This window comes from Moellerella wisconsensis, from assembly GCF_022592395.1.
In the GTDB taxonomy this organism is placed as follows: domain Bacteria; phylum Pseudomonadota; class Gammaproteobacteria; order Enterobacterales; family Enterobacteriaceae; genus Moellerella; species Moellerella wisconsensis.
In genome coordinates, this window is record NZ_CP093242.1 from 576,717 (window position 1) to 634,387 (window position 57,671).

Annotated in this window: 41 protein-coding genes, 4 tRNA genes and 1 riboswitch (1 of these 46 only partly in view); of the genes, 25 read left to right on the forward strand and 20 right to left on the reverse strand. The window is 41.1% G+C overall.

The window, feature by feature from the left end; translation table 11 throughout:
• Positions 1-58 precede the first annotated feature (58 nt).
• Positions 59-1,456 (reverse strand): outer membrane channel protein TolC, encoded by a 1,398-nt coding sequence (gene tolC / locus MNY66_RS02445; RefSeq protein ID WP_241501355.1) that lies wholly within the window; start codon positions 1,454-1,456, stop codon positions 59-61.
• A 495-nt stretch (positions 1,457-1,951) separates the two neighbouring features.
• Between tolC and nudF the strand changes: the two genes are divergently transcribed.
• The 8 genes from nudF (at position 1,952) to folA (ending at position 12,484) form a co-directional block, all read left to right on the forward strand.
• Positions 1,952-2,584 (forward strand): ADP-ribose diphosphatase, encoded by a 633-nt coding sequence (nudF, locus tag MNY66_RS02450; RefSeq protein WP_047255168.1) that lies wholly within the window; start codon positions 1,952-1,954, stop codon positions 2,582-2,584.
• 102 nt (positions 2,585-2,686) lie between these two features.
• Complete coding sequence (gene cpdA, locus MNY66_RS02455) at positions 2,687-3,526, forward strand: 3',5'-cyclic-AMP phosphodiesterase (RefSeq protein ID WP_241501356.1); 840 nt, start codon at positions 2,687-2,689, stop codon at positions 3,524-3,526.
• Positions 3,526-4,110: an esterase YqiA gene (gene yqiA / locus MNY66_RS02460; protein WP_053906933.1), complete on the forward strand. Its 585-nt coding sequence runs from the start codon at positions 3,526-3,528 to the stop codon at positions 4,108-4,110. Before cpdA ends, yqiA begins: the two co-directional genes overlap by 1 nt.
• A gap of 92 nt (positions 4,111-4,202) precedes the next feature.
• The gene (parE, locus tag MNY66_RS02465; RefSeq protein ID WP_241501357.1) at positions 4,203-6,098 is read left to right on the forward strand and encodes a DNA topoisomerase IV subunit B; all 1,896 of its coding nucleotides are present in this window, start codon (positions 4,203-4,205) and stop codon (positions 6,096-6,098) included.
• 42 nt (positions 6,099-6,140) lie between these two features.
• Entirely contained in the window at positions 6,141-8,402 is a 2,262-nt protein-coding gene (gene parC / locus MNY66_RS02470) for a DNA topoisomerase IV subunit A (RefSeq protein WP_047255164.1), read from the forward strand.
• A gap of 82 nt (positions 8,403-8,484) precedes the next feature.
• Positions 8,485-9,216, forward strand: a complete 732-nt coding sequence (locus tag MNY66_RS02475; protein ID WP_047255261.1) for a 1-acylglycerol-3-phosphate O-acyltransferase — start codon at positions 8,485-8,487, stop codon at positions 9,214-9,216.
• A gap of 497 nt (positions 9,217-9,713) precedes the next feature.
• The gene (gene ftsP / locus MNY66_RS02480; protein WP_241501358.1) at positions 9,714-11,135 is read left to right on the forward strand and encodes a cell division protein FtsP; all 1,422 of its coding nucleotides are present in this window, start codon (positions 9,714-9,716) and stop codon (positions 11,133-11,135) included.
• An 863-nt stretch (positions 11,136-11,998) separates the two neighbouring features.
• Positions 11,999-12,484: a type 3 dihydrofolate reductase gene (gene folA / locus MNY66_RS02485; protein ID WP_047255162.1), complete on the forward strand. Its 486-nt coding sequence runs from the start codon at positions 11,999-12,001 to the stop codon at positions 12,482-12,484.
• 287 nt (positions 12,485-12,771) lie between these two features.
• On the opposite strand, the gene apaH is transcribed toward folA, so the two are convergent.
• The 6 genes from apaH to lptD form a co-directional block, all read right to left on the reverse strand.
• Positions 12,772-13,599, reverse strand: a complete 828-nt coding sequence (apaH, locus tag MNY66_RS02490; RefSeq protein ID WP_241501359.1) for a bis(5'-nucleosyl)-tetraphosphatase (symmetrical) ApaH — start codon at positions 13,597-13,599, stop codon at positions 12,772-12,774.
• Between the two features lie 2 nt (positions 13,600-13,601).
• Entirely contained in the window at positions 13,602-13,979 is a 378-nt protein-coding gene (apaG, locus tag MNY66_RS02495) for a Co2+/Mg2+ efflux protein ApaG (RefSeq protein ID WP_047255160.1), read from the reverse strand.
• An 18-nt stretch (positions 13,980-13,997) separates the two neighbouring features.
• Positions 13,998-14,810: a 16S rRNA (adenine(1518)-N(6)/adenine(1519)-N(6))-dimethyltransferase RsmA gene (gene rsmA / locus MNY66_RS02500; RefSeq protein WP_047255159.1), complete on the reverse strand. Its 813-nt coding sequence runs from the start codon at positions 14,808-14,810 to the stop codon at positions 13,998-14,000.
• The gene (gene pdxA, locus MNY66_RS02505) at positions 14,803-15,801 is read right to left on the reverse strand and encodes a 4-hydroxythreonine-4-phosphate dehydrogenase PdxA (RefSeq protein WP_241501360.1); all 999 of its coding nucleotides are present in this window, start codon (positions 15,799-15,801) and stop codon (positions 14,803-14,805) included. Before pdxA ends, rsmA begins: the two co-directional genes overlap by 8 nt.
• Positions 15,782-17,101, reverse strand: coding sequence for a peptidylprolyl isomerase SurA (gene surA, locus MNY66_RS02510; protein ID WP_047255158.1), 1,320 nt, complete (start codon positions 17,099-17,101; stop codon positions 15,782-15,784). The genes pdxA and surA overlap by 20 nt, the downstream gene beginning before the upstream one ends.
• Positions 17,102-17,166: 65 nt before the next feature.
• On the reverse strand, positions 17,167-19,530 hold the full coding sequence (gene lptD / locus MNY66_RS02515; RefSeq protein WP_241501361.1) for an LPS assembly protein LptD: 2,364 nt from the start codon (positions 19,528-19,530) through the stop codon (positions 17,167-17,169).
• Between the two features lie 183 nt (positions 19,531-19,713).
• On the opposite strand from lptD, the gene djlA reads away from it, so the two are divergent.
• The gene (gene djlA, locus MNY66_RS02520) at positions 19,714-20,526 is read left to right on the forward strand and encodes a co-chaperone DjlA (protein ID WP_047255156.1); all 813 of its coding nucleotides are present in this window, start codon (positions 19,714-19,716) and stop codon (positions 20,524-20,526) included.
• A 533-nt stretch (positions 20,527-21,059) separates the two neighbouring features.
• On the opposite strand, the gene rluA is transcribed toward djlA, so the two are convergent.
• From rluA to thiB, 6 genes are all read right to left on the reverse strand, one after another.
• The gene (gene rluA, locus MNY66_RS02525) at positions 21,060-21,713 is read right to left on the reverse strand and encodes a bifunctional tRNA pseudouridine(32) synthase/23S rRNA pseudouridine(746) synthase RluA (protein WP_241501363.1); all 654 of its coding nucleotides are present in this window, start codon (positions 21,711-21,713) and stop codon (positions 21,060-21,062) included.
• Positions 21,714-21,904: 191 nt separating this feature from the next.
• On the reverse strand, positions 21,905-24,811 hold the full coding sequence (gene rapA, locus MNY66_RS02530) for an RNA polymerase-associated protein RapA (RefSeq protein WP_047255154.1): 2,907 nt from the start codon (positions 24,809-24,811) through the stop codon (positions 21,905-21,907).
• 587 nt (positions 24,812-25,398) lie between these two features.
• Positions 25,399-27,750 (reverse strand): DNA polymerase II, encoded by a 2,352-nt coding sequence (locus tag MNY66_RS02535; RefSeq protein ID WP_047255153.1) that lies wholly within the window; start codon positions 27,748-27,750, stop codon positions 25,399-25,401.
• A gap of 107 nt (positions 27,751-27,857) precedes the next feature.
• Positions 27,858-28,565 carry a thiamine ABC transporter ATP-binding protein ThiQ gene (gene thiQ, locus MNY66_RS02540; protein ID WP_241501364.1) on the reverse strand — a complete coding sequence of 236 codons (708 nt, stop codon included), beginning with the start codon at positions 28,563-28,565 and terminating at the stop codon, positions 27,858-27,860.
• Complete coding sequence (gene thiP, locus MNY66_RS02545) at positions 28,558-30,162, reverse strand: thiamine/thiamine pyrophosphate ABC transporter permease ThiP (protein ID WP_241501365.1); 1,605 nt, start codon at positions 30,160-30,162, stop codon at positions 28,558-28,560. Before thiP ends, thiQ begins: the two co-directional genes overlap by 8 nt.
• Complete coding sequence (thiB, locus tag MNY66_RS02550) at positions 30,138-31,106, reverse strand: thiamine ABC transporter substrate binding subunit (protein WP_053906991.1); 969 nt, start codon at positions 31,104-31,106, stop codon at positions 30,138-30,140. The genes thiP and thiB overlap by 25 nt, the downstream gene beginning before the upstream one ends.
• A gap of 106 nt (positions 31,107-31,212) precedes the next feature.
• Positions 31,213-31,315, reverse strand: a riboswitch (TPP riboswitch).
• Positions 31,316-31,428: 113 nt separating this feature from the next.
• Between thiB and rppH the strand changes: the two genes are divergently transcribed.
• The 13 genes from rppH (at position 31,429) to MNY66_RS02615 (ending at position 51,082) form a co-directional block, all read left to right on the forward strand.
• Complete coding sequence (gene rppH / locus MNY66_RS02555) at positions 31,429-31,959, forward strand: RNA pyrophosphohydrolase (RefSeq protein WP_047255150.1); 531 nt, start codon at positions 31,429-31,431, stop codon at positions 31,957-31,959.
• A gap of 8 nt (positions 31,960-31,967) precedes the next feature.
• A complete protein-coding gene (gene ptsP, locus MNY66_RS02560) occupies positions 31,968-34,214 on the forward strand; it encodes a phosphoenolpyruvate--protein phosphotransferase (RefSeq protein WP_047255149.1) in 2,247 nt (748 codons plus the stop codon).
• A gap of 248 nt (positions 34,215-34,462) precedes the next feature.
• Positions 34,463-35,356: a prolipoprotein diacylglyceryl transferase gene (gene lgt, locus MNY66_RS02565; protein ID WP_241501366.1), complete on the forward strand. Its 894-nt coding sequence runs from the start codon at positions 34,463-34,465 to the stop codon at positions 35,354-35,356.
• A gap of 81 nt (positions 35,357-35,437) precedes the next feature.
• A complete protein-coding gene (locus MNY66_RS02570) occupies positions 35,438-36,289 on the forward strand; it encodes a thymidylate synthase (protein ID WP_241501367.1) in 852 nt (283 codons plus the stop codon).
• Positions 36,290-36,590: 301 nt separating this feature from the next.
• Entirely contained in the window at positions 36,591-37,070 is a 480-nt protein-coding gene (locus tag MNY66_RS02575) for a prepilin-type N-terminal cleavage/methylation domain-containing protein (protein ID WP_241501369.1), read from the forward strand.
• Positions 37,064-37,663 carry a prepilin peptidase-dependent protein gene (locus MNY66_RS02580; protein ID WP_047255145.1) on the forward strand — a complete coding sequence of 200 codons (600 nt, stop codon included), beginning with the start codon at positions 37,064-37,066 and terminating at the stop codon, positions 37,661-37,663. Before MNY66_RS02575 ends, MNY66_RS02580 begins: the two co-directional genes overlap by 7 nt.
• Positions 37,660-38,115: a YgdB family protein gene (locus MNY66_RS02585; protein ID WP_241501370.1), complete on the forward strand. Its 456-nt coding sequence runs from the start codon at positions 37,660-37,662 to the stop codon at positions 38,113-38,115. The genes MNY66_RS02580 and MNY66_RS02585 overlap by 4 nt, the downstream gene beginning before the upstream one ends.
• Positions 38,112-38,489, forward strand: a complete 378-nt coding sequence (locus MNY66_RS02590) for a prepilin-type N-terminal cleavage/methylation domain-containing protein (RefSeq protein WP_047255143.1) — start codon at positions 38,112-38,114, stop codon at positions 38,487-38,489. The genes MNY66_RS02585 and MNY66_RS02590 overlap by 4 nt, the downstream gene beginning before the upstream one ends.
• Positions 38,467-41,856, forward strand: a complete 3,390-nt coding sequence (gene recC / locus MNY66_RS02595) for an exodeoxyribonuclease V subunit gamma (protein ID WP_241501371.1) — start codon at positions 38,467-38,469, stop codon at positions 41,854-41,856. The genes MNY66_RS02590 and recC overlap by 23 nt, the downstream gene beginning before the upstream one ends.
• A 27-nt stretch (positions 41,857-41,883) precedes the next feature.
• Positions 41,884-44,772, forward strand: coding sequence for a pitrilysin (gene ptrA, locus MNY66_RS02600; RefSeq protein ID WP_420915519.1), 2,889 nt, complete (start codon positions 41,884-41,886; stop codon positions 44,770-44,772).
• Complete coding sequence (recB, locus tag MNY66_RS02605) at positions 44,769-48,392, forward strand: exodeoxyribonuclease V subunit beta (RefSeq protein ID WP_241501374.1); 3,624 nt, start codon at positions 44,769-44,771, stop codon at positions 48,390-48,392. Before ptrA ends, recB begins: the two co-directional genes overlap by 4 nt.
• The gene (recD, locus tag MNY66_RS02610) at positions 48,386-50,296 is read left to right on the forward strand and encodes an exodeoxyribonuclease V subunit alpha (RefSeq protein ID WP_047255139.1); all 1,911 of its coding nucleotides are present in this window, start codon (positions 48,386-48,388) and stop codon (positions 50,294-50,296) included. The genes recB and recD overlap by 7 nt, the downstream gene beginning before the upstream one ends.
• 216 nt (positions 50,297-50,512) lie before the next feature.
• Positions 50,513-51,082 (forward strand): hypothetical protein, encoded by a 570-nt coding sequence (locus tag MNY66_RS02615; RefSeq protein WP_047255138.1) that lies wholly within the window; start codon positions 50,513-50,515, stop codon positions 51,080-51,082.
• A 92-nt stretch (positions 51,083-51,174) separates the two neighbouring features.
• Here the strand turns inward: MNY66_RS02615 and argA are convergent, their stop codons facing one another.
• Positions 51,175-52,512, reverse strand: a complete 1,338-nt coding sequence (gene argA / locus MNY66_RS02620) for an amino-acid N-acetyltransferase (RefSeq protein WP_047255137.1) — start codon at positions 52,510-52,512, stop codon at positions 51,175-51,177.
• A gap of 253 nt (positions 52,513-52,765) precedes the next feature.
• On the opposite strand from argA, the gene amiC reads away from it, so the two are divergent.
• Entirely contained in the window at positions 52,766-54,016 is a 1,251-nt protein-coding gene (amiC, locus tag MNY66_RS02625; protein ID WP_047255136.1) for an N-acetylmuramoyl-L-alanine amidase AmiC, read from the forward strand.
• A 295-nt stretch (positions 54,017-54,311) separates the two neighbouring features.
• Here the strand turns inward: amiC and MNY66_RS02630 are convergent.
• From MNY66_RS02630 to MNY66_RS02645, 4 genes are all read right to left on the reverse strand, one after another.
• Positions 54,312-54,388, reverse strand: a tRNA-Met gene (locus MNY66_RS02630).
• 35 nt (positions 54,389-54,423) lie between these two features.
• Positions 54,424-54,500, reverse strand: a tRNA-Met gene (locus tag MNY66_RS02635).
• An 81-nt stretch (positions 54,501-54,581) separates the two neighbouring features.
• Positions 54,582-54,658 (reverse strand) — tRNA-Met (locus MNY66_RS02640).
• 106 nt (positions 54,659-54,764) lie between these two features.
• A tRNA-Met gene (locus MNY66_RS02645) sits at positions 54,765-54,841 on the reverse strand.
• A 223-nt stretch (positions 54,842-55,064) separates the two neighbouring features.
• Between MNY66_RS02645 and mltA the strand changes: the two genes are divergently transcribed.
• Both mltA and tcdA read left to right on the forward strand, forming a co-directional pair.
• A complete protein-coding gene (gene mltA, locus MNY66_RS02650; RefSeq protein WP_241501375.1) occupies positions 55,065-56,150 on the forward strand; it encodes a murein transglycosylase A in 1,086 nt (361 codons plus the stop codon).
• A 30-nt stretch (positions 56,151-56,180) separates the two neighbouring features.
• Positions 56,181-56,996, forward strand: coding sequence for a tRNA cyclic N6-threonylcarbamoyladenosine(37) synthase TcdA (gene tcdA, locus MNY66_RS02655; RefSeq protein WP_241501377.1), 816 nt, complete (start codon positions 56,181-56,183; stop codon positions 56,994-56,996).
• An 89-nt stretch (positions 56,997-57,085) separates the two neighbouring features.
• Here tcdA and csdE read toward each other — a convergent pair whose 3' ends face one another.
• On the reverse strand, positions 57,086-57,529 hold the full coding sequence (csdE, locus tag MNY66_RS02660) for a cysteine desulfurase sulfur acceptor subunit CsdE (protein WP_047255133.1): 444 nt from the start codon (positions 57,527-57,529) through the stop codon (positions 57,086-57,088).
• A 33-nt stretch (positions 57,530-57,562) separates the two neighbouring features.
• Positions 57,563-57,671: the end of a cysteine desulfurase CsdA gene (csdA, locus tag MNY66_RS02665; protein WP_241501379.1), read on the reverse strand. Its footprint extends 1,097 nt past the window's final position; the window shows 109 of its 1,206 coding nt (coding positions 1,098-1,206); its start codon lies off the right edge, out of view — the gene reads right to left on this strand; it ends in the stop codon at positions 57,563-57,565.

Here is a 57,671-nt window from a genome sequence, read left to right on the forward strand (position 1 = left end):
CACTGTTTCGGATTTTAGAGTGTTTTTTAATTAAACGCTATTATATCAGATAATTAGGTTATTTGATGACCGGCGTTTTAGTTTGGCTAATGATACTGCTCGCTGAGGTAGAAAGTTCTTTACCTAAAGTCGCATTCAACTTAGCAATATCGTCTTCATTCAAAGTACCACGAGCGAATTCAATATTTAATTGGTTAATTAAATAATCATAACGCGCATTAGATAAACTTTGTTTGGCCTGATACAACGAGGTCGTAGCGTTTAATACGTCAACGATAGTACGTGTTCCCACTTGATAACCGGCTTCCATCGCATCTAAAGAGCTTTGCATTGAGACTACAACTTGTTGATAAGCCTGAATACTACTGATTGAAGATGCAATATTATTGTAAGATGAACGTACTAATTGGGTTACGCTACGATAAATACTTTCTAATTGCTCGCTGGCGCTTAAGAAGCCAAATTGTGCTTGTTCAACTTTCGAGCTTACACCACCACCACTATATAATGGCAAGCTGAGGGTTAAGCCGACACTATTTTGTCCAGCATAGCTATTACCCGGCTGGTTCGATTGACTTAATGCATTAGTGCCATAACCGCTACCGTGGTATTGGGTGTTGCTCACACCTGTCGATGCATTTAAATCAACGGTTGGCATATGTCCCGTTTCCGCTAAACGAATATTCTCGCGGGAAACATCTTGTGCCAGTCGAGCACTTAACAGACTTAAGTTACGTTCCTCGGCTTCTTTTAATATCGCATCAACATTTTCAGGGGCTGTTGTTTTAAAGCGTTCGATATTTAATGTGGCCAATTGTGCATAATAAATTCCACTGACCTGACGCAGTTTCTCTAACGAGTTTTCAAGCTCATTACGGCCAGCAACTTCTTGTGCTAGCACGCTATCATAATTAGCACGGGCGTTCTGTACGTCAGTAATAGCGACTAAACCAACGTTAAAACGCTGGGTCGTTTGGTCTAACTGGCGGTAGACAGCTTCTTTTTGTGCTTCGATATAAGAGAGTGCATCAATAGCACGTAGTACATTAAAGTACGCGGTCGCGGTATCTAAAATCAGTTGTTGTTGGCTAGTTTGATAAGCCACATCAGTGATCCCGGCGCTTTTTTCTTGCAGCGTAAGCTGACGCCATTTAGACATATCAAAAATAGTCTGAGTCAGCTTTAATGAAGCGCTGAGCTGATTATTCTCAGTATTATTGGTATCACGATAACCACTATTATAAGTATAACCCGCTCCCAAACCTAATTGTGGTAACAGCGGGCTGCGGGCTTCATTAATCTTTTCAAAAGCTTGATTACGTTCAGCCTGTGATTTTCTTAGTTCAGGGTTACTTTCCTTCGCTTTTTGATAGACCTGTAACAGATCCTCTGCATAGCCAGTAGTACTGAGCCCTGCAAAGCTCATTGCGATAAAAAGAGGGAGCAGTTTCTTCATTTTGATTCCTTGATTAAGCCGCAATTTATATCGAGCCTGTGCTGCAAAACCATTAATCTACTCGGTGGATATTGGATTTAGAGTAAATATGGCAAATGCCGATAAATAAGCTGACATTATAGCGCATCAGTCAATGTTATCAGCCGCTCCGGACACAGTTATAAAAACAGACTCTATTGTTGCCTGCGATTTTGAGCCAATATTTGGCCATTGTAGCAGAATATCCCTATAAATTACGGTGGCCTTTTGTGCCATATTGTCTCAAATTAATTAAACATTACATCATTAATGGGCTGAATTATTTAAAAACTGTGTTGTTTACTTATTTTTTCCTTAATATAGTAATCAATCTATAAATTGTACGCCCAGGGGTAAATCGTATTTGCGATAAATCTCCGATAAGCGGGTTAGCCTTATGCCATGCTCGTTCGATATCGCATCCTTGAAATATTTGGGCTATTTTTGCCATGCTATTAACGCGTGTAGGAGAATGATATGACGAAAAAGACATCTTCACCGTTTAAATATAGTAACAATGATGTTGAAATTATATCGATACGTAAATTATTTAAAGGCTTTTTTGCCTTAATGGAGTATCGATTCCGCCATCGCTTATTTGCCGGAGGCTGGAGTGAGGAAATAACGCGCGAAGTTTTTGAACGTGGCAATGCTGCCGTCGTGTTGCCTTACGATCCTATTCGTGATCAAGTGGTGTTGATTGAACAAATCCGAATACCGGCGATAGAAACGAGCGAAACGCCATGGTTATTGGAAGCGGTCGCAGGCATGATAGAGCCGGGAGAGGAAATTGAGCATGTGGTGCGCCGAGAAGCGGAAGAAGAAGCTGGCTTAACCATAAAGCGTTGTGAGAAAATGCTCAGTTATCTTTCTAGCCCGGGCGGAACAACAGAACGAATGTACGTGTATGCCGGTGAAGTAGACAGTTCCACCGCCAACGGGATCCATGGGTTAGCCAGTGAAAATGAAGATATTCGGGTTCATGTGGTAACGCGTGAGCAGGCATATAGTTGGGTTGAACAAGGATTAATTGATAACGCAGCAACTGTTATCGCGTTGCAATGGTTAGAGATAAATCAGCAAAAACTCAGAAAAAAATGGCTGGAATAGCTATATAAGATCCTTATTCTAAGGAATTGTGTGCCATTTAGCAGATATCGTCTGACAGTTAACGATAGAATAGCGTGAAATTTTTAAGGGAAAGGGATACTTTTGGACAGCCTGCTTAGATTGACTGCAAAAAATGAGAAGGCAGTCAGGATATTACAAATAACTGATACACATTTATTTGCTGATACTGAAAATACATTGTTGGGCGTTAATACTCATGATAGTTACCATGCGGTGCTTGATGCAATTCAAGCGCAAGGACTTGAGATTGATCTTATTGTCGCTACCGGCGATCTAGTTCAAGATCAATCTATCGGCGCGTATCACCGTTTTGCCGCAGGTATTGCACGTATTCCCGCACCTTGTGTGTGGTTACCGGGCAATCATGATTATCAACCTGCAATGTTTGACTCATTGAAAGCCGCCGGTATTTCATCAGCAAAACAAATTGTTATTGGTAATGAATGGCAAGTCTTGATGTTGGATAGCCAGATTCAAGATGTCCCTCATGGCGAGCTGTCAGACTATCAATTGGAGTGGATGAAAGCGTGCTTAGATAATAATTCTGAGCGCAGTACTATTATCATGCTGCACCATCATCCCTTGCCTTCAGGCTGTACTTGGCTAGACCAACACAGTTTACGCAATTCCCATATTCTTGCAGATTATCTTAAAGGCTATCATCAAGTTAAAGCCATGCTTTGCGGCCATATTCATCAAGAAATGGACGAAGATTGGCACGGTATTCGTTTATTAGCGACGCCCTCGACCAGTGTACAATTTAAGCCGCATTGTACTAATTTTATGTTAGATACCGCTGCACCAGGCTGGCGTTATTTAGAATTATTAATTGATGAGCAGGGGCGAAAACAGGTCAAAACTGAGGTTTATCGGCTTTCATCCAGAGATTTTTGCCCGAATTTGGATTCGGACGGCTACTAATGGCAACATTGATTTACATCCACGGTTTTAATAGTTCATCAAAGTCAGCGAAGGCTAATTTGCTGAAAACTTGGGTTAATGAACATTATCCACAGATTAATTTGTTAATCCCTCAATTACCAAATTACCCTACGCCTGCGGCTGAATTGCTTGAGGATTTAGTGGCTGAGCATGCGGGAGAGCCGCTTGGTCTGGTTGGTTCTTCGCTAGGCGGCTATTTTGCTCTCTGGTTGTCCCAACGTTTTTCGCTGCCTGCTGTGGTGGTGAATCCCGCGGTTCGCCCTTTTGATTTGCTGCAAAATTATTTAGGCGAAAATACCAATCCTTATACCAACGAACACTATATACTTGAACCAAATCATATAGATGATTTGAAAGCATTGCATATAGAAACGTTAACATCGCCTGATCTTATCTGGCTTTTACAGCAGACGGGAGATGAAGTACTGGATTATCGACAAGCAGTGACCTATCTTATGAAAAGCAAACAGACGATAGAATCTGGCGGCAATCATGCTTTTGTCGGCTTTGAATATTACTTCCCTCAAATTATTCACTTTTTAGGTTTGGCTGAGTTCGAGTAAATTAATGCCAAAACCTATTAACACTGTTATTATCAACAGTAATTCACTGATTGACCAGTTCAATCGATCACTCATTACCGCAGAATGACAACATGACTCAATCTAGTTATAACGCAGAGGCCATCGAAGTCCTTAGTGGTCTCGAGCCGGTTCGCCGCCGTCCTGGTATGTATACAGATACCAGCCGTCCGAATCACCTTGCACAAGAAGTAATTGATAACAGTGTAGATGAAGCTTTGGCGGGGCACGCCAAACATATTCAAGTCATCTTATACGCTGATCAATCACTTGAAGTGATTGATGACGGTCGTGGTATGCCCGTAGATATTCACCCTGAAATGAAAGTTACAGCGGTGGAGCTTATTATGTGCCAATTGCATGCCGGCGGAAAATTCTCTAATAAAAATTACCAATTTTCAGGCGGCCTGCACGGTGTCGGTATCTCGGTCGTCAATGCGTTATCTAAACGTACTGAAGTCACCGTGCGCCGCGATAGTCAGGTGTACCAAATTGCCTTTGAAAATGGTGATAAAGTCGAAGATTTACATGTCATCGGCAGTTGTGGAAAACGTAACACAGGCACCAGCGTGCATTTTTGGCCTGATGAAAGCTATTTTGATAGCCCGCGTTTTTCTGTTTCTCGCTTGACGCATAATTTAAAAGCTAAAGCTGTGTTGTGCCCCGGCGTTAAAATCACGTTTAAAGACCAAATTAATAATACTGAGCAAACGTGGTGTTATAGCGATGGGTTAACTGATTATTTAATGGAATCAGTTGATGGATTTATAACGCTGCCAGAACAAGCATTTACTGGAAACTTTCAGGCAGAAACTGAAGCCGTTGAATGGGCCCTGTTGTGGTTACCTGAAGGCGGAGACTTATTGACTGAAAGCTACGTTAACTTAATTCCGACACCGCAGGGTGGAACGCATGTCAATGGACTGCGTCAGGGATTATTGGATGCGATGCGTGAATTCTGTGAATTCCGTAATATCTTACCGCGCGGTGTGAAATTATCAGCCGAAGATATTTGGGATCGCTGTGCGTATGTTTTATCGGTCAAAATGCAGGATCCTCAATTTGCCGGTCAAACCAAAGAACGTTTATCTTCACGTCAATGCGCTTCATTGGTATCTGGAGTGGTCAAAGATGCCTTTAGCTTATGGCTCAACCAGAATGTACAAGCGGCTGAACAATTAGCCGAATTAGCCATTTCTAGTGCTCAGCGCCGTATGCGTGCAGCAAAAAAAGTGGTTAGAAAAAAATTAACTAGTGGCCCAGCGCTACCGGGAAAATTAGCCGATTGTTCTTCTCAAGATCTCAGCATGACCGAATTATTTTTGGTTGAAGGTGACTCCGCAGGGGGATCAGCCAAGCAAGCGCGTGATCGAGAATATCAAGCTATCATGCCGCTGCGCGGTAAGATATTGAATACTTGGGAAGTATCTTCAGATGAAGTATTAGCTTCTCAAGAGGTTCATGATATTTCTGTAGCTATTGGGATGGATCCTGACAGTGAAGATTTGAGCCAATTACGTTACGGTAAAATTTGTATTCTCGCCGATGCGGATTCCGATGGCTTACATATCGCCACATTATTATGCGCGTTGTTTGTGCGTCACTTTGCTTCTTTAGTCAAAGCTGGACATGTTTATATGGCGATGCCACCTCTTTATCGTATTGATTTAGGTAAAGAAACTCACTATGCCTTAGACGAAAGTGAAAAGAATGCCATTCTTGATCGTCTACAGCGTAAAAAAGGCAAACCGAACGTTCAACGTTTTAAAGGGTTAGGGGAAATGAATCCTCTGCAATTGCGTGAAACCACACTCGATCCGAATACTCGTCGATTGGTACAATTGACCATAAACGATGATAATTATAAAGACACCATGGCGATGATGGATATGCTATTGGCGAAAAAACGTTCTGAAGATCGTCGTAATTGGTTGCAGGAAAAAGGCGATAAGGCCGAAATCGAACTATAATTCACCGGAAAAAGCCCAAAGAATGAGTAAGGAAAGTATTCAATGAGTGAAGTAACTCATGATGGTGTAGAGCGTCTACCCCTCTATACCTTTACCGAAAGCGCCTATTTGAACTATTCGATGTATGTCATCATGGATAGGGCGCTACCTTTTATCGGGGATGGTTTAAAACCCGTTCAACGACGCATTGTATATGCGATGTCTGAACTCGGATTAAGCAATTCAGCAAAATATAAAAAATCTGCCCGTACAGTAGGTGATGTGCTGGGTAAATATCATCCGCACGGCGATAGCGCATGTTATGAAGCTATGGTGTTGATGGCACAGCCTTTTTCCTATCGTTATCCATTAGTTGATGGTCAAGGAAACTGGGGGGCACCGGATGATCCAAAATCATTTGCGGCGATGCGTTATACCGAATCACGTTTATCGCGCTACTCAGAAACCTTATTAAGTGAACTGGGCAACGGGACTGTAGATTGGGTTCCAAATTTTGATGGAACCTTAAAAGAGCCGAAAATGCTGCCGGCTCGTTTACCGAATATTTTACTTAACGGCACAACAGGTATTGCCGTCGGGATGGCGACAGATATTCCTCCGCATAATGCCCGTGAAGTGGCGAATGCAGTGATTGCGTTAATTGATCATCCTGAGCTGACTCTGGATGAGGTGATGGAGTATATCCCTGGACCTGATTTTCCGACAGAAGCCGAGATTATCTCTGCCAGCCATGATATTCGTAAAATCTATCAAACCGGTCGCGGTTCCGTGCGTATGCGCGCGATTTGGGAAAAAGAAGATGGAAATGCAGTGATTACTGCGTTACCTCATCAAGTTTCTGGCGCTAAAGTATTAGAACAAATCGCCAGCCAAATGCGTAATAAAAAATTGCCCATGGTTGAAGATTTACGCGATGAATCTAACCATGAAAATCCAACTCGCTTAGTGATTGTTCCACGCAGTAATCGCGTGGATTTAGAACAGGTAATGACCCATCTGTTCGCCACGACCGATTTAGAAAGAAGCTATCGGGTTAATTTAAATATGATTGGCCTAGATAATCGCCCAGCGGTTAAAGGCTTGGTTGAAATTTTATCTGAATGGTTAGTTTATCGTCGTAAAACAGTACGTAATCGACTGAATCATCGTTTAGAAAAAGTACTAAAACGCTTACATATTCTGGAAGGATTGTTAATTGCTTACCTCAATATTGATGAGGTTATTGATATTATTCGTACAGAAGATGAACCTAAAGCTATTTTAATGTCTCGTTTCGGGATTTCTGAAATGCAGGCTGAATCTATTCTGGAGCTAAAATTACGCCATTTAGCTAAACTAGAAGAGATGAAAATTCGTGGTGAGCAGGATGAATTAGCTAAAGAGCGCGATAAACTGCAAGCTATTCTGGGCTCAGAACGTCGTTTAAACAGTTTACTGAAAAAAGAAATTCAGGCCGATGCAGAAAGTTATGGTGATAATCGTCGTTCACCGCTGAATGAACGCAGTGAAGCGAAAGCCATGAGTGAGCACGATATTTTACCCTCTGAGCCTATCACTGTGGTGTTATCTGAGATGGGATGGGTACGTAGCGCCAAAGGGCATGATATTGACCCGACCAATCTTAATTATAAATCGGGAGATAGCTTCCGAAGTGCGGCGCGTGGTAAAACTAATCAGGCGGTGGTTTTTTTAGATACCACTGGACGCAGCTATTCTTTAGATCCTTTGGAGTTGCCTTCTGCGCGTAGTCAGGGAGAGCCTCTCACCGGTAAACTAACCTTACCGCCAGGCGCTTCAATTGAACAGGTATTAATGGCGCCAGAGCAGCAAAAATACTTATTAGCCTCTGATGCCGGTTATGGTTTTATTTGTACGTTTAATGATTTAGTCACCAAAAATAAAACCGGTAAAGCGTTAATTAATTTGCCTGAGAATGCAAAAATTATTTCTCCAATAGAAATTGAAAATGAACAACAGCAATTGTTATTAGCCATAACTAAAGCTGGGCGGATGCTGGTATTCCCAGTTTCTGATTTACCTCAATTATCGAAAGGTAAAGGTAATAAAATTATCAATATCCCGGGCGCACAAGCTGCCGCCGGGGAAGATCTGTTGGTGTGGTTATTATTGCTATCACCAGAGTCATCAATTACGTTATTCTTTGGAAAACGTAAATTGAAACTTAAACCAGAAGATTTGCAGAAATATCGTGCCGAGCGTGGACGTAAAGGAACCTCTTTACCGCGAGGGCTGCATAGTATTGAACGTATTGAAGTGGAATCAGCAGATAGTAGCGCCGAGTAAATTTTATTTATTCGCTATTATTTAAGTTGTCGTACGGTTAAGAATAATGGGGCAGGCTGCCCCACTATATTTAGAGGTTATTATGTTAGCTATTATTCGTGCCATTATTGTCATTATATATACAATATTGGTGTGTGTTCTTGGGGGGATATATTGCTTATTTAGCCCGCGTAACCCTAAACATGTGATGACCTTTGGCCATTTATTTGGTCGATTATCCGGGGTGTTTGGTATTAAGCTAATTAAGCGGATCCCACAGCAAGCCAAAAATTATCCTCCGAGTATTTATCTTGGTAATCACCAAAATAATTATGATATGGTCACTATCTCTAATGGGGTTCAGCCGCGTACAGTAACTGTCGGCAAAAAAAGTTTAATTTTCGTGCCTTTCTTTGGTTTCTTATATTGGATAACCGGTAACATATTGATTGATCGCGGTAATCGTTCTAAAGCCCACAATACGATTTCTCAGGTTGCTGAACAAATAAAGCAGCGAAAAATTTCTGTTTGGATGTTCCCAGAGGGCACGCGTAGTCGTGGCCGAGGATTATTACCGTTTAAAACAGGAGCCTTCCATGCGGCTATCTCTGCTGGTGTACCTATTGTTCCGGTCTGTGCTTCTAGTACCGAAGGGCGAGTAAAATTAAATCGCTGGAATAACGGCACGGTTATTATTGAAATGCTTGACCCGATTGATACCAGCAAATATACCCGTGATCAGGTTCGTGAATTAGCTCAGCATTGCCATGATTTAATGGATGCTAAAATTAAACAATTAAATAAAGAAGTCGAATTGTTAGATAGTAAAAAGTAAGGCAGTAAAAACAGCTATCTTATTTTTATTTCTTATTTTGATTATCATTTCTCTTTTCTTATTATGAAGTAAGGTAATCTACTTAATGAGGGGAAAGAGAAATGACGTTAGCTCAATGTAATAATTTAATTATTGTTTTGTAGATCCCTGCTTGTATGTTTTTGCATTCCTATATTAATTTTATTCAGATATTTTTAGATGTTAGACTATTTTCGCGCTAATATGGCGCATTATGTAAACTAGCATTAATGTCGTTAGATATAATGGCTGTTATTTAGCTAATAAAAACTGTTTACCCGTTATATCCACCATAGTTCCAGTTACAGAAGTGTTTACTATAACAATTTGGGCATATTCAACAGTCAGCTTACTTAGTAATTAAAAAATCTAAAGCGGAGTTAGTTGAAATGACGTTGTTTACTGTTTTTCTGTCGCTCGACTTATTAAAGATATATATATTATAAAAGCGTTGGGATTATTATTTCTGCGGAGAAAATATGTCATTTAGTATGCGCCCATTTCCATTCCTTAAAATTTCAGGTTTGGCTTTATGTCTTGCTTCGATAGCATTTAGCGCGAGTGCAGATACAAACGGTACTAATTTACTGCCCGTCCCGCCATTACTCGAGTCTCGTAGTGGCCAGCCGTTATTCTTAACTTTACAGAAGATCCATTGGTCTTTTGATGGTAAATCACGCGCCAATATTTGGGGCGTAAATGGCTCATATCCTGGGCCAACGGTTAGAGTCAAAAATGGCGATGATATTAAATTAATTTACAGTAATCGTTTACCAGAAGCAGTCTCTATGACGGTTAGTGGATTACAAGTTCCCGGCACTCAGATTGGTGGTGCTGCACGTTTGATTTCCCCTGGAGCAGATTGGTCCCCTGTGATCCCTATTCGTCAGCCTGCGGCTACACTTTGGTACCATGCGAATACCGAAGGTAAAATGGGGTCTCAGGTTTATAATGGCTTAGTGGGAATGTGGATTATTGACGATGATTCAACTAAAAATTTAAGGTTGCCAAAGCATTATGGTGTCGATGATTTTCCTGTAATTATTCAAGATAAACGACTCGATAATTTTGGAACGCCTGAATATCAATCCTCTGAAAATGGTTTTGTTGGCGATACTTTATTAGTTAATGGCGTACAAGACCCTTATATTGAAGTATCGCGAGGCTGGATCCGCTTACGATTATTAAATGCATCGAATTCACGTCGTTATATCATGAATATTAGCGATGGCCGACCGTTTTATCTTATCGCCTCAGATCAAGGATTATTGACAGCACCAGTACAGGTACAATCTTTGCCGCTTGCCCCTGGAGAGCGTAAAGAGATCCTCATTGATATGGCGAAAACAGAAGAAGTCTCGATTACCGCAGGTGAACCTGCGGGGTTTATGGAGAGAATGAAAGGGCTGTTTGAACCTTCATCATTACTGGTTTCAACCAATATATTGACCATCCGCGCAACTGGATTAATGTCTTTGGTGACCGATGATGTACCAGCTCGATTAGTTGATGATAATACTCAAATCACCACTTCTATTCGTAACCGAGAAATTCGTTTAGATGATCCAGCAGGAATCAATGGTGCTACCAGAGATGTGAAGCGTATAGATTTAACCACAGAGCAGGGTAGCTGGGAGCGCTGGGCAGTTAATAGTGAAGTAGCTCAGCCATTCCATATTGAAGGTGCCCGATTTAAAGTGATTAATCATAATGGGCAACCGGTATCTGCCGATGATTTTGGATGGAAAGACACCGTTTGGGTAGAAGGGCGTACTGAGTTATTGGTCGAAATGCTGCAGCCATCGTTTAATCATTTTCCTTTCTTATTCTATAGTCAAAATTTGGAAAAAGCCGATCTTGGTAGTGTTGGGCAAATGGTTATTAATCCCCAAAATCCATAATTAGATGTTATTCAGCCATCAATAGAGGCTTGGTGGCTGAATAATTAATTAGAATAATTTATGTTTTGTTGATCGCTAGTAACTTGATTAGCTTAAGCTAAAAGAGTCGATTCAGCAGTAAATTATGGATAAATCCAGTCTAACTGCCAAGTTTACACCTATTTTCTCTTCTCATTAATCTAAATATAATCAGTAGAAAACATTAAATTAGTAATAATTTACATTCAAATAATAAAGCCATCGGTAACTTTTTGCTATCATCGTGATAAATTTTTATTTTTGTATATAAAATTATAAAAAATAATCTATGTTTAAATTAATAAAAATTATTAATAATATTTTTATCTCAGTGCTAATGGATTAATTTTTATCTATTATGTGTTATTAAGAATCTAACAGACTGATTTTAATTAGATAATGTCGATGCGAATAGTCTTTAATCAGGATAAATGTTATCAGAGTTGCTATCAGGAATAAAAATTAAGAGAAAAATAGTCATCTGGGAAATTAGCTAAAAAATAGATTACGTTGTATAAGTGTTTACCCGTACATTATTTGTCATCTTTTTTGGTTATAACAGATTAAATAGATTTTTCATGATAAGAAAAAAGTATATTTAAGTTCAGTATTTATGGAATGAAAAATAAGCCATCAAAAAAATAGATCAGATAAACATGATTCTATCTACTTATTTAAATAGAGTGACTATTGCTTTAAAGAATAATCAAGGTGACAGTATAACCATAAACTAGTTATTTGTATTTATGGAAGCATAAATTTAGTCGACGCAGGTTTTTGCTTTACGTATAGTAGCGTGAAAATTTTATATTATTAGCCTTCTTATTTAGCTTTAAGGTGTCCCAATGAATATTAGCCTAATTGCAGCAATGGCGATAGATCAGGTTATAGGTATGGAAAAAGTCATGCCATGGAATCTACCCGGCGATTTAGCTTGGTTTAAAAAGAATACGTTGAATAAACCAGTGATTATGGGGCGCGTGACTTATGAGTCAATAGGGCGTCCATTACCTCAACGTGTCAATATTGTATTGAGTAGTCAGCCCGGAACGGATGATCAGGTTATATGGGTTAAATCCGTTGAAGAGGCATTAGCCGCGGCTGGTGAGGTTGATGAGGTGATGGTGATTGGTGGTGGTAAAATCTACCAACAGTTTCTTCCTATGGCGACTCGCTTGTATTTAACCCATGTCGATGCTGAAGTGATTGGGGATACGCATTTCCCTGATTATGAGCCGGATGAATGGGATTCTGAATACACCGAATATCATGATGCAGATGAATTAAATTCCCACGGTTATTGTTTTGAAATATTAAATAAAAGAATTTAATCTCAGTGTGAAATATCGGAGTTAACAACTCCGATTTTTTAATGAAAACGACTTTAATTTATAAAAATTTACATATTTATTAATATTAATCCTATGTTAATAATATAAAATATGAAAATTTTAATCTTATATATTAACTTAATTTAGTTAAGTTATAATATGATAAAATAATATATCTATATTATAAGTGAAATATAAATAATTATAAGTATAAAAAATCCCAATTAAGGGACTTTTTACACGGTTATTTTTTTAAGCGAATAATGATTGTTATCTCAATAATAGCTTTAATCCTGCGCGCGTTTTATGTGAGAAGCTTGATGATAAAACGTTTTTTCTTCCCAATGAAATAGGGTTAATGGCCCACCCCAGCAACATCCCGTATCCAATGCGTAAACATTGTTAGCAGTAACTTTCCCTTCTAATGAAGCCCAATGACCAAAGAAAACGCTATACTTACTTGGCAACCTGCTGGGTAATTCGAACCAAGGCTTCAAAGGTGAAGGTGCATTTTCTGGACTGTCTTTGCAGAGCATGTCGAGTTGCCCACTCGGGAAACAGTAACGCATACGGGTTAATGCATTGGTACTAAAGCGTAATCGTGATAAGCCAGTTAAGTCGGGAGACCAGTTATTAGGCATATCACCATACATTGAATCAATAAATAGCGGGTACGCATCACTGGATAAAACCGATTCAACTTCTCTAGCACACATACGTGCAGTAGCTAAATCCCACTGTGGGGTGATCCCCGCGTGCGCCATGATAATCTGCTTTTCTTCATCAATTTGCAGTAAAGGTTGACGCCGAAGCCAATTAATTAATTCATCAGCATCTGGCGCATCGAGAAGGGGAGTCAAGTTGTCTTTGGGCTTATTACGGCTAATTTTGCAATAGATCCCCAATAAATGAAGATCATGATTGCCGAGCACAATGCGCACAGAATCGCCTAGCCCTTTGACATAACGTAAAACATCTAACGACCCAGCGCCACGGGCAACAAGATCACCGGTTAGCCACAAAGTATCCTTTTTAGGGCAAAAATTAACTTGCTCGAGTAACGCGCGTAATTCATGGTAACAGCCATGAACATCACCAATGAGATATGTAGACATAATTAATTGATCAATGTGGGGACAGCTAAACGAAAAACCGGAATATCGACGAAAAAGCTATCACCGTGATGGTCAATCATCGTGTAATGCCCTTCCATCGTACCTAGCGGCGTCTCTAAGACTACGCCGCTGGTATAATGATATTCGGTCCCAGGATAGATAGTCGGTTGCTCACCGACAACACCTTCACCCTGAACTTCCGTTGTATGCCCATCACTATTTGTAATAAGCCAGTAGCGTGTTAGTAGCTTGACTGGCTTGCGGCCTAGATTGCGAATCGACATGGTATAAGCAAAAACATATCGAGACGCATCAGGTTCGGATTGACTTTCTATATAGACACTTTGGACTTGTATGCTGATACAGGGTTGATTAAGCATAGTGCCTCCTCAAGCATATTATTGATCTGGGTGCTCACAGAGATAGTTAGCCATCTTACAATATGCCTCAACAGAAATATTTTCAGCGCGTGTTCCGGGGTCAATTCCCAGTTCAATCAGTTTCTCAACGCTAAAGATATCCCCCAAACTATTACGTACTGTCTTACGACGTTGGTTAAAGGCTTGGGTAGTAATACGGCTAAGAACTTTAATATTTTTTACCGGATAAGGGTTTACCTTATGCGGAATTAAGCGTACCACAGCAGAATCTACTTTAGGCGCCGGCGTAAAGGAGCCTGGGGGGACTTCAAGTACAGGAACAACTTGGCAGTAATATTGTGCCATGACACTTAAACGGCCAAAGGCTTTGCTGCCGGGGCCTGCAACTAATCGATTCACAACTTCTTTTTGCAGCATAAAATTCATGTCTGAAATAGCATCTGTAAAGGTGAATAGATGAAACATCAGTGGCGTTGAAATATTATACGGCAAGTTACCGAAAACTCGCAGCGGTTGTCCCGCTTGTTTGGCTAATTCCGAAAAATCAACAGTCATTGCATCTTGCTGAATGATGCTAAGTTTATCTTTTAATATCGGATGAGTATGTAAACGAGCCGCCAAATCACGGTCGAGCTCAATGACGGTCATTTTATCCAGCCGTTTAGCGACTGGTTCAGTTAATGCACCTAATCCGGGACCGATTTCAACAACGGCTTGACCGACTTTAGGGGCTAAAGCATCAACGATGCTATCGATAATAAATTGATCGGTTAAAAAGTTCTGCCCGAAACGTTTGCGGGCGAAATGCCCCTGATGGACTCTATTATTCATTGCTGTTATATGTCATTTGAATGGCTAACTTTAATGCGGTGATAAAACTTCCCACATCTGCATGGCCCGTACCTGCTAGCTCAAGAGCTGTTCCGTGATCGACGGAAGTACGGATAAACGGCAAACCTAGCGTGATATTCACCGCTCTACCGAATCCTTGGTATTTTAACACAGGCAAGCCTTGATCGTGATACATTGCTAAAATTGCATCTGCATGTTCTAAGTATTTAGGTTGGAACAGTGTATCGGCGGGGAGTGGCCCGATTAACTTGATGCCTTCACTTCTTAAACTATCAAGGGCGGGAATGATGGTATCAATCTCTTCCATGCCCATATGGCCGCCTTCTCCCGCGTGAGGATTTAATCCACAGACATAAATCACTGGCGAAGAAATACCAAATTTAGTATGTAAATCGTGGTGGAGGATATTAATAACCTCGCGCAAGCTTGTATAAGTAATAGCGCCAGCCACCTCCTTTAACGGCAGGTGAGTTGTCGCTAAAGCGACGCGTAATTCTTCTGTTGCCAACATCATAACAACACGATGACAATGGCTGCGCTCAGCAAAAAATTCAGTGTGACCACTAAAAGACATACCCGCATCGTTAATAATGCCTTTATGTACAGGGCCTGTAACTAACGCTGCAAACTCACCATTTAGACAGCCATCGCAGGCTTTTGCCAGTGTTTCGGTAACATATGATCCGTTTTTTACGTTCAGCTGTCCTGCAATCACTGGCGTCGCAAGCGGTACAGGCAAAATAGATAAACTCCCGGCCGGTTGTGCTTCATGCGGAGCATTTGGCGAATAAGCTTTTAGTGTCAACGGTAGGTTAAGTTGCTTCGCGCGAGCTACCAACAATTCAGGATCGGCACAGGCGACTAATTCGACAGGCCAAAATTGTTGAGCAAGCTGGATAAGCAAGTCAGGGCCAACCCCGGCTGGCTCGCCGGGGGTGATAACGATGGGTTTATTTTGATTGTGTATCATTTGATTGCGCATCACTGCCATCTAATACTTTCACATAAGCGGCTGCGCGTTGTTCTTGCATCCAGCTTTGTGCTTCTTCGTTAAATTTACGATTAAACAGTAAGCGATAAGCTTGATCTTTCTGTGCGACATCTGTTTTATCGACGCTGCGCGTATCTTCCAGTTGGATTAAATGCCAGCCAAATGAAGAACGAATAGGTTGACTGAGTTCGCCTTTATTTAAACGCATCAATGCATCACGAAATGCGGGATCAAATACATCTGGCATATTCCAGCCGAGTTCACCGCCTTTTAATGCGCTGCCTGGGTCATCTGAATATTCGCGAGCGGCGTCTTCAAAAGTGATTTTTCCACTGCGGATGTCTTGAGTAATTTGCTGTAATTTTTGTCTTGCCTCTTCATCGTTCATGATAGGTGAAGATTTAAGCAAAATATGACGGGCTTTAGCTTCAGTGACTGAAATTGTATTGTTACCGCCACGCATATCGTTTAAGCGCAGAATATGATAACCAACACCGGAACGAATTGGTCCAATAATATCACCTTTTTTAGAATGTTTTATTTGCTCAGCAAATACAACAGGCAACTCTTGTAGGCGAGACCACCCCATGTTTCCGCCTTTTAATGCTTGTGGATCAGCAGAGTAGGTGATGGCTAATTTACCAAAATCTCCACCTTTTTGCAGTTGGGTTAGAATTTTTTTAACCGTAGCTTCAGCTTGTTCTAATTGTGCTTGGGTCGGATTTTCCGGCAAAGGGATTAATATGTGGCTAAGGTTAACATCGGCTTCATTATCTGTTTGAGCGCTGATTTGTTGTGCTAATGAATCAACTTCTTGCGGCAGCACAGTAATACGACGACGAACTTCGTTATTACGCACTTCAGCGATTAGCATCTCTTTACGGATTTCAGCGCGATATTGCGCCATATCAATACCATCAGCGACTAAGCGTTTTTGCATTTGATCGACAGTAATTCCATTTTGCTGTGCGATATCTTTGATGGTGGCATTGACGGCTTCTTCCGGAATATTAATCTGCATTTGGTTAGCCATTTGCAATAAAATATTATCCATGATTAAGCGCTCAAGGATTTGGTGATGCAATGAAGCCTCATCAGGAATTTGCTGACCCGCATTACGTGCATTCAATTTCACTGTATTCAACATGTTATTGACGTCACTTTCCAGCACAACACCATTATTCACTACAGCGGCGACTTTATCCATTTGCTGCGGTGCTGATAATGCCGTAGTACTGGCAAACATCAAGCCGAGAATAAGTGTTCTCCAATTCTTCATAGGTGTCCTATCATTATAGATTTCGCCAATGGCGGGTTAATCGTATTTATCTGGTTAATATTTCATCAGAAAGCGCGTTGGTAAGGCAGTATGCCACTTTCCAGCATTTTCTGGCTACCCAGACTATGATTGTTGTTTAGGCCTCTAAGTTCCACATTGATTGACCATTTATTATCATATTCACTGCTAAACTTGTCTATTTGCCAGCCGACAATCTTACGTTCATAGCCGAGGTTAACCGCCCAACAACAAGTATTATATTGTAAACCAACCATTTGGCTGGCCGGTTGACGTTCTTTGGTATCGAAATAATAAGAGCCAACAAATCCCCATTGATCGCTTAATGGCCAACTTACCACCGCACCCACTTGAGATATGCCTTGCTGATATGCCGGTAACGCATAGGTTTGCTGGTTTTCATCACGGCGGAATGTCGCTTGGATATAATCACGATCAACAAAACGATAGTTTAACTGTAGCAAACGATCGGCATCGAAGCGATACTCAGTGACCGCATTCCCCATCGTAATATTTCCTAAACGACGATCATACTGAACGCCGCCACGCACACCCCATTCATCAGTAATCCGCCAATAAGTGTCACCCGCCCATATTAATGAACCAGTATTACTTTTGTCATCTACTCTAAAGGTTGAATCACCGGCGCGAGGGCGCTCAAAATAATAAATTTGGCCCACAGAGAAATTAAAACGCTCGATCAGATTATCATCATAAATACGGCTAGTAATACCAGTTGTTACTTGATTAGCAGAAGCAATACGGTCGAGCCCACTGTACAGGCGATCACGGAATAAGCCGTTATAATCTGACTGTAATAATGCGGAATCATAGTTATTGATATTATCCTGATTTTTATACGGGATATATAAATACTGAACACGTGGTTCTAATGTTTGAACATAATCACTGCCTTGATACAGATTACGTTCAAGAACTATTTTTGCATCTGTTTTATACATTGGCAGAACGCGAGAAACATTCTTTTCAAGCTTATCATCAGTATTGGTATTAGGAATATCTTGATCATAATGCGTCGCCATCAGCTTAATGCTGTTATTAATACTCGCCCAGCCATTTGATAATGGCATATTTAATTCAGGTTCAAAGTGCAAACGTGTCGCATCAGGCTGATTTTTACCGACGCTAGTGAAATGCGCGGCTTGAGCATAGGTATGAAAATCAAAAATACCTAAGTCGTTTTTATAGTAATTGAAATCCAGTTGTGGCGCGGCTTTATACGCTCGACGGTTAGGATTGTTGTCTTCAACAAATATTTGGAATTGCTTATGGCTTAACGTGGTATTCCAATTTTCAGCTGAATAACCGGCGCTGAATTTTTGAGTTGCGTATCCGTCAGTTGTATTTCCGTATTGCGAGTTAAAATCAGTGAAATATTGGCGATCACTGACTTTGGTATAATCGGCATTAAAATGCCAATTTTGCTCGAATACACCTGAATGACGCCAATAAAGTAACCAACGTTCATTACTATCGCGCGGATCACGTTTATTATTTTCTTTATCTTTGGCATAGGCTCTATCATGCGGTAACCAATCAAAAGCTACAGTGCCTGAGCCCGGGGTAATTAAATAACGAAACTCGTTATTAATTTTTACGCCTCGATGGGTCATAAATTGTGGGGTGATTGTCGCATCATAATTAGGCGCAATATTCCAATAATAAGGCAGAGCAAATTCCACGCCATTATTATTAGAATAGCTACCCGTCGGGATTAAGAACCCAGAGCGTCGCTTATTACCAATCGGTAATTGTAAATAAGGACTATAGAATACCGGCACGCCGCCAACTCGGAAACGTGCATTCCAAATTTCAGCGACTTCTTCTTCGCGGTCAATAATGACTTCAGAGCCGGCCACATTCCAACTGTTATTGCCTTGCAAACAGGTAGTAAATGATCCATTTTCTAAAATGGTATAACGATTTTCACCGCGCATTTTCATTTTTTGCGCGTCGCCACGGCCTTGACGACCGACCATTTGGTAGTCACCTTGGTCTACATCCGTATTTTTATTATTCAAATTAGACCAGGCTTTAGGTCCTCGAAGAATAATCTGTGGATCGTCATAGTTTACATTCCCAGTCGCCGTGACTATCCGAACAGGATTAGCGGCATCGCTTTGGGTCAATTTAACGTTATCTGCGGTTAGTGTTTGATTTCCTTGTTGGATATCAACATCACCCGTATATTCAATAAAATCGGGATATTCACCACGGACATCTTCAGCCGTAATGCGTATTGGCAGATCGTTTGAGTTACCCTCTACTAATGGTTTTGTGTAGACAGGGATGCCCAACATACATTGTGCTGCGAGGTCAGCATAAGCTTGCTGACTATAAATTGCTGCCCACACCATAGTGGCGAGCAGAGTTGGATAACTTTTTTTCATAATCCTATATGCGGTTCCGTCATTATTGGTATTGCCGGCAAACGCTCAGAGACTAACGCACTCGACAATAATGCGCCAGTGTAAAGTATAAGAAACTTTACGCTCATGCGGTTAGGCACAGAGCAGAATGAATAGTATGATAATGCAAAATTGCATTCAGAGCATTGAAGAATTGAGGGATATATGCACTATTGGGGGAAAATAATTGGCGTTATTCTCGGAATAGTCTCTGGTTTAGGGATCTGGGGCGCCTTTATTGGTTTTTTATTAGGCCATGGATTTGATAAAGCATCGGCAGTAAAAGCGGCGATGGGAGGAATGAATACCCAAAATCGTCAGGCGATATTCTTTGCTAGCACGTTTCAAATTTTGGGGCATCTGACCAAAGCGAAAGGGCGTGTTACAGAGACTGATATCCAGCTTGCAACTGATTTAATGGATAGAATGCAGCTACATGGTGATGCTCGCGTGGCTGCACAACAAGCTTTTAGAGAAGGCAAATTAGCTGATTTTCCGTTGCGGGATATTTTGCGTAAATTACGTCGCGCTTGTTATGGTCGATTCGATTTGATTCAGATGTTTCTGGAAATTCAGTTACAGGCGGCTTTTGCTGATGGCGTGTTACATCCTAACGAGCGCAAAGTGCTGTTTATTATTGCCGAAGAGTTGGGGATTTCTAAAGTCCAATTTGAGCAATTCTTGGAGATGATCCAAGGCGGCAGAAGCTTTGGCGGTGGATACTCCCAGCAATCGGGAGGGAATTATCAACAGCCTCAAGGACCTACGCTCGATGATGCATGTAAGGTGCTGGGGGTATCAGCGACTGATGAGCCAACTAAAATTAAGCGCGCTTATCGTAAGTTAATGAGCGAGCACCATCCGGATAAACTTATCGCTAAAGGTTTACCGCCTGAAATGATGGAAATCGCTAAACAAAAAACCCAATCTATCCAAGCTGCCTACGATTTGATTAAAAAAGAGCGCGGTTTTAAATAATAAAAGAGCGAGTTATTTTATTTATTTGATAGATAATTAAATGGTGCGTTGAAATATCAATATTTTTTCGGTATTTCAGCGTATTTTTTATGCCGCTCAATCCAGAAAAATAGGACAGTTTATCCCCGTTTAATTGAATTATCGTTACCATCTTGAGTTTATTTTTTGTTCCGGTAACATATAAGTTAAGTTTAATTATTTCACTTAAATTTATTTTAACTTAACTTTTATTTAATTGATTGAGGGATCAAAAAAATGGCTAATATCCGTGTTCTGTTCGGGAGTTTGGGATTGGCGCTGTGCCTTATTCTTGCTTCTTTGAATTCGGTAACAGTCCTGTTTGGCTAAGGTTATATTAGTATCTTATTTAAATAGATAAATATTTATTCTACTTAGTTAAAGGTGCTCGAGGATGGCATTTATGCCATCCCGATGTGTTATTTACTATTATTTTACTATCATTCTACTATCATTCTACTATCATTCTACTATCTTAATATTTCTACTAAATTCAGCTTTCCACTCAATCTAGGCTAAAAATCTGCTTTGCAACTGAAATGCATCGGTGTGCCATAGGCTGGATGAGTGATATAAAGCTGCTCAGCATGTAATTGTAAGCGCGGCGCCAATGCTTTAGCGTCGGGATGCGCATAAAATCTGTCACCCAAAATAGGATGTCCTAGCGCTAACATATGTACGCGTAACTGGTGTGAGCGGCCAGTAATCGGCGATAATTTAACTCGCGTCGCATGTTCTTCATAAGCCAATACTTCATATTCAGTTTGTGCCGACTTACCCGTTTCATAGCACACTTTTTGTTTCGGTCGATTCGGCCAATCACAAATCAAGGGTAAATCAATTAATCCTTGTTGTTTTTCAAGGTGCCCCCAAACGCGTGCAATATAGGTTTTTTTCGGTTCTCTTTCCCTAAATTGGCGTTTAAGTTCACGCTCGGCGGCTTTATTTAGCGCGACGACCATCACTCCGCTGGTTGCCATATCTAGACGATGAACCGATTCTGCCTCGGGAAATTGTTGCTGGACTCGAGTCATAATACTGTCTTTATGTTCTGGGGCTTTTCCCGGCACAGAAAGTAGCTCACTAGGTTTATTAACCACCATAATATGCTCATCCTGATACAAGACATATAACCAAGGGTCGGTTGGTGGATTATAAGGTGGCATCATGAGAGGAAAAACTCCAGAAAGTTAGCGTAAAGTTATGATAAATATCAGTTGGTTAGATTAATACTGCGGTGCCAGTAGCGGACTAAAAACGCTGGAATAGTGTTCTAACCCAGAGATAAAAACACCTTCCCGGTAAAGGGAAGGTGGCAATATTACGTGTTTTTAGGCGCAATGAGAACTAAAGTTAGCGCTTATTGATGGGTTACGACAATCAGTCGAATAGCATCCAGACGCCAATTTGCTTGTTCAATGTTAAGCAGCAATTGTTGACGCTCTTGCTCTACCGTGTCTAATTCATCATCACGAATATTCGGATTGACTGCTTTTAGAGCTTCAAGGCGAGATAATTCTAAAGTTAATGATTTGTCTGCGGCTTCTTTGGCACTGGCAATCAGTTTTTCTGCTTGCTCTGCTACCAGAGCTTCAGATTGGCGCAGTACCGCATGCACTTCACTTTGTACTGCATTGACCAGTTTGCTCGACGTATGGCGATTAACCGCATTTAATTGACGGTTAAAGCTTTCGAAATCAACCTGAGGTGCTAGATCATTACCTTTTAAATCAATCAGTAAACGTACTGGCGTTGGCGGTAAAAAGCGAGTGATTTGTAGGTTTTTCGGCGCTTGCGCTTCAACCACGTAAATCAGCTCTGTCAGCAAAGTACCTACTGGTAACGCTTTGTTTTTCAATAAAGACATGGCGCAGCTGCCGGTATCGCCAGACAACACTAAATCGAGTCCATTACGGATAATCGGATGTTCCCAACTGATAAATTGGGTGTCTTCTCTGGAAAGTGCTTGTTCGCGAGAGAATGTGATAGTACAACCATCTTCTGGTAATCCAGGAAAATCAGGCACTAACATATGATCTGATGGCGTGAGCACAATCAAGCTATCGCTGCGGTCTTCTTGGCTAATGCCGACGATATCAAATAGATTTAGTGCGAAATTAACCAGTTCTGTATCATCATCTTGTTCGGCAATGGTCTGTGCTAGCTCTACACCGGCTTCTCCGCCATTTGAATGCATTTCAAGCAGGCGGTCACGGCCTTGCTCTAATTCAGTTTTCAGACGGTCGTGTTCAGCTCGGCAAGTTTTAATAAACTCTTCGAAGCCTTCAGTATTGGTTGGATTAGCCATAAAACCAAGCAGTTGCTGGTAATATTTATCATAAATAGCACGGCCAGTTGGGCAAGTATGTTCGAAGGCATCCAAACCTTCATGGTACCAACGCAGCAAAATAGCTTGCGCAGTTTGCTCAAGGTAAGGAATGCTAATGACGATATCGCGATTCTGACCGATACGGTCTAAACGGCCAATACGTTGCTCTAATAAATCTGGATTGAAAGGCAGATCAAACATCACTAATTGGTTAGCAAACTGGAAATTACGGCCTTCTGAACCAATTTCAGAGCACAGTAAAACCTGCGCGCCTTCTTCTTTAGAGGCAAAATAAGCTGCTGCACGATCGCGTTCAATCAGCGATAACCCTTCATGGAATACTGCTGCTTTAATCGCTTCGCGTTCACGCAACAGTTGCTCTAATTGCAATGCCGTCGCAGCTTTGGCACAAATCACCAAAACTTTTTCATCTCGGTGAGCCATTAAATAGCCCAGCAACCACTCTACACGCGGGTCAAAGTTCCACCAAGTAGCATTTTCACCTTCAAACTCTTGATAAATTTGCTCTGGATACAGCATCTCTTTCGCACGTGTTTCGATACTTTTTTTAGCGCCCATAATATCTGCGACCTTAATCGCGGTTTGATATTGTGTTGGCAGCGGCATTTTGATCGAATGTAATTCACGGCGTGGGAAACCTTTAACCCCATTACGGGTATTTCTGAACAACAGGCGGCTAGTTCCGTGACGATCCATTAGCATAGTGATTAACTCTTTACGTGCTTTCTCACTCTCGTCACCGTGGGTATTAGCGGCTTTTAATAAAGGTTCAATATCTTGTTCTTTAATTAATTCATTCAAGATATTTTGCTGATCATTATTCAGTTTTTCACCCGTTAACAGCAGGGTAACGGCATCGGCAACCGGCTGATAATTTTGCTGTTCATCAATGAACGCTTGATAATCATGGAAACGGCTAGGATCCAGCAAACGTAAACGAGCAAAATGACTTTCTTGGCCTAATTGCTCTGGCGTTGCGGTTAATAGCAGTACCGAAGGAACTTGCTCAGCTAAGGTTTCAATGACTTGATATTCACGGCTGGGTGCGTCTTCGCTCCATTCCAGATGATGGGCTTCATCGACCACCATCATATCCCAGCCGGCTTCAACGATATGATCAAAGCGTTGTCTATTGCGACGTACAAAATCCAATGAACACAAGACTAATTGCTCGGTTTCCAGTGGATTATCGCTATCATGCAGCGCCTCTGCATAACGGCTATCATCGAATAATGCAAAGCGCAGGTTAAAACGGCGCAGCATTTCCACCAGCCATTGGTGCTGTAAACTTTCAGGCACAATAATTAATACCCGCTCGGCACGGCCAGACATCAATTGCTGATGAATTATCATCCCCGCTTCGATAGTTTTACCTAAACCGACTTCATCGGCTAAAAGTACCCGGGGATGATGGCGTTTACCGACTTCATTGGCGATAAATAGCTGATGAGGGATTAAGCTAGCTCGAATTCCGCGTAGCCCGGTAGATTGATGGCGAAATTGCTCACTCAGAAAGCGCCGCGCACGATAGCGCAATGCGAAGCGATCCATGCGGTCAATCTGACCTGCAAACAGGCGATCTTGCGGTTTATTAAAAGTAAGTTTGCTATCGAGAAATACTTCTCGCAGCGTAACATTAGGTTCTTCTGTATCTAGTCGAATACCGTTATAAATGAGCAGACCTTCTTCTTGCTCTACATTTTCAATTTTTAACTGCCAGCCTTCGTGACTGGTCACGGTATCACCTTCATTAAACATAACCCGGGTGATAGGGGCATCATTGCGTGAGTAGAGGCGATTTTCTCCGCTAGCGGGGAAAAGTATTGTCACCATGCGAGCATCAATAGCCACGACGGTGCCTAATCCAAGTTCGCTTTCTGTATCGCTTATCCAGCGTTGACCAAGAGTAAATGGCATAGGTTAACTCAGTTCCGTATTTCGATTGTTTATTATGAGATAAATTATATGAGACGGTTTTTAGACCTGTCATACGTCAAATTACAGCTGTGCTGGTGGCTTTCTTAGATTTATCATTTCGATATCTTTACTTGCTGCCTCAGCGACAATTTGAACTGTTTGGATATCAGAATACATATCCGTCATCTTTTAAGTTGATTAGCATGTCGGCTGCTGTTCGCCATCAGAAACCATTATCCGAGTAAGCTTATAGCCAAGTTTGTCTGGCTAAGCTTAATACAAGTGACTAGGCTCATCGAGACACCTTGATATAACTTGAATGATTTTGGGTAGAAATTAATTAAATTATTATAACCGATACTATCAGTACGTTGCGAAGATGATGGGGTATCCATTACTCCAGAGGGGTGTTATTACCCAGCATAATCTCAGTGATATCACCTAGTAGCATGGTGTATCGATAGTAATGACTTACCTCAATAAGCGTATTTTAATGTCATCATTTTCGACTTAACTCTCACTCAGATTATGCTGCTATATTAATTGATGCACGGCTCATCGTCACCTGTTAAAAAAAGATTAATTGATTAAAAAGGCATTGACATTTGCCCCGTCAGAAGAGTAGTAAAATCATCTTGCAAAAAAGGCAGTATAGCATCGGCAATCGGCATAATTTGTTTATTGATGTAATGCTCATAATCTGGCGCTGCGGTAGTAACCTCAAGTGGCTCAGGGCCTGCCTGTGTCATTATGTAGCTTATCCAGCCGCCATTTTGGTATTGTTGCGGGCGTTGATGGCGAAGATTAAAGTCATCGGCTAAGCGAGCCGCCCGGACATGTGGTGGAACATTACGCTGATAATCTGATAATTTTCGGCGCAGACGTTTCCGGTAAATTAAGTGCTCATCAAGCTCTCCCCGGCGAATTTTATGGACATATTCAAGGATAAACTCGCGGTAGGGCTGTTGATGAAAAATCCGCGTGTAGAGCTCAGTTTGGAATGTTTTAGCCAGCGGAGTCCAATCTGATCGAATGGTTTCTAGTCCTTTAAAAATCATTTTATCCCCGCTTAATCCGGCATAGCGTTTTTTACTGCCTTGTTCTGTGCCACGAATAGTTGGCATCAGAAAGCGCCGATAGTGAGTTTCAAATTCCAATTCAAGCACGCTGTCTATATTCAGTGTCGATTGCAAATGCTGCTGCCACCATTGATTAATAAAATCCCGTAATTGATAACCGATCTGTTTAGCCTGTTGCTCGCTATGGGGTTGTTTAAGCCAGATAAATGTTGAATCGGTATCGCCGTAAATTACTTGATAACCTTGTGATTCAATCAGTTCACGAGTTTTACGCATGATCTCGTGGCCTCTTAGGGTAATGGATGAGGCTAATCGAGGATCAAAAAAACGGCAGCCTGCGGAGCCTAATACACCATAAAATGCGTTCATAATAATTTTTAGCGCTTGAGATAGCGGCGCGTTAGCTGTGACTTTAGCGCGGTCTCTGGCTTGCCATATTTGAGATACAATCGCGGGTAAACAGTGGGTTTGGCGTGAAAACCAAGCATGGCGAAAGCCGGGGATAGAATGGGATAATTCTGGCTGGGCTAATCCTTCAATCATGCCAACGGGATCTATCATAAACGTGCGGATAATCGACGGATAAAGGCTTTTATAATCCAGCACAATCACCGAATCATATAAACCAGGTTGTGAATCCATCACAAATCCCCCGGGGCTGGCTTCTTCAATTTTTTCACCTTGATTCGGTGCAACATAGCCGACGCGATGTAATCGAGGGATATACAAATGTGAAAATGCAGCGACTGAACCTCCGCTGCGGTCGGCATTTAGGCCAGTCACTGAGGCTCGTTCTAATAAGAATTCGATTAAATGAGTGGCGGCAAAGATGCGCGTAACTAAAATACAATCCTGAATATTGTAGTGGGCTAAAGCGGGTTTGTCGTGCTGAAAGCGCCGGTTGATTTCGTCCATTCTATCGTACGGTGTATCAATCGATTTTCCTTCGCCGAGTAAAGACTGAGCCACAAATTCAAGGCTAAACGAGCTGAAACTCCAAGTGGCTGTTTTTAGTGCTTCGATACCATCAATAATTAAGCGGCCCTCGGCGGCGGCAAAAAATACCCCTGGCTTAAAGCCGTGCTCACGCCATTCTAACGCCTTATTATTACGGCCTAATTTTAAAATTAGCCCATAGCGCTCGGCATGTTGTTGTAAAATTCGTAAATCGAATTGGATCAAATTCCAGCCAATAATTGCATCGGGATCATTTTTCTGAAACCATAAATTTAGTTGTTCAATCAATGCCGGGCGACTACTAAGGTATTCTAAACGGTATTCAGAGGAGTGGGCAGGGCCTTGGTCTGGACCCAACATAAATACCACATCATCATCGCACCCCGATAATCCAATGGAATATAACTCACCGTGCTGGCTAGTTTCGATATCTAATGATACGCAACGAATGTTAGGTCGATAATGTTCGCACGGTTTAAGCTGATATCGCTGTTTACCTAAAGGACTAAACCATACCGGGGCAGTGATAAATCGCTCCATTAAATAGCGATCTGCCGGGCGAATATCGGTTTCATAGACTTTGTATCCCAAAGTGACGAGCTGTTTTTCAATCTGCAATAATTGGCGATATTGACGGCAATAAATACCGTCAACCGGGTGCTGATTAAAATCTTTTAGCGCTAAGGAGCGTAGCTCAACACCTTGATATTGTGCAAGTACAGGCGCAACGTATTGGCGCGAATGGGTTGCAATAAAGCCTATCGCCTGCTGAGTAGGCACCGTCACATAGCGTGGGCCATTTTCAGTCAATAGCCAGTAGCTGACTTGGACGCCTTCGGGGGTATCTTTCCAGTGGCGGCTGATCACAAAGCCTTTTTCTGGGGGCGAAGAAGAGAGCGTCATGGCACGACCTTGAGTGACGGTAAGGAAGTTAATAATAGCATTTTATCTGTATTTTTATACAGTATTATTTAAGCGATATATTTTTATTCTGGCTGATTTACCGCGTGTTATTCTGTATTAGGAAGCACGCCTAATAGTGCGGATTGCGCGACTTCCCCACGGATCAATGCCTGCGTGCTACCGTCGTAAGCAAGGGTTCCCTCGGCAATAACTAGTGAACGAGGTGCAATTTGCGCGGCATCTTCTAAGCTATGAGAAACCATTAGCAAAGTCAGTTGGCGTGAGTGACAAATTTCCTCCAGTAGCCCCAACATTTCATTTCTTAATGCCGGATCTAAGGAGGAAAATGGCTCATCTAACAATAAAATAGGCTGCTGGCGGATCAAACACCGTGCGACGGCCGCTCTTTGCCGTTGTCCGCCAGAAAGCTGTGATGGTAGCCTATCCAGATAATCGATTAATCCCACTTGCTGGGAAATTTTTATTACCTCGGCCTGCTGTTGCTGGCTTAAGCGTAAGCTTGGATTAGCCCCGAGAGAAATGTTTTGGCGTACCGTTAAGTGGCTGAAAAGATTATTTTCTTGGAATAACATCGAAACCGGGCGCTGTGCAGGAGCCGTTGAGGTGTGATCGACCCCATTTAACCAAATTGATCCTTGAGCCGCGTATTGAAAGCCACTGATTAAACTCAGTAAGGTACTTTTCCCTGCTCCACTAGGGCCCAAGATAGCGATGCGTTCACCGGCTTTGGCAGTAAAGTTAAAATACATGGCTAAGTTTTGGTAAAAATAATTGAGGTTTTCCAATTTAATCATGGGGTTTTCCCGGAAGTCGTTCGAGAATACTGAATAGTGAAAAGCAAAGTAACAGCAGCAGCATAGCGGTAACCGCACCGTCATTGGTTCGATACGCTCCTATTTGCTGATACAGATAATAAGGCAGAGTGCGGAAATCTTCGTTGCCAAACAGTGCAACAACCCCAAAATCACCGATAGAAATCACACAGGCAAATGCTAAGGCTTGCCCTATCGGGCGCTTCAAGGCTTTTATTTCGATTAATCGTAAGCGATTGATCCCTTGTATGCCTAAAGATTGGCACAAAGGGTTATAGCGGGCAGCTAGATCACGCATTGGATCCTCTAATACTTTAAGCGCATAAGGGATAGCGATTAACGCGTTGGTTAAAATAACAATGCCATAAGGAGATTCCGGTAAGCCAATAGTTTGATTGAATAAAATAAAAAATCCTGTCGCGAGAACAATTCCTGGCATCGCCAATATTAACAATCCACTGAGTTCGATAGTTCGTGCCAATCGTAGCGCATGATTAATGCGTAACTGACGGCTGCTCCACAGTAACATCAGCGTTAATATTACACATAAAATACCGGCGCTAACGGCAATAATTACCGACGTAGTTAGCGCTTGCCATAAGGCGGGTTGGCGTAAAACATCCATCAATCCGCGGTTTAGGCCTGCCATAATTACCGCCAGTAGCGGGGGGATAAGTAGCAGAATTGCGGCGATGATCACGCTGATATCACGAATTTTACGCCAAAGTGTATCTTGAGGATTATTCCATTTTTGTTGTTGGCTAAATCCAACTGAAAATGCAGCATTCATTTTTTGACTCAGCAACATTAATCCTAAGCAAAAAATAATCTGGATCAGTGCTAATAATGCGGCTTGACCAAGGTCAAAGTCATAGCTAAGGGCTTGATAAATAGCTAATTCAATGGTGGTTGCAGCTGGGCCTCCGCCTAATGCTAGTACCGTAGCAAAGCTGGCAAAACAGAGCATAAATATTAAAGCTGCGGTGGGTAACATCTGGCGCCGCAAATACGGCCATTCCACAAGACGAAATTGCTGCCATTCACTCATGCCTAACTGTGCAGCGATTTGCCGTTGTTCAGTAGAAATGCTTTCTAGTGCAAGTAATAACATACGGGCAGCGAGTGGCAGATTAAAAAAGATATGTGCCAGTAAAATACCGCTCAATCCATAAGGTGAGAATTGATAATCAATACCTAAATATGCCGAGAGCTGTGCTAGCCAGCCGGTGGAGCCATACACGGAGAGAATACCGAAAATTGCCACTAACACTGGTAGTACTAAAGTCATCGCGCATAAACGCAATAACAATGTTCGTCCCCAAAATCGTCGCCGATAGAGCGCTCTCGCTAATAAAATTGCTGGCAATACCGAAAAAATAGCCGACAAAAAAGCCTGCCAAAAAGTAAATCGAATTACATGCCATAAATAGCTGTCATCGATAATCGCTTTAAAATTCAGCTCCGGTGAAAATAATAGCAGCGCGCCACAGGCCGATACCGCGATAAGGATCAGCAATCCACTGGCAATAGCCCCAGGGATAAGCGAGCGATTAATTATTGACTGACTGCAGTTTGCCATAAACGAGTCCATGCATTACGTTCTTTAGCAACTTCTGCTGCGCTGAACTGGAGAGATTTTTTGGGTAATGGTAATTGCTCGTATACCGCTGGTAACGGGATATCAATCACCGGATACATCCAGTTAGTGGTAGGTAATTCCTTTTGGAATTGAGGGGTTAGCATAAATTGCATAAATTGCTGCGCTAGCTCAGGTTGTGGGCTATTTTTTAATTGTGCGGCAACTTCAACTTGCATGTAATGGCCCTCATCAAATAGCGCAGCGGCGTAATTATCTTTGTTATCCGCCAAAATATGATAGCCCGGAGAGGAAGTATAACTGAGCACAAAATCGCCTTCACCTTTGAGGAATAGCCCATAGGCCTCACTCCAGCCTTTAGTCACCGTCAGGGTTTTTGCGGCTATTTTTTGCCATTCAGCGGCGCTTTTATCGGCGTATATTTTTTCCATCCACAGCAATAATCCTAAACCTGGCGTGCTAGTACGAGGATCTTGATAAATTATTTTCCACTTTTCAGGGCTATTTATCAGTTGGTCCATACTGGTGGGCGGATTTTTGATTTTATTGGTGTCGTAGATAAAGGCGAAATATCCATAGTCGAAAGGGATAAATGTTGAGTTTTTCCAGACAACCGGTAATTTTAGTGCCGTTTGATCAATCTTACTTTCGCTAAATAAACCGGTTTTTTGTGCAGTATCAATCAAGTTATTATCCAGCCCTAACACAATGTCAGCCTTGGATTTTTTACCTTCCATACGCAAGCGATTTAATAATGAAACGCCATCCCCTAACGCCACTAATTTTAATTCGCAGCCACATTGTTGTTCAAAACTGCGTTTAATTGCAGGGCCGGGTCCCCATTCTGCGGCAAAGGAATCATAGGTATACACGGTAAGCGTTGGTTTATCGGCTAAGGCGGCATGGCTAAAAACCAGTGCTAACATGGCGCTGGTGGCGAGTTTAAAATAGTTGCATTGAGACACGCTTCACTCCTGAATTAAAAAAACATTACACAGGATTTGAGATGGCGCTAAGAGAAAGTTTCATTAGGCAGGTACATCGCTCAAATCCCTACACCGATATTAGTCGGATCAGGTTCGACGGGTTTTTTCTCAGCCTGACTATTTGCGTCATAGCACCCCGTTGAGTCAGTGGCTATTGTAGTGACTTCGCGCATATCTGCAAACTCTATTGATAGTAGTTTACCGACTGGGGTATGTATGAAACAATTAGCTATCTTTCAAATTTGGTTATTGAGGTAGTCTGGTGATCGATGATGATGGCTACCGCCCGAATGTAGGAATTGTAATTTGTAATCGGCAAGGGCAAGTTTTGTGGGCTCGTCGCTATGGCCAACATTCATGGCAGTTTCCTCAAGGGGGGATTAATCCCGGGGAATCACCAGAACAGGCTATGTATCGGGAACTCTATGAAGAAGTCGGTTTACATCGCAAAGATGTTAAACTGCTTGCGTCTACCCGAAATTGGTTACGTTACAAATTACCCAAGCGTTTGGTGCGTTGGGATACAAAACCCGTGTGTATCGGTCAGAAGCAGCGTTGGTTTTTATTGCAATTACAAAGCAACGAGAATGAAATTAACGTGCAACGCAGTAAATCGCCGGAATTTGATGGCTGGCGATGGGTTAGTTATTGGTATCCTGTCAGACAAGTGGTTTCTTTTAAACGCGAAGTGTATCGCCGCGTAATGAAAGAATTTGCGCCTGTAGTGATGCCAATGCAGGAGCCACAACCTATGCAACGTACTGTTTATTCTCATCGCCGTAGGCGGTTTTAGGCGGATTTATGCTGGCGCGTTTGCGGGAGATTGTTGAAAAAGTTGCGATGGCAACAACTTTGGCAGAGGCGTTGGAACTGCTAGTGACTGAAACCTGTCATGCGATGCAGACAGATGTATGTTCTATTTATCTAGCAGATAGCCAACGCCAATGCTATTACTTAATGGCTACCCAAGGCCTGAAAAAGCCCAAAGGGATTGCGGTTCGCTTAGGTTTTGATGAAGGTGTGGTCGGTGCTGTTGGCCGCCAATCTGAAATGCTCAATCTTGCCGATATCCGTGAACACCCTCAATTCAAATTATTACCTCAACTTCGAGAAGGGCAGATGCGTGCTTTTCTCGGTGTTCCTATCGTTTATCGCCGTCAACTGCTTGGTGTCTTAGTGGTTCAGCAGCGCGAGCGTCGTTTATTTAATGAAACCGAAGAGTCATTTCTGGTGACTTTATCAATGCAGCTGGCTGCCATATTAGCCCAGGCTCAAGCCAAAGGGATTTTTGGTCAATATCGACAAAATCGAATTAAGGCCTTACCTATCGCTAATGGGATAGCCATGGCTTATGGTTGGCGCGATATGTCACAGCCACTTTTAGAACATGTGTGTCAGGCATGCGCTCTTGATATTGATGCCGAACGTCATCGGTTGGCTGAAGCGCTGGAAGATGCAAGCGCTGAATGTCGGCGAATTAGTAAACGATTTTTAGCCAGCGCGCAAAAAGAAAGTGCGGCGATTTTCGATCTTTATAATCACTTGATTAATGACTCCCAGCTGCGAAAACGCTTATTTGCTACTATCGAACAAGGTTTAATCGCTGAATGGGCGGTGAAATCAGTCATTGAAGACTATGTTAACCAGTTTTCGCAGCTAAATGATCTCTATTTACGCGAACGCGGTTCCGATTTACGCGCTCTAGGGCAGCGTTTATTATTCCATCTGGATGATAGTTTAACGGCCACTGAACAGTGGCCTGAACGATTTATTTTAGTCGCCGATGAGCTCAGCGCTAACTTACTGGCAGAGATCCCGATTGAACAATTAGCCGGTGTGATTGTGCGCGATGGGGCAACCCATTCACACTCGGCGATTTTAATTCGCGCCATGGGGATCCCGGCGATTATGGGGGCAGATATTGAGCCGTCATTATTGCATAACCGTTTATTAATTCTTGATGGCTATCGCGGTGAAATCTTTATTGAGCCAGAAAATATCATTGCTCAAGAATACCGTCAGATAATTGAAGAAGAAAAAGTTCTTAGCCGGTTAGCCGAAGGGACATTACAGCAGCAAGCCGAGTTACTTGATGGAGAAACGGTCTCTATCCAGTTAAATGCGGGTCTTAGTTTGAAATACGAGCAAAAAATCAACCAAAGTGTTGATGGTATCGGTCTGTATCGTACAGAGCTACCGTTTATGCTGCAAAATGCCTTTCCCTCCGAAGATGAACAAAAGCTGCTTTATCAAGAGATGCTTCAGTTATTCCCAGACAAGCCGGTAGTGCTAAGAACTCTCGATATCGGGGCAGATAAACAGCTGCCTTATATGCCGATTAATGAGGAAAATCCATGTTTAGGTTGGCGGGGTATGCGAATTATGCTCGATCAACCGGAGATATTCCTGATCCAATTACGCGCCATGTTGCGAGCCAACGCGCAAAGCAATAATTTAAAAATCTTGTTGCCGATGGTCACCAGTATCGATGAAGTTGATGAAGCATTAAAACTGATCCAACGGGCGAAGCAAGAAGTTGAGCTATTTTTAGAACAATCAATTTCATTACCGCCCATCGGCGTTATGCTGGAAGTGCCCTCATTGGTTTTCTTGATCCCTCAATTACGCCAGCGGATAGATTTTATTTCTATCGGAACCAATGATTTAACTCAGTATCTTTTGGCTGTTGATCGCAATAATACTCATGTAGCTGCTATTTATGATCATTTGCATCCTGCGGTTATTCGTTTTTTGAAACTGGCGATTGATGAGTGTCAAAAAATGCAACTCCCGGTTAGTATCTGTGGCGAAATGGCCGGACAGCCTTTGGGGGCGATGGTATTACTGGCATTAGGTTACCGTAATTTAAGTATGAGCGGTCGCAGCGTACCGCGGATTAAATATCTTATCCGTCATTTATCGGCTGAAGTAATGGCACCGTTACTTTCATCGATTTTAGTTGCAGAAACTAGCCATCAAGTGAAGCAATTGACTACAGATTATATGGAGCTTAGGGGAATTGGCGGTTTAGTTCGTGGCGGTATTTAGTTATTTTATACTTTTTTTGTGAGTAAAGATGGCAATATAAATCGGAAACCTCAAATAATTTGGTTTGCGGATTTTTAACGTATCAGTATTATTTACCGCACAAAAAATATTGTACGGTTTGTAATTCCAATAAATTCCATCGATATCCAAGCGAATTTACCCGCAGGATGGTGTAAATATAGATTATTTAGTATTAATTGCAGCTTGGGTAGCGACAATCATGGGTATAAAGACAATAGTGGGGAAAGATGAATAATAGCTATCTGGTGCTTCCAGAGATTGATCCGGTGATGTTTTCGATCGGACCTGTCGCGCTTCACTGGTATGGTTTTATGTACCTAGTGGGATTTGTATTTGCCCTCTGGTTGGCGAATCGCCGGGCGGCAAAACCCAACAGTGGCTGGAGCAAAAATGAAGTTGAAAATTTACTTTATATCGGGTTTGTTGGGGTATTTGTTGGTGGCCGTTTAGGTTACGTTTTGTTTTATAACTTGCCGGTATTTCTTGATGATCCACTATATTTATTTAAAGTCTGGGATGGTGGAATGTCATTCCATGGCGGCTTAATTGGGGTTATTTTGGCGATGATGTGGTTTGCACATCGTACGCGCCGTCGTTTTTTACAAGTGGCTGATTTTATTGCTCCATTAGTACCTTTTGGTTTAGGTATGGGACGTATTGGTAACTTTATTAATGGCGAGTTATGGGGACGCGTTACTTTTGATACGCCATGGGCGATGTTATTCCCAACTTCACGTAGCGCAGATTTACAACTAGCGGCTCAAGATCCTTCGCTATTTGAGGTTATCAATCAATACGGTGTATTGCCTCGTCATCCTTCTCAATTATATGAAATGGTGCTGGAAGGGATTGTTCTGTTCATTATTTTGAATGTATTTGTACGTAAATCCCGGCCGATGGGCAGTGTCTCAGGGCTATTTTTAATTGGTTATGGCACATTCCGTATTATTGTCGAATTTTTCCGTCAGCCAGATGCTCAGTTAGGCTTGTTTAGTGGGATAAGTATGGGGCAGATATTATCTATCCCGATGATTATCGCCGGTATTTTAATGATGATATGGGCCTACAAATACGGTAAAAATATACCAGCTACACAAGCTGATAGCCGTGAAAAATCCTAACGATAACTAATATAACTCAGATATTTTAATGAAATATTCAGCCTTGCTATGATTGGCGAGGCTGTTTAATGAGAGAATCTTATGAAGCAGTATTTGGCGCTATGTCAGCGCATTATTGACCAAGGGCAGTGGATTGAAAACAAACGGACCGGTGTGCGTTGTTTAACCGTTATTAATGCCGATTTAGAGTATGATGTAGCACATAATCAGTTCCCATTAATCACTACCCGTAAGAGTTTTTTTAAAGCTGCTATCGCTGAATTATTAGGTTATTTAAGAGGTTATGATAATGCAGCCCAATTCAGAGAGATTGGGTGTAATACTTGGAATGCTAACGCTAATGACAACCAAGCATGGCTTAATAATCCACATCGTAAAGGTGAGGACGATATGGGGCGCGTATATGGCGTTCAAGGGCGTTCATGGCAGCGTCCCGATGGCAGTCATTTAGATCAGCTAAAAAAAGTCGTTGATAATTTAAAGAATGGCATCGATGATCGCGCTGAAATTATTACATTTTATAATCCTGGCGAGTTTGAAATGGGCTGTTTGCGCCCGTGCATGCATACCCATACTTTTTCTCTGCTTGGCGATACACTGCATCTCACCTCTTATCAGCGTAGCTGCGATGTCCCATTAGGATTAAACTTTAACCAAATTCAATGTTTTGTTTTGTTAGCTTTAATGGCGAGGATCACCGGACATAAGCCGGGAATGGCTTACCATAAAATTGTTAACGCGCATATTTATGAAAATCAATTAGAGTTAATGCGAGATGTACAGTTAAAACGTGAACCGTACCCGTCACCTCAGTTAGTAATTAATCCCGCCATTACGCAGCTTGACGATTTGGAAACTTGGGTGACTACCGATGATTTTAGCGTGGAAGGTTATCAGTACCACGAAGCGATAAAATATCCTTTTACAGTATAAATCATCCGCTTACTCCGAACCGCTATTTTGAATGGCGGTTGTCTGGATCATTATGTTTGTTCCCCCCTCAGTAAACGCAGTCTATTAAACCCTAATAGGCTGCGTTTTTTATTTCTAGGTTTACTGATTTGTGCAGCTTATCGCAAAAATTATCATAATTTTTCATTCAATCCAATTTGTGTGCGAGAAGGTACGCAATGCGGCAACGCAATTAATTTTATACTGCTGTTATAGCTTAAGGTAAGTGGCTACTCGCAATAAGCCGGAGTGCATTAACTAGAACAAAGAATGAGAGCAGAGAATGAAAAGCCGACAGAATGGATTTACCTTGATAGAGGTGATGGTGGTTCTATTGATCCTATCCCTCATTCTATCCAGTGGATTATATGGCTGGCATCATCAGCAGCAGCAAATCAGATTGCTAGAAACAGTCCGACGAGTGGCTGATTTTATTGATTCTCAATTGACTGATGCAATTTATCTTAACGATGAAAAAATTTTAAAAATCAGTATATCCAGTGAAGGAGAACCTTGGAAATTAGAGGTTCACAGCAAAGCAGGGATCCAAAGTTATCTCTCATCTTTTGCCGATCAATTTAGTGATGTTTTATTAATAACCACCAATCGCAGTGATATTAGTTTTTATGGAAAACAAGGAACCACCCATGGGTTTAGTCTCACCTTCGAAAATGAAGCCGGTAAGGCATTAGTGGTGGTTTCATCCTTAGGGCGTGTTCGAATTTGCAGCATAATTAAGCGACAAGGAGTGTCTAAATGTTGAATGTTAAGCCACAAGATACCCGATTATTACAGCAAGGGTTTACCTTGTTAGAAACCTTAATTGCACTTTCGATAAGCAGCTTAGTTTGTTTAGCTATCGTACAAACATATCCAATGTTTGTGGCTAATATTTCTCAATATTTTATTCATTATCAAATTGATAGAGATGCGAAACGTGTATTGCTTAATATTGAAAAAGATTTTCGCCGTATCGGTTATTGTCTGGGCGGTAAATGCGTAGGTGAAGCTATAACATTGGGCGCGAAGCAAGGAGAAGCACAGCATTCATGTATTCTTTTTGCCTATGACCAAGATAATAGTGGCCTCTGGGCCAAACCCAATAAACAGCACTCCAATTATTTTGCTTATCGATTAAATAATCATCGGTTAGAAAGTGCCAGAGGTGCGGACTCTTGTAATATTGATATGTGGGCTAGTTTATTCGATCCATTATTAATTAACGTACAGCGATTTACGCTTGATTGGCAGCCAACGTCCCGTCTATTACATTTAAATATCAGTTTAGTCTCGGTACGTTTTCCGACCAAAAGCTTCGATTATCAAATTAGTATTTTCTTAAGAAATCAGCCATGAATTGCCCTCAGCATAACCATAATCAGCAAGGTAGTGTTGCTCTGATTATGGTCATTGTACTAGCAACAATGGGATTATTGCTGCTAAAAAATCTTCATCATTACCAAAATAGAATGTTGCTTACTTTAGCCAAAGAGCAACGTTATTTTCAGGCGTTTAATCAGGCGGAATCTGCATTAGCTTGGGGGAAAACGGTTGATTGGAAAATCGATATTCCTGATGCAACATCTTGGTTATGTACTCAACACCCACAGAATAACAATCAAAGTTGTTTACTGTATGTGCCTAAAAAAGGCTTTTTATTGGCAGGAAAAGGACAATTTGATCCACAAACCAACTTAGTGGTGTATCAATGGATGCAAAAATCAGATTCTTTATCAATGCGACTGACTCCAATAAAACAAGGTTGGTTAGATTATTGCCCATTGAATAAAAAGAGACTTTGTCTATGAATCATGAAGATAGTCGCCAAAGAGGAATGGCTTTAATCGAAGCTTTATTTGCTGCGCTGATTTTTGCTATTTCGTTGATAGCACTGTTAAACTACTACCAATTTATCGCATTGAATTTTCATCATATTTGGAATAGAACTCAGGCGCTGAGAGTCTTAAATCAATCATTAGAATTACGGGCGGCAGGGATATACGATATTACCTCGTTTATTAGCCAACAGAATGCACAATGGAAAATAATTGCACATTCTGTTGAGCAATCAGTTAACTGCGAGCAGGTTACAATGGTACTTGTGGTAACCGCCAATGAGTATTCGTCTGAGCGATGGTTTTGTTCACTGGAGAACATAAATGTTTCAAATTTATCATTCTAATCAGTTAGATATATTAAAACAGCTGATTGCACATTTGATGGAAAGCCAGCCATTGTCTCACCCGTTTGAGCCTGAGGTCGTTTTAGTTCAAAGCCCCGGCATGTCACAGTGGCTACAAATAGAATTAGCCAAAAGATTTGGAATTGCAGCTAATATTCGTTATCCATTACCGGCATCATTTATTTGGGATATGTTTAGCCGCGTATTACCTGATATTCCGAAAGAGAGTGCCTTTACCAAAGATGCGATGACTTGGAAATTAATGGCGCTTTTGCCCCAGCTGATCGATGAGCCGGAGTTCGCGCCGTTACAGCATTACCTGCAACAAGATTTTGATAAACGCAAGTTGCATCAATTAGCCGGTAGAATTGCTGATTTATTTGACCAATATTTAGTTTATCGCCCTTCATGGTTAGAAAGTTGGCACAATAATCAATTAATCGAAGGCTTAAGCGACAATCAACTGTGGCAAAAACGTCTTTGGTTAGAATTATCGGAATATACCGCACAGCTAGGGCAGCCTAAGTGGCATCGTGCCAATCTGTATCAATATTTTATCCAGCAATTAAATACTGATAGCCAACTTGCCGAAAAATTGCCCTCAAGAGTGTTTATTTGTGGGATTTCGGCGTTACCTCCGGTTTATTTACAAGCCTTAAGTGCGCTTGGCCAACATATTGATATTCATCTTATGTTTACCAATCCTTGCCAATATTATTGGGGGGATATTCAAAATTATTCATTTTTGGCTAAATTACAAAGCCGAAAATTACGCCATTATCAGCATAAACATGAGCTTCCTCGTTTTAAGTTTGAGCAACATGCAGAACAGCTATTTAATGAGGACGGTGAGCAGGATTTAACTAATCCATTATTAGCATCTTGGGGGCGACTGGGGCGTGATAACCTCTATTTTATTTCTCAAATTGAAAATATTAACGAGATATCAGCGTTTGTTCCCACTGAGAGAGCTTCATTGCTGCAAAATATCCAACAAGATATTTTAGATCTTGATGATCATAGCGTACTCGGAGTTGATGAAGCCAGTTTTGCAACCAGCCAACAAAAATTACGTTTATCTGCTGACGATCAATCCGTCACTTTTCATTCTTGCCACAGTGCCCAGCGTGAAGTCGAAGTCCTTCAAGACAGGCTACTCGCGCTATTTGAGCAAGATCCTTCATTATCTGCACGCGATATTATTGTCATGGTGGCTGATATTGATAGCTATACCCCGTTTATACAGGCGGTATTTGGTAATGCTTCATTTGAGCGATATATTCCATTTGCTATTTCAGACCGTAAAGCTGGGCAGGCTCACCCAATCTTGCAGGCCTTTATTGCCTTATTAGATCTTCCTCAAAGCCGATTTACTACTGAACAAGTTCTTGCTTTGCTAGAAGTTTCTGCATTGGCGCAACGTTTTGATATTGATGAAAGTGAATTGAGTTTACTGCGGCGGTGGGTCAGTGAATCTGGTATTCGTTGGGGACTAGACGATGATAACGTTCAATCATTTTCATTACCAATTACCGGACAAAATACTTGGCAATTTGGTCTGAGCCGAATGCTGGTGGGCTATGCTATGGATAGTCGTCATGGGCCGTGGAATAATGTTTTACCTTATGATGAATCTAGTGGTCTTGCGGCACAATTAGCCGGAAAACTGGCTCAATTAATGGATGCGCTAAAAGAATGGCGTACTATTTTGGAGCAAGAGAAATCGCTAACAGATTGGCTGCCGTTATGCCAAAAATTAATAGATCGCTTCTTTACTGCCGACAGCGATACAGAGCTAGTATTAGCGCTAGTCGCTGAACAATGGCAGAAAATAATTGAAAATGGTATCAACGCTCATTATTCCGATGCTATAGCGCTAAAATTAATTCGTGATGAGCTTGCGATTAATTTTGATGATGAAAAAATCAGTCAACGCTTTTTAGCGGGCTCAGTCAATTTTTGCACGTTAATGCCAATGCGTTCAGTTCCCTTTAAAGTAGTTTGTCTATTGGGCATGAACGATGGTATTTATCCTCGAAATATTCCGCCTCTCGGCTTTGATTTGATGGCGGAAAAACCACAGCGCGGTGATCGCAAACGACGAGACGATGACCGTTATCTATTTCTTGAAGCATTGAATTCAGCAGAACGGCAGTTGTATATCAGCTATATTGGTTTATCAATCAAAGACAATCAAATTTGTAACCCTTCGGTGTTAGTTAATGAATTATTGGACTATATTTGCCAAAGTTTTTGCTTAAATGGCGATGAAAATCTCAATATCGATCATAGTGCGCAAAAATTACGTCAACATCTAGTGACTCAGCACAGCCGGATCCCTTTCGCTGAGGATAATTTTTATCCCGCTAATCCGTATCAAAGTTTTGCGGCTGAATGGCTGCCAGCTGCCAAAAATGAAGGTTTAGCTGAATCCCCCTTTTGTGTTTCATTGCCAGATGCTGAAAAAATTGATCATGTCTCAATAGAGCAATTAATGCGCTTTTATCGGCACCCTGTTCGGGCATTTTTCCAACAACGCTTAAAAGTACATTTCTCGATAGAAGAAACCGAACTCCCCGAAGAAGAGCCGTTTATTCTCGATAATCTATTGCGCTATAAAATTAATGAACAATTATTAAATCAATTAATTGACGAGCAATTATCTGAGGGCTTTTTTGAGGTATTAAAGACATCGGGACAATTGCCAGCAAAACAGTTTGGGTATTTGTTCTGGGAACAGCAAATCAGTGATATGGAATTATTAGCTGATAAAGTAAAAGTGCAAAAAAAAGATTCAAAAGGTAAGGAAGTAATTGATTTGCCTGTTGATTTAGTAATTGGCGACTTTCGTTTAACTGGGCAATTGAAGAAGGTACAGCGGCAAGGCGTGTTACGTTATCGACCGGCTTACTTAACCGCTAACGATGGTATTTTATTATGGATTGAACATTTGGTGTTTAATCTTATCGAAGGTGAAGGGGAAAGCATTGCGTTAGGACGTGATAATAGTCATTGGCATTTTTTAGCGGTGGAGCCAGCCCAAGCTCGGGTTTATTTAACTCAGCTTATTCAAGGTTATATTGATGGTTTAAATACTCCCCTCGCGTTATTGAATCAAAGTGGATGGAGTTGGTTAATGGCTTGCTATGATAAAAAAAGCAAGCTGTTTGATTTTGATTCTGAGGAAATTCAACAGAAAGCTTATGGAATTTTAGTCCAAAGTTTGCAGGGATCGTCAATGAAAAAAGGTGAAATGGAAGATGATTATATTTTACGCGCTTTTCGGCGAATAGATGCTGATTTTATTCAATCTGTGCAGACGAATGCGCTGCATTATCTTCTGCCAATGGCAGAGCATATAAAGTAACAGGGAGAGCATTAAAGGATGTCGATTATATCCAAAAATATCGCTCGTTTTTTCTTATTGTGTTCATTATTAATTTTAGGTTTTACTGTAGCTGCTCAGCCTTTATGGCAGGTATTGCCTGATAGCATTAATAAAAGTGATCACGATAAACGAGATTACCAAGCGATTAAATTAAAAAATGGGATGACAGTATTATTAGTTTCTGATCCTAAAGCGACAAAATCACTGGCCGCAGTTTCGTTATCTGTCGGTAGCTTGGAAAATCCAGACAGCCAATTAGGGCTAGCGCATTATTTAGAGCATATGGTGCTAATGGGTTCTAAAAAATATCCGCAACCCAGTGCATTGTCTGAATATTTACAAAAACACGGTGGTAGTTTTAACGCAAGCACGGCATCTCACCGAACGGCTTTTTATTTAGAAGTTGAGAACGGAGAAGCGTTTACACAAGCAACTGATAGATTGGCGGATGCTTTGGCTGAGCCACTGTTAGATCCTGAAAATGCTGATCGTGAAAGAAATGCAGTCAATGCTGAGCTGACAATGGCGCGCGCCCGTGACGGAATGCGAGCATGGCAAGTGCGTGCTGAAACGTTGAATCCGGCACACCCGAATGCACGTTTCTCTGGGGGGAATTTAGAGACTCTGCAAGATAAACCGAACAGCAAATTACAAACCGAATTAGTTAATTTTTATAATCGCTATTATTCTGCAAATTTGATGAATGGCGTGTTGTATAGCAACCAATCGCTAGAGGCGATGGCAAAATTAGCAACTGAAACTTTTGGCCGTATTCCAGATAAACAGGCATCGGTTCCTGCAATTACGGTTCCAGCGGTAACTGAGGCTGAAAAAGGGATTATTATTCACTATGTGCCTGCCCAGCCTCAAAAAGCCTTACAGCTAGAGTTCAGCATACCGAATAATATGGCTGATTTTCGCAGTAAAAGTGATGAATATATCGGTTATTTAATTGGAAATCGCAGCCCAGGAACATTGGCTGATTGGTTGATAAAACAAGGTTTAGCGGAGGGAATAAGCGCTAGTGCCTCACCAGATACTGATCGTAATCAGGGTAGTTTTACTATTTATGTCACATTAACGGATAAAGGATTAGAGCAGCGCGATCATATTATCGCGGCTATTTTTGCCTACCTGGATATCCTGAAACAGCAAGGTATCAAGAAAAGTTATTTTGATGAAATTGCTAATGTTTTAAACCTTTCATTCCGTTATGGTTCGATTGTCAGAGATATGAATTATATCGAATGGCTATCTGATCAGATGATAAATGTTCCGGTTAAGCATGTATTGGATTCTAGCTATATTGCCGATCAATTTAATCCAAAAGCGATTAAATCTCGCTTAGAACAGCTAACTGCGCATAATGCGAGAATTTGGTTTATTAGCCCTAATGAGCCTCATAATAAAGAAGCCTATTTTGTACAAGCGCCTTATCAGGTTGATAAAATCACCACCAAGCAATACCGTCAATGGACTGAGTTAGAAAAAGGGATGAAATTTACTTTACCTGAACTCAACCCATATATTCCTGATAATTTATCATTGATTCATACTGATAAAAAATATTCACATCCGGAAATGGTTTATCAGCAAGATAATGTTCGACTGCTGTATATGCCGAGCCAATATTTTGCTGACGAGCCTAAGGCCAGTATTAATCTGAGTTTAAGAAATTCTCAGCTGAATAAAACGGCAAAATTACAGGTTACTAGTCTGCTACTGAACTATATTACCTCGCTAAAATTGGATGAATTACAATATCAAGCGTCGGTCGCAGGTATGTCAGTATCGGTGTCTGATGGTTTAGGCGTACAACTCAGTGCAAACGGTTATACCCAGCATCTGCCGGAATTATTGAATTCAATGATTAAGCTGTATTTGAGCTTTGAGCCCACTGAAACTGAGTTAATGCAGGCAAAATCTTGGTATCGTGAGCAGGTTGAAGTTAGCAACAATGCTAAAGCCTATGAAATGGCGATGCAGACCATGCAGCGCTTAAATAGCGTACCGTATTTTGAACAACAAGAAAAATTAAACGTCTTAGATTCTATCTCATTGAAAGATATTACTAATTATCGTCAATCTTCGATAGAAAATTCAGCATTACAAGCGATGATAGTGGGTAATCTAACCCAAGAGCAAAGTATAAAAGTGATCAAAGACGCGCATGCATTATTAAATAATAAAGGTACTCAATGGTGGCGTGGCGATATTGTGGTTATTGATAAAGATTACTTGGCTGATTTCCATCGTCAGGGAAAAAGTACTGATAATGCGTTAGCGGAAATCTTTATTCCTACCGGGTACGATAGAATTCAAAGTTCAGTATATGCAGGAATTTTGACCAATATTATTCAGCCATGGTTTTATGATCAATTACGTACTCAAGAACAGTTAGGTTATGCAGTATTTGCCTTTAAAACATCCTTAGGGGAGCAATCTGGCGTAGGTTTCTTATTGCAAAGTAATGCTAAAACACCGGCATATTTAAACCAACGTTATCAGCAATTTTATTCTCTTGCGTTCGATAAATTGAAAAAGTTAAGTGCTGAAGATTTCGCACAATATAAAAATGCGATTATTACTGAGATGAAACAGCCACCACAAACCTTCTACGAGGAAGTCGGCCGCTATTCATCAGATTTTACCCGCAATATATTTACGTTTGATACGCGTGAGAAAATCATTAAAACCTTAGAAAGTACCACACAGCAACAGATTATTGATTTCTATAAAAATGCCATCATTCAGCGTAAAGGCATGTCTTTAGCTTCTCAAGTTATTGGTAAAGATGAGAAACCACAAGAGTATGCAGAGCTGCCAGGATGGACAATTTATAAGACCACAAGTCAATTACAACAAATGTTGCCAATCGAGGAAGATGCGAAGTGAGTGAGACGCAAATACAGAGCCAACAACTAGATCCCTATACTCTGCCGTTATATGGTCAGCGATTAATTGAGGCCTCAGCAGGGACAGGAAAAACCTATACGATTGGCATTTTGTATTTGCGCTTATTGTTGGGATTAGGCGGCGAGTCCGCCTTTTCTCGGCCACTCACAGTTGAAGATATTTTGGTGGTTACTTTTACTGAAGCGGCGACGAATGAATTACGTGGACGTATTCGTCAGCGTATCCATGATATGCGCTTAGCCTGCATTCGTAACGGCAAAGGTTATGAGGAACAAACGGAATATAGTCAATTATTATCTGAAATGCCGGACGAAAAACAGCGTCTGTTAGCGGCTCAATGGCTATTATTAGCTGAGCGTCAAATAGATGAATCGGCGATTTATACTATCCATGGTTTTTGTCAGCGTATGCTGGTTCACAATGCTTTTGAATCGGGCATATTGTTTGAACAAACCATGGTGAAAGATGAATATCCAGTGCAAAAACAAGCCTGTGCTGATTATTGGCGACGACATTTTTATCCTCTCGATTATTCGATGGCAAAAGTGATTGCTAGCGAATGGTCGGGGCCGGATGCATTATTATCGGATATTAAGCCCTTTTTACAGGGAGATATGCCGATTATTGTGGGTGCTGCGAATAATCAAGAAACTTTAATTGAACGTCATCAACGGCTCATTGCCTCTATTGAGCAAATTAAGGCACTATGGCTTACTGATGCAGATAATTTTAATCAAATTATCTCAGCATCAGACGTGGATAAACGCAGTTATAGTTCGCGTCATTTACCCTCATGGATTGCAAAAATAACTTTATGGGCGGCTAGCGATACGGTCGATTATCAATTACCCAAAGATCTCGAACGTTTTTCAGCGGCGATACTAGCCACTAAATCCAAAAGTGGTCAGCCGCCTGAACATGCTGTTTTCCAGAGAATCGAAAATCTTTTATCCCAACCATTAACGTTGCGCGATTTAATTATTCCACAGGCGATTGTGGAAGTACGTCAAACAATTGAACAAGAGAAACAGCGCCGTAGTGAAATGGGATTTGATGATTTACTTACTCGATTGGATAAAGCATTGAGTGGCGTAGGGGGAGAATTATTAGCTGATACTATTCGCCAGCGTTATCCCGTGGCGATGATTGATGAATTTCAAGATACTGATCCTCAGCAGTATCGAATTTTTCAGCGTATTTATCGAGATAAAGAGCACAGTGGATTATTATTTATTGGCGATCCTAAACAGGCAATTTATGCTTTTCGTGGGGCTGATATATTTACTTATATTGAGGCGCGCAAGCATGTTAATGCCCACTATACACTTGAGACTAATTATCGTTCATCAGAGTCAATGGTTAAGGCAGTAAATAGTCTATTTAATCGATTGGGCAGCCCATTTTTATTCGATCAAATCCCTTATCATAATGTTAACTCTGCTCCTCATAATGCAAATAAGCAGTTATATCATAATGGAACCGCAGTCAAAGCCCTGACATTTTGGCAGCCGGTAGCTGAAGCGATTTCGGTAACCGATTATGAACAAATTATGGCAACCCAATGCGCCGAGCAAATTGCTCAGTGGCTGCAAGGGGGAAGAGCAGAGAAAACGCAGTTTTATCATCATGACAAACCAGCCGCAGCAGTAAAAGCCTCGGATATTACTGTGTTAGTTCGTAGCCGCCGCGAAGCGATATTGATCCGTGATGCTTTAAATCAGCGTAATATTCCCTCTGTTTTTCAATCTAATCGAGAAAGTGTTTTTGAAACACCGGAAGCTAAAGATTTGCTCTGGCTACTACAAGCCGTGTTAAGACCGGAAAAAGAACGCGTGCTCCGTAGTGCTTTGGCCTGTGGATTATTTGGGCTAAATAGCCTAGATATTGAATGCTTGAATAATGATGAAAAAGCGTGGGAGCAGCTAGTTGATGAATTTACTCGTTATTCCATACTATGGAACAAACGCGGTGTATTGCCTATGTTGCGGGCGGTGATGACCCAGCGCCATGTTGCCGAAAATTTATTATCAGCGCCAGAAGGTGAGCGACGATTAATGGATTTAATGCATATAGGTGAATTACTGCAAGAAATGTCATTACAATTGGAAGGTGAGCACGCTCTAATTCGTTGGTTAGCTCAACAAATATCACGTCCTGATCCTCAGTCTGAACGCCAACAAATGCGTTTGGAAAGTGATAAACATTTGGTGCAAATTAGTACTATCCATAAATCTAAGGGATTGGAATATAAAATAGTTTGGTTGCCCTTTGTATGCAATTTTATTCCACAAGCAAAAGCGCTGTACCATGACCGGCAAGATTACCGTACTTATCTCGATTTATCTGATACTGAGAAAAATATTGAGCTTGCGGATGAAGAACGTCTTTCAGAAGATTTACGTTTGTTATATGTGGCTTTAACTCGCTCTATTTATCATTGCAGCGTTGGTATTGCGCCATTAATTAAGGGTAATCGTAAAAAAAGTGGCGATACTGATCTGCATTTATCTGCCATAGGTTATTTACTTCAGCAAGGTAAAGAAGGGGATATTGAACTACTCAATCGTTGTCTGGCTGAAATCCGCAGTGAATGGGTTGATGTGGCTGAAGTTAAACCACTCGCGATAAGAAGCGTTGACTCTGTCAGCCCAGATCGTCAGTCATTAGCAGCTAGAAAATTTACACGGCAATTAAACTCTTATTGGAAAGTCACCAGTTATTCGGGGCTTAGCTATGGTACGCATCAGCATGAAAATGCTAGTAGTGTTTCCGCAGAAGTTTTAGCAGATTCATTAGCGCCTAAAATGGATATCGACGCGCGCGGTGAGGCGAGAGATCTCGATAGCAGCGAGCAAGTGACAGAGCAACAATTAACTGCGCATCAATTTCCTAAAGGCGCAATGGCGGGGACATTTTTACATAGCGTATTGGAAGAGGCTGATTTTCAGCAACCGATAGATGAACAATGGTTAGCAGATAAATTATTATCTGCGGGCTTTGACCCGATGTGGGCACAGATATTAAAAACCTGGTTACAAACTATTTTTAATACGCCTTTGAACGAGCAGGGATTAATTTTATCGCAACTGAAAGCTGAAGATCAACTCGATGAAATGCAATTTTATTTGCCGATAGATAAATTACTCACCGCGAGTGAACTCGATGAATTAACTCATTATTATGATCCACTCTCATCCCGTTGTCCGCCATTAAATTTTGATGCGGTACAAGGGATCTTAAAGGGATTCATCGATTTAACATTTTATTGGCAAGGGAAATTTTATTTACTGGATTATAAATCGAATTATCTTGGCGATGGGATTGAAGCTTATACCCGAGAGGCTATGGAAGAAGCGATGATTGACCATCGTTATGACCTACAATATCAATTATATAGCTTGGCGCTACATCGTTACTTACGTCAACGTTTACCTGATTACAATTATGAACAACATTTCGGTGGCGTTATTTATCTATTTTTACGCGGCATAGATGCTGATTATCCCGGAAATGGCGTGTTCTATTATTTACCGGCTGCGGAGTTTGTCGATAAGTTAGATAGACTATTTAGTCAGGCGGAGGAAAATCAGAAATGCTAAAAATTCTCTTTGAGAAAGCTATCGATGAACATCTTTTTAGCGCGCTAGATGTGCAGTTTGCTCGCTATCTAATTAAAGATGAAAATCCATTATTATTATTTGTGGTCGCCTTGCTGAGCGCTGAAACAATGACCGGGCATGTGTGTTTACCGTTAAATCGAATCACTCTAGCAGAGTTATTTTCTGGTCGCCATCCGGATATGGCTGAAAATTTTTGGCGTGCGATAGGGGAGCCGAACGAAGAAACTATTTATCAAACCTTATTGCAATGTGATGCGGTTTCATTGGTGTCTGAACAGCGTAATTCACCGTTAATATTATCGGGTAGAACGTTATATTTACAAAGAATGTGGCTGTATGAAAAACAGATAGCTGAATATTTTTCTCAGGTCAATATTTCCACTGTCGATCAAGAGCAGATAGCGCCAGTATTAGCACAATTATTTGCTCCCGCAGACGATGTTACTCGCGATACTATAGATTGGCAAAAAATAGCCGCAGCGGTTGCAGTTACCAGTAAAACGGCAGTTATTTCTGGCGGACCTGGTACTGGTAAAACTACCACAGTCGCCCGTATTTTAGCGGCTTTAATAAAACTTAAACCGACGGATTCAGCAGATTTTATTATTGAATTAGCGGCGCCAACGGGTAAGGCTGCCGCTCGTCTTACCGAATCTTTAGGCGCGGCACTGGGTTATATTTCATTAACAGATGATGAGCGCCGCATGTTACCGCAACAGGCGAAAACATTGCATCGTTTATTAGGTGCGCAGCCTGAGAGCCAAAAATTGCGTTATCATCGTGATAATCGATTAGCGTTAGATATTTTGATTGTCGATGAGGCATCCATGGTAGATATGCCGATGATGGCTAAATTGATCGAAGCTTTACCCGAGCATGCGCGGGTGATCTTTTTAGGCGATAAAGATCAGTTGGCTTCAGTTGAAGCCGGAGCTGTATTAGGGGATATTTGCCGTTATGCTAATACAGGCTACAGCCGACAAAGAGCCCAGCAATTATCGCAACTGACAGGTTATGATCTGACACAACACAGTACAGATACTGGACCAGTTATTCGCGATAATTTATGTCTATTGCGCAAAAGTTACCGATTTTCGGCTAATTCGGGGATTGGACAACTGGCTTTTGCCGTCAATAATGGTAATGCTAAACAGGCAGAACGTATACTTAACAGTGGATTAGATGATGTCATTAGCCACACACTAATGACCGAGCAAGATTACGCAGAATTGCTACTCTCCTCTGCTGAATTTTATCGCCAATATTTACTTAGTGTGAAAGCTAAACTCACGCCGGAGATAATCCTTGAACAATATAACCACTATCGTCTGCTTACTGCGCTACGAGAAGGTCCTTTTGGGATCAGTGGATTAAATGAACGTCTGGAACAATTGCTGCACCGACAAGGCTTAATCCGTCGTCCTATTAATCGGTTGAATAAACACTATGAGGGTCGACCGATTATGATTTCGAGGAATGATAGCCCATTAGGATTATTTAATGGGGATATTGGTATTTTGTTGAAAGATAGCGATGGTCAATTGCGAGCCTATTTCCAATTGCCAGATGGTACGATAAAAGGCATCCAACCGAATAGATTACCGCAGCATGATACCGCATTTGTTATGACAGTACATAAATCACAAGGCTCAGAGTTTGAACATACGGCATTAGTGCTACCGAAGGTTTACTCTCCGGTGATCACGCGTGAATTAGTTTATACAGCGATGACTCGAGCAAAAAATAAACTTTCTGTATATGCGGAACCGTGGATTTTACGCAAAGCGATAGAAACCCCAACTCAGCGCCGCAGTGGTCTTGCTGAACAGTTGCTACAATGTTCTGATGTATCGGTAGAGACTTCGAATAATAGTTGCGCTTAATGGCTCTGATAGCGTTTATTATTAATAGATAGCTTGGATATCATTCATAAAATAAAAAGTTGCTACAGAGCGCTAAACTCGGTTTTAGCGGGGCTATTATTTAGAATAACAGTTTAGAATAACAGTTTAGAATAACAGTTTGAGATTGTTGAATATTATCTACTCGTTTTCAACCAAATTAAAAACAGCTCAGTAAAGATTAAAAGGTCAATAATTATGGAATCAAATATCGCCTCATCGGCAGTGACAATCACCTTGAATGCCCGTTTAGAATCTGAACGCAGGATTGATCTGCAAGATGCGATTACTCAAGTTATGGAAAAGCTCGATAAAGAGATTTATGTCATTGGCGGTGAAACATTATTGTCTGAACACGGTGAACCTGAAAAGTGTAAGATCCAATTGGCTGTAGATGATGCTAATGGTGAAAATATTAGTTTAATTTTGCAGATGATTTCTAGCATGATCTCGCCAAAAGGCTCTAAATTACATATAAATAATGATGAGGCTGAAATTGAATTTGGTCATGAAGAAGGCTTAGCTATTTATATCAATGGTTCTGATCTGGGCGAAGATGTCTATCAAAATAGTGATATCAATGAAGTGATCGAGCGTTGTGATGAACTGATTGAAGATATCGGTACTATTCAAGGAACTTGGGACGGTTCAACTGAAACTGCATTGTATTTTTATGGTGAAAGTTTTGCCGCGATGGTGGAATTATTACAACCGTACTTGGATAGTGAACCTTTATGTCAGAAAGCCCGTTTAGTACAAATAGCTTAGGACTAACATTAATAACCAATAAAAAAGCGCTAATTCAATGGAGAAAATAGCGCTTTTATAGCTGGATAAAGTAGATATGTGCTTACGATTAATTATTCTGTTGGTTGTAAATCTAATATTAAAATTTTAGAACGGCGTTGATAGTTATACAGTTCTTGTTTTTTTAATGGCAACATTTCTATTTCTGCGGGTTTAAATCCACGTTCTTGAAACCAATGAATACTGCGAGTAGTTAACACAAAGAGCTTTTCTAATCCTATTTGCTTGGCATGTGAGGAGATGCGATTTAACAAGACTTCTCCTCGGCTGGAACTGCGATAATCGGGATGAACTGCTACGCAGGCCATTTCACCCAATCCTTCTTCAGGATAAGGATAAAGTGCCGCACAAGCGATTGCTAAGTTATCTCGCTCAATAATAGTAAACTTATCTATTTCCATTTCTAGCTGCTCGCGAGAGCGCCTAACCAATATACCTTGTTGTTCCAGTGGACGAATCAGCTCTAAAATTCCCCCGATATCATTAATATTGGCTCGGCGGATTTGCTCTGCACTTTCCATCACAATCTGTGTACCGATACCATCGCGAGAAAATAATTCTTGAATTAAAGAGCCATCTTCTTGGTAACTTAGTAGATGGCTACGGCGTACGCCACGACGACAGGCTTTAGCCGCACCCCGCAGAAAACGTACAGTCCCTGAATAATAATCGCCTTGAGACTCTAATTGCTGAATCAGATCTTCGGCTTCGTTCGGTAGTAATTCGGATAGAATATTACCGTATTTGCCCATAACTCCTTGTGTGGAACAGAAGCCAATCAGTTTTTCAGCCTTCATTTTAATCGCCAGTTGGGTGGCAACTTCTTCGGACGTTAAATTAAAGCTTTCACCGGTTACGGATACCGCAACTGGGCCAATGAGTACGATAGAGCCATTATCTAGTTGACGATTAATCGCATCTTCATCAATTCGGCGGATCCGTCCACTATGATAATAATCAATGCCGTCATCAATACCTAAAGGTTGGGCAATAACAAAATTACCACTGACCACATTAATATGTGCGCCTTGTAATGGAGTATTATTGAGGCTCATTGATAAGCGAGCTGTGATATCTAATTGTAGTGCACCTGAAGCTTGTTTCACATATTCAAGCGTTTTAGCATCCGTGACCCGGGTATTTTTATGGTAAGTGGTTTTATAGTTATTCTCTGTGAGAATACCTTCAATTTGAGGTCGAGCGCCATAAACGACAACAATCCGTATTCCAAGGCTATGAAGTAGGCCGATATCATTGACAATATTAGCAAAGTTTTCATGGGCAATGGCTTCACCACCTAACATAATGATAAATGTTTTACCACGATGTGCGTTTATATAGGGAACCGAATGGCGGAATCCATCAACCAGTTCGGTGCTACGCTCTTTCATAAACACCCTCTCAAAGTGAATTTTTATTCGTAATTAATGTATTTTTATTCTTTTTAAGGGCAAATATCAAGCAAAAGATCCGATAAGTTTTGTAACACAACTCTGATAGGTCTTTACACATCTCTAGATTTTATTGTGTATTCTTAATGACAGTATGCTAATGATTGGTTAAAGTTCGCAGTCTGGTCACTATAATTGGCCTTATTAATTATAAATTTCCCCTTTTCATCCGTTCTAGGTTTGGAATTATTTGATGAGTCACCAAGATCACAATCCGTCAAGGCGTCGCCTGTTACAAGGTGCAGCAGCGGTTATGTTGCTGAGTATTAGCCCTTTCGGTTTAGCGGCTGCTGCCAATATTGTTGCGGTACGTATATGGCCGGCTTCAAGTTATACTCGAGTGACACTGGAATCGAATGTCCCGCTGAAATACCGTCAGTTTGCCTTAGAAAATCCTGATCGCATTGTTGTGGATTTGGAAGGCGTACAATTGAATAATGTTCTTAAGCAGATGACGAGCCAAATTCAAACTCGCGATCCCTTTCTAAAATTGGTGCGCGTGGGGCAATTTGATCCAAAAACGGTGCGCTTAGTTTTTGAAGTAAAAAGTAAAGTTAAGCCGCAAATGTTTACTATTGCACCGGTATCTGAATTTAAAAATCGCTTAGTTATGGATTTTTATCCGGGGCAGGGGGTGAGTACCACTGACGATCCATTATTGGCATTACTTGAGGATTATAATAAAGGCGATTTAGAAGAAAACTTGCCAATCGAATCGAAAAAACCGGGTAAAGCAGGAACCGATAGACCGATTATTATTATGATTGATCCTGGGCATGGTGGTGAAGATCCTGGGGCGATCGGCAAATATAAAACTCGTGAAAAAGATGTGGTTTTACAGATTGCTCGTCGCTTGAAAAAATTGATTGATAACGATCCTTCAATGCGCGCTTATATGACTCGCAACGAAGATGTCTTTATTCCATTAACGGTCAGGGTGGCTAAAGCACGAAAAATGCAGGCAGATTTATTTGTCTCTATTCACGCCGATGCTTTTACTAACCGCTCTGCGCGTGGTTCGTCGGTGTTTGCGTTATCGACTAAAGGAGCGACCAGTAATACTGCGCGTTTCTTGGCTCAAACTCAGAATGAGGCCGATTTAATTGGTGGTGTGAGCAAAAGTGGCGATAAATATTTAGATCATACGATGTTTGATTTACTGCAAACGGCAACAATTAACGATAGTCTTAAATTCGGCGATGAAGTACTTAAACGCATGAAAAGCGTCAATAAATTGCATAAAAATAAAGTGGATCAAGCTGGTTTCGCGGTATTAAAAGCACCGGATATTCCCTCTATTTTAGTTGAAACTGCATTTATCAGTAATTTAGAAGAAGAGCGAAAATTAAAAACGGCAAAATTTCAGCAACAGATGGCCGAATCAATTTTCCAAGGAATAAAAGCTTATTTTCGTAATGGAGGCGATGTCGCACGCCGTCGCTAGTTGAAGCTTAGTACCTAAATCAGTGGTGACAATAAGCTTAAATAACATTAGATTATGCTATTTTGCCATGGATGGTAATCTTATCGTTTAATTTATATATTGAATTGCTATCACGCGATGGGAAATTCCATGTAACTTTTTGTATTATAATTATTACATGATTAATAGTTAGTGTGTTCTTATCGATTTGTGAAGAATATTATTAGAATAAGCAGGAAACTGTATTTTTTGAGGGAATTATTTGGAATTATTCTAATTGAAAATATATTAAGAAGGGAAAAATGACTTACGAAATTGGTTGCGGGAGCTGGATTTGAACCAACGACCTTCGGGTTATGAGCCCGACGAGCTACCAGACTGCTCCATCCCGCGACTGATAATAGTAATTAATAATATTTTTGGCAATGTGGTTGCGGGAGCTGGATTTGAACCAACGACCTTCGGGTTATGAGCCCGACGAGCTACCAGACTGCTCCATCCCGCGCCTGAAATATTATTTTACTCTATTTATTACTTTACTGCTTCAGTTTTATCTACCGTGTTGTTATCTATCGTATTAATATGTTGGTTGCGGGAGCTGGATTTGAACCAACGACCTTCGGGTTATGAGCCCGACGAGCTACCAGACTGCTCCATCCCGCGACTGATATATTAATTACTTTAGCATATTACGGTATTTCTCTCTATTGCGTTTCTATTCAATACTAATCGACTAAATTTTAGTAATGAATATATTGATACACAATATTGGTTGCGGGAGCTGGATTTGAACCAACGACCTTCGGGTTATGAGCCCGACGAGCTACCAGACTGCTCCATCCCGCGACTGATATCGGGCACTATACTCAGGATGAGATCTGATGCAAGTTTTTTCGTTCATTTTTTTGGTTTTTTTACGCGAACAGCACAAAAAACACACTTTATGCGTTTTTTTTATTCAATTGTAACCATCGGCTTAACAATTATTGTAGCCGACTCTTTTACTGATTTCTTTATGCTTGGCGGTTTGCTATTGTGCGCGGCATCGTTAATACGGAGATAATTTAACATGAATTGCTGGCAAAAATGGTTAGTTTCTGGCGTGTTCCTATCTTTACTTGCAGGATGTCAGTCTCATCCTACGGATAAAGGTCAACAATATAAAGATGGCAAGCTAACGAAAGATTTACAGCAAGTTAGTCAACTGAATGTTCAAGGGCGACCCGTTAATGCGGCTGATTTTAATCAGCAGATCAGCGTGATTGAACAAGTGTCACCAAGGTTATTCCGCAATAACAATGACACTTACCACGCGATTGAGAATTGGTTACAAGCAGGTGGCGATCCAGCACAGTTAGCCAATTTTAATTTATCAGCTTTCCAAATGGAAGGGGTTGATAATTATGGAAATGTACAGTTCACTGGTTACTACACGCCAGTTATCGAAGCACGCAGAGTAAAGCAAGGGGAGTTCCGTTATCCGCTGTATGGTATGCCAGCAAAAGGTAAAAAGCGCTTACCAAGTCGCGCCGAAATTTATAACGGTGCATTGAGCGATAGCTTAATTTTAGCCTACAGTAACTCAGCCGTAGATAATTTCATGATGGAAGTGCAGGGCAGCGGCTATGTTAATTATGGTGATGGTAGCCCATTAAGTTTTTATGGCTATGCGGGTAAAAATGGTCACGCGTATAAAAGTATTGGTAAAGTCTTGGTTGATAACGGTGAAGTTCCATTAGCTAAAATGTCACTGCAAGCGATAAGAGATTGGACCGATTCTCACAGCGAAGAAGAAGTTCGCCAGTTATTGGAACAAAATAGTTCGTTTGTTTTCTTTAAACCAGAAGCCTTTGTGCCTGTAAGAGGTGCAAGCGCGGTACCATTAATTGCTAAAGCCTCGGTTGCTGCAGATAAAACGCTGATACCGGCGGGCACAACTTTACTGGCAGAAATCCCAATATTGGATAATAACGGCAAATTTACGGGTCGTTATGAAATGCGTATGATGGTTGCATTGGATGTTGGTGGCGCGATTAAAGGCCATCATTTTGATATTTATCACGGTACAGGCCATGATGCAGGCAGAATGGCGGGTTTTTATAATCACTATGGTCGCGTTTGGGTACTGAAAAAAAGCCCGTTAGCGATTAAATAGTTATAGCGATAATTAAGGTATTATTTTTCGATGCAAAATTCTCTTTCTGATGCGTGGATGCAGCGCTTTGCGGGGACGGGGCGATTGTATGGACAATTCGCACTATCACTTTTTGCTCAATCGCATATCTGTGTCATTGGTATTGGTGGCGTTGGATCATGGGCAGCAGAGGCACTTGCTCGAACCGGTATTGGCGCCATTACACTTATCGATATGGATGATGTATGTGTGACAAATACTAACCGGCAATTACACGCATTGAAGTCAACTATTGGTCAGCCCAAAGTTGAAGTAATGAAACAGCGTATTTTAGCGATAAACCCTGAGTGTCAGGTTACCGTTGTCGATGATTTTATTACTGCGGATAATGCGGCGGAGTTATTATCGGTAGGGTTCGACTATGTGATTGATGCTATTGATAGTGTTAGGCCAAAAGCTGCATTATTAGCTTATTGTCGCCGCTATAAAATTCCAGTGATCACCACGGGAGGCGCAGGGGGACAGATTGATCCGACACAAATTAAAGTGACTGATTTAGCTAAAACTATCCAAGATCCTTTAGCGGCAAAATTACGTGAACGTTTAAAATCAGATTTTAATGTGGTTAAAAATGGTAAGGGTAAATTGGGTATTGATTGTGTCTTTTCGACAGAACAATTAGTTTATCCTCAAAGTGACGGCTCTGTATGCGCAGCAAAAAGTACCGCAGATGGCTCTAAACGGATGGATTGTGCTTCAGGTTTTGGCGCTGCAACAATGGTAACCGCCAGTTTTGGTTTTATCGCCGTTTCTCATGCTCTGAAAAAAATGTTGGCTAGAGCCGAACGTAATCGCTTGAAAAAATAAAAATGATAGATAGGCGCAGAATATATGTGCCTATCACTTCCGTTGAGTAATGATAAATCCAAATAGTCGGTGAGAGTTAATTTGTGCTGTTATTGATTTTCTTGGGCGATTTTTTGGATATATTGAATTAGTGCTTGGATCCCATTTAAACGTGAATCGCTCAGTTGCCCTGATAATCCAGTGGCTTGAAAAAACTCAGAGAAATCAATTGATAAAATTTTCTGTGGCGTTTGGTTTTCTATCGCTGTCAGTAATATAGCCAGTAATCCTTTGACAATTCTTCCTTCGCTATCACCAAAAAAGTGTAACGTTCCGTTTTGATTTAGTTGATAACCAAGCCAAACTCGATTTTCACAACCTTTAACTTCTTGCGCTTGCTGGCGAGTGACTTCATCTAATACAGGTAATTTACGGGCTAATTTGATTAATAAACGATATTTGTCTTCCCATGCAGATTGCGCTTGTAAGTCACAACGCAGATCTTCAAATGTTATCTCTGAGCCAAATGGGTGAGTTGCTGTCAGCGAGGGCATAGTCTAGCTCCTTGATTCTTATAATTAATTATACTATTCATTTAATAATGATAGCGCTGATTTTAGCGCTGAGATAAATCGAATAATATCTTGTTGATTATTATAAGGCATAACAGAGATACGTAAGCAGCCATTTATTCCC

What these genes read in the sequence shown, in the direction of transcription:
- tolC (WP_241501355.1), bottom strand. Translation starts at nt 1,456, where the DNA reads ATGAAGAAACTGCTCCCTCTTTTTATCGCAATGAGCTTTGCAGGGCTC.
- nudF (WP_047255168.1), top strand. Translation starts at nt 1,952, where the DNA reads ATGACGAAAAAGACATCTTCACCGTTTAAATATAGTAACAATGATGTT.
- yqiA (WP_053906933.1), top strand. Translation starts at nt 3,526, where the DNA reads ATGGCAACATTGATTTACATCCACGGTTTTAATAGTTCATCAAAGTCA.
- parE (WP_241501357.1), top strand. Translation starts at nt 4,203, where the DNA reads ATGACTCAATCTAGTTATAACGCAGAGGCCATCGAAGTCCTTAGTGGT.
- parC (WP_047255164.1), top strand. Translation starts at nt 6,141, where the DNA reads ATGAGTGAAGTAACTCATGATGGTGTAGAGCGTCTACCCCTCTATACC.
- MNY66_RS02475 (WP_047255261.1), top strand. Translation starts at nt 8,485, where the DNA reads ATGTTAGCTATTATTCGTGCCATTATTGTCATTATATATACAATATTG.
- ftsP (WP_241501358.1), top strand. Translation starts at nt 9,714, where the DNA reads ATGTCATTTAGTATGCGCCCATTTCCATTCCTTAAAATTTCAGGTTTG.
- folA (WP_047255162.1), top strand. Translation starts at nt 11,999, where the DNA reads ATGAATATTAGCCTAATTGCAGCAATGGCGATAGATCAGGTTATAGGT.
- apaH (WP_241501359.1), bottom strand. Translation starts at nt 13,599, where the DNA reads ATGTCTACATATCTCATTGGTGATGTTCATGGCTGTTACCATGAATTA.
- apaG (WP_047255160.1), bottom strand. Translation starts at nt 13,979, where the DNA reads ATGCTTAATCAACCCTGTATCAGCATACAAGTCCAAAGTGTCTATATA.
- rsmA (WP_047255159.1), bottom strand. Translation starts at nt 14,810, where the DNA reads ATGAATAATAGAGTCCATCAGGGGCATTTCGCCCGCAAACGTTTCGGG.
- pdxA (WP_241501360.1), bottom strand. Translation starts at nt 15,801, where the DNA reads ATGATACACAATCAAAATAAACCCATCGTTATCACCCCCGGCGAGCCA.
- surA (WP_047255158.1), bottom strand. Translation starts at nt 17,101, where the DNA reads ATGAAGAATTGGAGAACACTTATTCTCGGCTTGATGTTTGCCAGTACT.
- lptD (WP_241501361.1), bottom strand. Translation starts at nt 19,530, where the DNA reads ATGAAAAAAAGTTATCCAACTCTGCTCGCCACTATGGTGTGGGCAGCA.
- djlA (WP_047255156.1), top strand. Translation starts at nt 19,714, where the DNA reads ATGCACTATTGGGGGAAAATAATTGGCGTTATTCTCGGAATAGTCTCT.
- rluA (WP_241501363.1), bottom strand. Translation starts at nt 21,713, where the DNA reads ATGATGCCACCTTATAATCCACCAACCGACCCTTGGTTATATGTCTTG.
- rapA (WP_047255154.1), bottom strand. Translation starts at nt 24,811, where the DNA reads ATGCCATTTACTCTTGGTCAACGCTGGATAAGCGATACAGAAAGCGAA.
- MNY66_RS02535 (WP_047255153.1), bottom strand. Translation starts at nt 27,750, where the DNA reads ATGACGCTCTCTTCTTCGCCCCCAGAAAAAGGCTTTGTGATCAGCCGC.
- thiQ (WP_241501364.1), bottom strand. Translation starts at nt 28,565, where the DNA reads ATGATTAAATTGGAAAACCTCAATTATTTTTACCAAAACTTAGCCATG.
- thiP (WP_241501365.1), bottom strand. Translation starts at nt 30,162, where the DNA reads ATGGCAAACTGCAGTCAGTCAATAATTAATCGCTCGCTTATCCCTGGG.
- thiB (WP_053906991.1), bottom strand. Translation starts at nt 31,106, where the DNA reads ATGTTAGCACTGGTTTTTAGCCATGCCGCCTTAGCCGATAAACCAACG.
- ptsP (WP_047255149.1), top strand. Translation starts at nt 31,968, where the DNA reads ATGCTGGCGCGTTTGCGGGAGATTGTTGAAAAAGTTGCGATGGCAACA.
- lgt (WP_241501366.1), top strand. Translation starts at nt 34,463, where the DNA reads ATGAATAATAGCTATCTGGTGCTTCCAGAGATTGATCCGGTGATGTTT.
- MNY66_RS02570 (WP_241501367.1), top strand. Translation starts at nt 35,438, where the DNA reads ATGAAGCAGTATTTGGCGCTATGTCAGCGCATTATTGACCAAGGGCAG.
- MNY66_RS02575 (WP_241501369.1), top strand. Translation starts at nt 36,591, where the DNA reads ATGAAAAGCCGACAGAATGGATTTACCTTGATAGAGGTGATGGTGGTT.
- MNY66_RS02580 (WP_047255145.1), top strand. Translation starts at nt 37,064, where the DNA reads ATGTTGAATGTTAAGCCACAAGATACCCGATTATTACAGCAAGGGTTT.
- MNY66_RS02585 (WP_241501370.1), top strand. Translation starts at nt 37,660, where the DNA reads ATGAATTGCCCTCAGCATAACCATAATCAGCAAGGTAGTGTTGCTCTG.
- MNY66_RS02590 (WP_047255143.1), top strand. Translation starts at nt 38,112, where the DNA reads ATGAATCATGAAGATAGTCGCCAAAGAGGAATGGCTTTAATCGAAGCT.
- recC (WP_241501371.1), top strand. Translation starts at nt 38,467, where the DNA reads ATGTTTCAAATTTATCATTCTAATCAGTTAGATATATTAAAACAGCTG.
- recD (WP_047255139.1), top strand. Translation starts at nt 48,386, where the DNA reads ATGCTAAAAATTCTCTTTGAGAAAGCTATCGATGAACATCTTTTTAGC.
- MNY66_RS02615 (WP_047255138.1), top strand. Translation starts at nt 50,513, where the DNA reads ATGGAATCAAATATCGCCTCATCGGCAGTGACAATCACCTTGAATGCC.
- argA (WP_047255137.1), bottom strand. Translation starts at nt 52,512, where the DNA reads ATGAAAGAGCGTAGCACCGAACTGGTTGATGGATTCCGCCATTCGGTT.
- amiC (WP_047255136.1), top strand. Translation starts at nt 52,766, where the DNA reads ATGAGTCACCAAGATCACAATCCGTCAAGGCGTCGCCTGTTACAAGGT.
- mltA (WP_241501375.1), top strand. Translation starts at nt 55,065, where the DNA reads ATGAATTGCTGGCAAAAATGGTTAGTTTCTGGCGTGTTCCTATCTTTA.
- tcdA (WP_241501377.1), top strand. Translation starts at nt 56,181, where the DNA reads ATGCAAAATTCTCTTTCTGATGCGTGGATGCAGCGCTTTGCGGGGACG.
- csdE (WP_047255133.1), bottom strand. Translation starts at nt 57,529, where the DNA reads ATGCCCTCGCTGACAGCAACTCACCCATTTGGCTCAGAGATAACATTT.